General features: G+C 64.9%; 53 protein-coding genes and 1 tRNA gene (1 of these 54 only partly in view). 30 read left to right on the top strand and 24 right to left on the bottom strand.

What is annotated here, in order from left to right:
- Window positions 1-141: 141 nt before the first annotated feature.
- Entirely contained in the window at window positions 142-774 is a 633-nt protein-coding gene (locus ABIB66_RS25105) for a hypothetical protein (RefSeq protein WP_354207506.1), read from the bottom strand.
- Window positions 775-982: 208 nt separating this feature from the next.
- On the opposite strand from ABIB66_RS25105, the gene ABIB66_RS25100 reads away from it, so the two are divergent.
- The 7 genes from ABIB66_RS25100 to ABIB66_RS25070 all read left to right on the top strand — a co-directional run bounded on the left by ABIB66_RS25100 (window position 983) and on the right by ABIB66_RS25070 (window position 7,078).
- Window positions 983-2,500, top strand: a complete 1,518-nt coding sequence (locus ABIB66_RS25100) for an AMP-binding protein (RefSeq protein ID WP_354207508.1) — start codon at window positions 983-985, stop codon at window positions 2,498-2,500.
- A 44-nt stretch (window positions 2,501-2,544) separates the two neighbouring features.
- Window positions 2,545-3,183 (top strand): RraA family protein, encoded by a 639-nt coding sequence (locus tag ABIB66_RS25095; RefSeq protein WP_354207510.1) that lies wholly within the window; start codon window positions 2,545-2,547, stop codon window positions 3,181-3,183.
- A 136-nt stretch (window positions 3,184-3,319) separates the two neighbouring features.
- Entirely contained in the window at window positions 3,320-4,243 is a 924-nt protein-coding gene (locus ABIB66_RS25090; protein ID WP_354207512.1) for a hypothetical protein, read from the top strand.
- A 20-nt stretch (window positions 4,244-4,263) separates the two neighbouring features.
- Complete coding sequence (locus ABIB66_RS25085; protein WP_354207514.1) at window positions 4,264-4,635, top strand: cupin domain-containing protein; 372 nt, start codon at window positions 4,264-4,266, stop codon at window positions 4,633-4,635.
- 47 nt (window positions 4,636-4,682) lie between these two features.
- A complete protein-coding gene (locus tag ABIB66_RS25080; RefSeq protein WP_354207516.1) occupies window positions 4,683-5,639 on the top strand; it encodes a tripartite tricarboxylate transporter substrate-binding protein in 957 nt (318 codons plus the stop codon).
- A 97-nt stretch (window positions 5,640-5,736) separates the two neighbouring features.
- Window positions 5,737-5,813: transfer RNA gene (locus ABIB66_RS25075), tRNA-Arg, on the top strand.
- A 125-nt stretch (window positions 5,814-5,938) separates the two neighbouring features.
- Window positions 5,939-7,078, top strand: a complete 1,140-nt coding sequence (locus ABIB66_RS25070; protein WP_354256001.1) for an amidohydrolase/deacetylase family metallohydrolase — start codon at window positions 5,939-5,941, stop codon at window positions 7,076-7,078.
- A gap of 40 nt (window positions 7,079-7,118) precedes the next feature.
- Here the strand turns inward: ABIB66_RS25070 and ABIB66_RS25065 are convergent, their stop codons facing one another.
- Entirely contained in the window at window positions 7,119-8,264 is a 1,146-nt protein-coding gene (locus ABIB66_RS25065) for an acyl-CoA dehydrogenase family protein (protein ID WP_354207520.1), read from the bottom strand.
- A gap of 126 nt (window positions 8,265-8,390) precedes the next feature.
- Between ABIB66_RS25065 and ABIB66_RS25060 the strand changes: the two genes are divergently transcribed.
- Complete coding sequence (locus tag ABIB66_RS25060; protein ID WP_275172781.1) at window positions 8,391-9,068, top strand: alpha/beta hydrolase family protein; 678 nt, start codon at window positions 8,391-8,393, stop codon at window positions 9,066-9,068.
- 4 nt (window positions 9,069-9,072) lie between these two features.
- Here ABIB66_RS25060 and ABIB66_RS25055 read toward each other — a convergent pair whose 3' ends face one another.
- Entirely contained in the window at window positions 9,073-10,047 is a 975-nt protein-coding gene (locus ABIB66_RS25055; RefSeq protein ID WP_354207523.1) for a ketopantoate reductase family protein, read from the bottom strand.
- Between the two features lie 154 nt (window positions 10,048-10,201).
- Between ABIB66_RS25055 and ABIB66_RS25050 the strand changes: the two genes are divergently transcribed.
- Window positions 10,202-11,005: an enoyl-CoA hydratase-related protein gene (locus ABIB66_RS25050; RefSeq protein ID WP_354255998.1), complete on the top strand. Its 804-nt coding sequence runs from the start codon at window positions 10,202-10,204 to the stop codon at window positions 11,003-11,005.
- A 117-nt stretch (window positions 11,006-11,122) separates the two neighbouring features.
- Here ABIB66_RS25050 and ABIB66_RS25045 read toward each other — a convergent pair whose 3' ends face one another.
- Complete coding sequence (locus ABIB66_RS25045; RefSeq protein ID WP_354207527.1) at window positions 11,123-12,007, bottom strand: LysR family transcriptional regulator; 885 nt, start codon at window positions 12,005-12,007, stop codon at window positions 11,123-11,125.
- A gap of 112 nt (window positions 12,008-12,119) precedes the next feature.
- Here ABIB66_RS25045 and ABIB66_RS25040 point away from each other — a divergent pair, with 112 nt between their 5' ends.
- The 4 genes from ABIB66_RS25040 to ABIB66_RS25025 all read left to right on the top strand — a co-directional run bounded on the left by ABIB66_RS25040 (window position 12,120) and on the right by ABIB66_RS25025 (window position 16,383).
- Complete coding sequence (locus tag ABIB66_RS25040; RefSeq protein ID WP_354207529.1) at window positions 12,120-13,484, top strand: FAD-dependent oxidoreductase; 1,365 nt, start codon at window positions 12,120-12,122, stop codon at window positions 13,482-13,484.
- A 33-nt stretch (window positions 13,485-13,517) separates the two neighbouring features.
- Window positions 13,518-14,522: an ABC transporter substrate-binding protein gene (locus ABIB66_RS25035; protein ID WP_354207531.1), complete on the top strand. Its 1,005-nt coding sequence runs from the start codon at window positions 13,518-13,520 to the stop codon at window positions 14,520-14,522.
- Window positions 14,523-14,792: 270 nt separating this feature from the next.
- Window positions 14,793-15,566: an ABC transporter ATP-binding protein gene (locus ABIB66_RS25030; protein ID WP_354255994.1), complete on the top strand. Its 774-nt coding sequence runs from the start codon at window positions 14,793-14,795 to the stop codon at window positions 15,564-15,566.
- The gene (locus ABIB66_RS25025; RefSeq protein ID WP_354207534.1) at window positions 15,559-16,383 is read left to right on the top strand and encodes an ABC transporter permease; all 825 of its coding nucleotides are present in this window, start codon (window positions 15,559-15,561) and stop codon (window positions 16,381-16,383) included. Before ABIB66_RS25030 ends, ABIB66_RS25025 begins: the two co-directional genes overlap by 8 nt.
- Before the next feature lie 174 nt (window positions 16,384-16,557).
- On the opposite strand, the gene gtdA is transcribed toward ABIB66_RS25025, so the two are convergent.
- On the bottom strand, window positions 16,558-17,598 hold the full coding sequence (gene gtdA / locus ABIB66_RS25020; protein WP_275172789.1) for a gentisate 1,2-dioxygenase: 1,041 nt from the start codon (window positions 17,596-17,598) through the stop codon (window positions 16,558-16,560).
- 180 nt (window positions 17,599-17,778) lie between these two features.
- On the opposite strand from gtdA, the gene maiA reads away from it, so the two are divergent.
- A complete protein-coding gene (maiA, locus tag ABIB66_RS25015; protein WP_354207536.1) occupies window positions 17,779-18,411 on the top strand; it encodes a maleylacetoacetate isomerase in 633 nt (210 codons plus the stop codon).
- Window positions 18,401-18,910 (top strand): MarR family winged helix-turn-helix transcriptional regulator, encoded by a 510-nt coding sequence (locus tag ABIB66_RS25010; protein WP_275172791.1) that lies wholly within the window; start codon window positions 18,401-18,403, stop codon window positions 18,908-18,910. Before maiA ends, ABIB66_RS25010 begins: the two co-directional genes overlap by 11 nt.
- 186 nt (window positions 18,911-19,096) lie before the next feature.
- Here ABIB66_RS25010 and ABIB66_RS25005 read toward each other — a convergent pair whose 3' ends face one another.
- The 4 genes from ABIB66_RS25005 to ABIB66_RS24990 all read right to left on the bottom strand — a co-directional run bounded on the left by ABIB66_RS25005 (window position 19,097) and on the right by ABIB66_RS24990 (window position 24,102).
- Window positions 19,097-20,710, bottom strand: a complete 1,614-nt coding sequence (locus ABIB66_RS25005; RefSeq protein WP_354207539.1) for a benzoate-CoA ligase family protein — start codon at window positions 20,708-20,710, stop codon at window positions 19,097-19,099.
- Window positions 20,707-21,846, bottom strand: coding sequence for an FAD-dependent monooxygenase (locus ABIB66_RS25000; protein WP_219684556.1), 1,140 nt, complete (start codon window positions 21,844-21,846; stop codon window positions 20,707-20,709). The genes ABIB66_RS25005 and ABIB66_RS25000 overlap by 4 nt, the downstream gene beginning before the upstream one ends.
- A gap of 263 nt (window positions 21,847-22,109) precedes the next feature.
- Window positions 22,110-22,946, bottom strand: a complete 837-nt coding sequence (locus ABIB66_RS24995; RefSeq protein WP_354207541.1) for a cysteine rich repeat-containing protein — start codon at window positions 22,944-22,946, stop codon at window positions 22,110-22,112.
- Window positions 22,947-23,100: 154 nt separating this feature from the next.
- Window positions 23,101-24,102 (bottom strand): NADP-dependent oxidoreductase, encoded by a 1,002-nt coding sequence (locus tag ABIB66_RS24990; protein WP_354063527.1) that lies wholly within the window; start codon window positions 24,100-24,102, stop codon window positions 23,101-23,103.
- Between the two features lie 207 nt (window positions 24,103-24,309).
- On the opposite strand from ABIB66_RS24990, the gene ABIB66_RS24985 reads away from it, so the two are divergent.
- Both ABIB66_RS24985 and ABIB66_RS24980 read left to right on the top strand, forming a co-directional pair.
- On the top strand, window positions 24,310-25,605 hold the full coding sequence (locus ABIB66_RS24985) for a dicarboxylate/amino acid:cation symporter (RefSeq protein WP_354255990.1): 1,296 nt from the start codon (window positions 24,310-24,312) through the stop codon (window positions 25,603-25,605).
- A gap of 12 nt (window positions 25,606-25,617) precedes the next feature.
- The gene (locus tag ABIB66_RS24980; RefSeq protein WP_354207544.1) at window positions 25,618-26,538 is read left to right on the top strand and encodes an amino acid ABC transporter substrate-binding protein; all 921 of its coding nucleotides are present in this window, start codon (window positions 25,618-25,620) and stop codon (window positions 26,536-26,538) included.
- A 71-nt stretch (window positions 26,539-26,609) separates the two neighbouring features.
- Here ABIB66_RS24980 and ABIB66_RS24975 read toward each other — a convergent pair whose 3' ends face one another.
- From ABIB66_RS24975 to ABIB66_RS24960, 4 genes are all read right to left on the bottom strand, one after another.
- Complete coding sequence (locus ABIB66_RS24975) at window positions 26,610-26,975, bottom strand: nuclear transport factor 2 family protein (RefSeq protein ID WP_027569996.1); 366 nt, start codon at window positions 26,973-26,975, stop codon at window positions 26,610-26,612.
- Between the two features lie 109 nt (window positions 26,976-27,084).
- Complete coding sequence (locus ABIB66_RS24970; RefSeq protein WP_354207548.1) at window positions 27,085-27,435, bottom strand: RidA family protein; 351 nt, start codon at window positions 27,433-27,435, stop codon at window positions 27,085-27,087.
- 115 nt (window positions 27,436-27,550) lie between these two features.
- Window positions 27,551-28,468: an extracellular catalytic domain type 1 short-chain-length polyhydroxyalkanoate depolymerase gene (locus ABIB66_RS24965; RefSeq protein ID WP_354207550.1), complete on the bottom strand. Its 918-nt coding sequence runs from the start codon at window positions 28,466-28,468 to the stop codon at window positions 27,551-27,553.
- 3 nt (window positions 28,469-28,471) lie between these two features.
- A complete protein-coding gene (locus tag ABIB66_RS24960; RefSeq protein WP_354207928.1) occupies window positions 28,472-30,130 on the bottom strand; it encodes an FAD-binding dehydrogenase in 1,659 nt (552 codons plus the stop codon).
- A gap of 293 nt (window positions 30,131-30,423) precedes the next feature.
- On the opposite strand from ABIB66_RS24960, the gene ABIB66_RS24955 reads away from it, so the two are divergent.
- The 5 genes from ABIB66_RS24955 (at window position 30,424) to ABIB66_RS24935 (ending at window position 34,780) form a co-directional block, all read left to right on the top strand.
- Window positions 30,424-30,894 (top strand): Clp protease/crotonase-like domain-containing protein, encoded by a 471-nt coding sequence (locus tag ABIB66_RS24955; RefSeq protein ID WP_027515230.1) that lies wholly within the window; start codon window positions 30,424-30,426, stop codon window positions 30,892-30,894.
- A gap of 224 nt (window positions 30,895-31,118) precedes the next feature.
- The gene (locus ABIB66_RS24950; RefSeq protein WP_354207552.1) at window positions 31,119-31,313 is read left to right on the top strand and encodes a hypothetical protein; all 195 of its coding nucleotides are present in this window, start codon (window positions 31,119-31,121) and stop codon (window positions 31,311-31,313) included.
- Between the two features lie 24 nt (window positions 31,314-31,337).
- The gene (locus tag ABIB66_RS24945; RefSeq protein WP_354207554.1) at window positions 31,338-31,928 is read left to right on the top strand and encodes an SCO family protein; all 591 of its coding nucleotides are present in this window, start codon (window positions 31,338-31,340) and stop codon (window positions 31,926-31,928) included.
- A gap of 92 nt (window positions 31,929-32,020) precedes the next feature.
- Window positions 32,021-32,956 (top strand): transporter substrate-binding domain-containing protein, encoded by a 936-nt coding sequence (locus ABIB66_RS24940; protein WP_354207556.1) that lies wholly within the window; start codon window positions 32,021-32,023, stop codon window positions 32,954-32,956.
- 180 nt (window positions 32,957-33,136) lie between these two features.
- On the top strand, window positions 33,137-34,780 hold the full coding sequence (locus ABIB66_RS24935) for a lysine--tRNA ligase (RefSeq protein WP_354255986.1): 1,644 nt from the start codon (window positions 33,137-33,139) through the stop codon (window positions 34,778-34,780).
- A gap of 196 nt (window positions 34,781-34,976) precedes the next feature.
- On the opposite strand, the gene ABIB66_RS24930 is transcribed toward ABIB66_RS24935, so the two are convergent.
- Both ABIB66_RS24930 and ABIB66_RS24925 read right to left on the bottom strand, forming a co-directional pair.
- Window positions 34,977-35,723, bottom strand: a complete 747-nt coding sequence (locus tag ABIB66_RS24930; protein ID WP_275174606.1) for a carbonic anhydrase — start codon at window positions 35,721-35,723, stop codon at window positions 34,977-34,979.
- A 93-nt stretch (window positions 35,724-35,816) separates the two neighbouring features.
- The gene (locus ABIB66_RS24925) at window positions 35,817-36,470 is read right to left on the bottom strand and encodes a S24 family peptidase (protein WP_354255983.1); all 654 of its coding nucleotides are present in this window, start codon (window positions 36,468-36,470) and stop codon (window positions 35,817-35,819) included.
- Between the two features lie 204 nt (window positions 36,471-36,674).
- Between ABIB66_RS24925 and ABIB66_RS24920 the strand changes: the two genes are divergently transcribed.
- Together ABIB66_RS24920 and ABIB66_RS24915 are read left to right on the top strand one after the other, a co-directional pair.
- A complete protein-coding gene (locus tag ABIB66_RS24920) occupies window positions 36,675-37,019 on the top strand; it encodes a DUF952 domain-containing protein (protein ID WP_275174600.1) in 345 nt (114 codons plus the stop codon).
- Window positions 37,016-38,113, top strand: a complete 1,098-nt coding sequence (locus ABIB66_RS24915) for a quinone-dependent dihydroorotate dehydrogenase (RefSeq protein WP_354255980.1) — start codon at window positions 37,016-37,018, stop codon at window positions 38,111-38,113. Before ABIB66_RS24920 ends, ABIB66_RS24915 begins: the two co-directional genes overlap by 4 nt.
- 100 nt (window positions 38,114-38,213) lie before the next feature.
- Here the strand turns inward: ABIB66_RS24915 and ABIB66_RS24910 are convergent, their stop codons facing one another.
- From ABIB66_RS24910 to ABIB66_RS24890, 5 genes are all read right to left on the bottom strand, one after another.
- On the bottom strand, window positions 38,214-39,545 hold the full coding sequence (locus ABIB66_RS24910) for an MATE family efflux transporter (RefSeq protein WP_354207563.1): 1,332 nt from the start codon (window positions 39,543-39,545) through the stop codon (window positions 38,214-38,216).
- 1 nt (window position 39,546) lies between these two features.
- Window positions 39,547-40,281 carry an MBL fold metallo-hydrolase gene (locus ABIB66_RS24905; RefSeq protein ID WP_354207565.1) on the bottom strand — a complete coding sequence of 245 codons (735 nt, stop codon included), beginning with the start codon at window positions 40,279-40,281 and terminating at the stop codon, window positions 39,547-39,549.
- 78 nt (window positions 40,282-40,359) lie between these two features.
- Entirely contained in the window at window positions 40,360-40,662 is a 303-nt protein-coding gene (locus ABIB66_RS24900) for a DUF6460 domain-containing protein (RefSeq protein WP_354207567.1), read from the bottom strand.
- A gap of 121 nt (window positions 40,663-40,783) precedes the next feature.
- The gene (locus tag ABIB66_RS24895) at window positions 40,784-42,661 is read right to left on the bottom strand and encodes a cisplatin damage response ATP-dependent DNA ligase (protein ID WP_354207569.1); all 1,878 of its coding nucleotides are present in this window, start codon (window positions 42,659-42,661) and stop codon (window positions 40,784-40,786) included.
- Window positions 42,658-43,695 carry a ligase-associated DNA damage response exonuclease gene (locus tag ABIB66_RS24890; RefSeq protein WP_354207571.1) on the bottom strand — a complete coding sequence of 346 codons (1,038 nt, stop codon included), beginning with the start codon at window positions 43,693-43,695 and terminating at the stop codon, window positions 42,658-42,660. The genes ABIB66_RS24895 and ABIB66_RS24890 overlap by 4 nt, the downstream gene beginning before the upstream one ends.
- Window positions 43,696-43,759: 64 nt before the next feature.
- On the opposite strand from ABIB66_RS24890, the gene ABIB66_RS24885 reads away from it, so the two are divergent.
- The 4 genes from ABIB66_RS24885 (at window position 43,760) to pdeM (ending at window position 49,557) form a co-directional block, all read left to right on the top strand.
- A complete protein-coding gene (locus tag ABIB66_RS24885; RefSeq protein ID WP_354255977.1) occupies window positions 43,760-44,692 on the top strand; it encodes a methyltransferase domain-containing protein in 933 nt (310 codons plus the stop codon).
- A gap of 114 nt (window positions 44,693-44,806) precedes the next feature.
- A complete protein-coding gene (locus ABIB66_RS24880) occupies window positions 44,807-46,036 on the top strand; it encodes an ABC transporter substrate-binding protein (RefSeq protein WP_275174593.1) in 1,230 nt (409 codons plus the stop codon).
- Window positions 46,037-46,267: 231 nt separating this feature from the next.
- Window positions 46,268-48,832: a ligase-associated DNA damage response DEXH box helicase gene (locus ABIB66_RS24875; protein WP_354207575.1), complete on the top strand. Its 2,565-nt coding sequence runs from the start codon at window positions 46,268-46,270 to the stop codon at window positions 48,830-48,832.
- Between the two features lie 53 nt (window positions 48,833-48,885).
- Window positions 48,886-49,557 carry a ligase-associated DNA damage response endonuclease PdeM gene (pdeM, locus tag ABIB66_RS24870; RefSeq protein ID WP_354207577.1) on the top strand — a complete coding sequence of 224 codons (672 nt, stop codon included), beginning with the start codon at window positions 48,886-48,888 and terminating at the stop codon, window positions 49,555-49,557.
- A 113-nt stretch (window positions 49,558-49,670) separates the two neighbouring features.
- On the opposite strand, the gene ABIB66_RS24865 is transcribed toward pdeM, so the two are convergent.
- On the bottom strand, window positions 49,671-50,534 hold the full coding sequence (locus tag ABIB66_RS24865) for a LysR substrate-binding domain-containing protein (protein ID WP_275174604.1): 864 nt from the start codon (window positions 50,532-50,534) through the stop codon (window positions 49,671-49,673).
- A 98-nt stretch (window positions 50,535-50,632) separates the two neighbouring features.
- Here ABIB66_RS24865 and ABIB66_RS24860 point away from each other — a divergent pair, with 98 nt between their 5' ends.
- Window positions 50,633-51,544 carry a DMT family transporter gene (locus ABIB66_RS24860; protein ID WP_354063560.1) on the top strand — a complete coding sequence of 304 codons (912 nt, stop codon included), beginning with the start codon at window positions 50,633-50,635 and terminating at the stop codon, window positions 51,542-51,544.
- Between the two features lie 12 nt (window positions 51,545-51,556).
- Window positions 51,557-52,330, top strand: coding sequence for an MBL fold metallo-hydrolase (locus ABIB66_RS24855; RefSeq protein ID WP_354207580.1), 774 nt, complete (start codon window positions 51,557-51,559; stop codon window positions 52,328-52,330).
- 143 nt (window positions 52,331-52,473) lie between these two features.
- On the opposite strand, the gene ABIB66_RS24850 is transcribed toward ABIB66_RS24855, so the two are convergent.
- The 3 genes from ABIB66_RS24850 to ABIB66_RS24840 form a co-directional block, all read right to left on the bottom strand.
- Complete coding sequence (locus ABIB66_RS24850; protein WP_354207582.1) at window positions 52,474-53,244, bottom strand: TIGR02186 family protein; 771 nt, start codon at window positions 53,242-53,244, stop codon at window positions 52,474-52,476.
- Complete coding sequence (locus tag ABIB66_RS24845; protein ID WP_275174587.1) at window positions 53,241-54,158, bottom strand: sulfite exporter TauE/SafE family protein; 918 nt, start codon at window positions 54,156-54,158, stop codon at window positions 53,241-53,243. Before ABIB66_RS24845 ends, ABIB66_RS24850 begins: the two co-directional genes overlap by 4 nt.
- 316 nt (window positions 54,159-54,474) lie before the next feature.
- Window positions 54,475-54,545, bottom strand: partial view of a hypothetical protein gene (locus ABIB66_RS24840; RefSeq protein WP_354255974.1) — the end only. Its footprint extends 3,385 nt past the window's final position; the window shows 71 of its 3,456 coding nt (coding positions 3,386-3,456); the start codon falls outside the window, past its right edge; its stop codon occupies window positions 54,475-54,477.

The following is a 54,545-nucleotide window of genomic DNA, read 5'->3' as shown; positions in this document are numbered from 1 at the left end:
CCCCCCCCCCCCCCCCCCCCCCCCCCCCCCCCCCCCCCCCCCCCCCCCCCCCCCGGCCCCCCCCCCCCCCCCCCCCCCCCCCCCCCCCCCCCCCCCCCCCCGGCGGAGGGTGTAGCTCTGCCGGAATGACACCAAAGAAGCTCAGCCCTTCTTCGCCGGCTTGCTTGGCGTCGGGCTGAACAGCTTCTTGATGTCGTTCAAACCATCCGACAGCCGCGGCCATTCGCAGGAGAACGAGCCCTTGGTGCAGGGCGCGCCCTTCGGCCGCGGCCGCGCGTCGCCGATGGCGGCCTGTTGGACCTTGGGCCGCTCGACCGGCACCGGCACGCGCTCGACCTCGGTTCGCAACGCGACCCGCTGAAGCTGCTGCACCTGTTGTTCCTGCTGCTCGCGCTGCTGGCGCGCGGTGGCCTGCGCGGCTTCATTGCTGCGGCGCTGATTGGCGAGATAGGCGGTGTAGGCTTCGTCGATCTTCTTCTGCTCCTCCGGCGTCGGATTGGGGCCGGCGATGTCGAAGGTGCGGTCCTGGAGGAAGTCGTAATAGGAATAGCCGCCGCCTGCCTTGCGCCGGCCGGCGAATTTGGCGTTGCAGTCCGCAAGCGCAGCCGTCTTCTCGGACTTGGTCGTGGCTTTCTCGGCGGCATCGGCGCAAGCCTCGAAGTCAACAGGCGCGCGCTTCCACCATTGTGCCTGGGCATGCGACGGCGCCAGCAGGAAAAATCCTGCTGCGGCAACGACAAGCGCCGCACGACGCCATGCAACTAAGTTCGACATTCTACGAGAGCATTCCTTGCAAAACTCAACCCGAACTGAGTCGGGCTGATTTTTGCCCCTTTATGGCCGGCTTGTCACCCATGGAACTCGGGAATTTCATGGCTGGGATGCTGACATTTTTTGCTTGACGTGGCGCGGGAGTCACAGCGTCACTTCATCCTGCGCTCGCCTCACCGGCGACGCCAAGAAAACGAAGTGGAAACGCCTGATGCTGCTGCCCCTGTCCGACGTGCCGCGCTGGTACGCCGAGCGCAAACCGCAAGGCACGATCGCCGTCCGTCACGGGCAGGATACGCTGACATGGGACGCGCTCGAACGCGGCGCCAACCGGCGCGCGCGGGCGTTCATGGCCAAGGGCGTCAAGCCTGGTGATTTCGTTGCGATCGGATTGCCCAACGGCAATGCGTTCTTTGAGACTTCCTTTGCGGTGTGGAAATGCGGGGCGACGCCGACCTCGCTGTCATGGCGGCTGCCGCGCGGCGAAGCCGCCGCGGTGCTCGACATCCTAAAGCCGGCGCTGGTGGTCGGCGGCGAAGCCGATTGGAACGCGCCGAACCGTCTGCCCGCGGATTTCGTGCCGGAAGGGTTTTCGGACGAGCCGCTCACCGCACCGGTGGCGCGCTATTGGAAAGCCATGACCAGCGGTGGATCGACCGGGCGGCCGAAGGTGATCCTCGATCACCAGCCGGCGGTGATCGACACCGTCGCCACGCCGCCGCTCAATATTCCCTTCGGGGTCTCGCTGCTCAATCCCGGTCCGCTCTATCACAACGCGCCGTTCATCGTGTCGCACTACGCGCTGTTCACCGGCGGCCAGCTCACGGGCCTCGTCAAGTTCGACGCCGAGGAGGCGCTGCGGCAAATCGCGCGCGAGCGCGTGCAATGGGTCAATTTCGTGCCGACCATGATGCACCGGATCTGGGCCCTGCCGGAGCACGTGCGCAACGCCTATGACGTGTCGAGCCTGCAGACCGTCTTCCACATGGCCGCTCCGATGCCGCCTTGGCTGAAGGAGAACTGGATCGCCTGGCTCGGGCCCGAGCGGATCTGGGAGCTCTACGGCGGCACCGAGCGGCAAGGCTCCTGCATCATCTCCGGCACGGAATGGCTGACGCACAAGGGTTCGGTCGGCAAGATCGGCGAGATGGCGCGCTTGCGCATCATCGGCGAGGACGGCAACGACGTTGCGCCGGGCGAGACCGGCGAGATTTATTTCCTCAACAATGACGGCAAGGATGCCACCTATCACTATCTCGGCGCCGAGCCGAAGCGCCGCGCCGACGGCTGGGAATCGCTCGGCGATATCGGCAGGCTGGATGCGGACGGCTACCTCTATCTCGGTGACCGCCTCGCCGACATGGTGCTGCGCGGCGGCGCCAACATCTATCCGGCCGAGGTCGAAGCCGCCGTCTCCGCCTGTCCGGGCGTGCGCTCCTGCGTGGTGGTGGGATTACCCGATCCGGAATTGGGCCAGCGCGTCCACGCCATCATCGAGCCGGAGGGCGATGCGGACGGTCAGGCCATCGCCGACGGGATGGCGGATTTCCTGAAAGAGAGGCTCAGCCGCTACAAGCACCCCGAGAGCTTCGAGATCGTCGCCGCTCCGCCACGCGACGATTCCGGAAAAGTTCGTCGCACGCTGTTGCGCGATGAGCGCGCAACATGGATGAAGGAGGGGCGCGCCTTCCGGATTTGGCCGGCGAAGGCAAGGGCGGACGCAGAGTAAAGGGCGCACGCCGATCAAGAGAATTCACGGGAAGGAACGAGATTATGACCATCACCATCGCCGCGAACGCTGTGCCGAAGCCACCGGCCGAGATCATCGACGGTTTTCGCGGTGCGCCGACCTCGGTCATTTCGGACAATCTCGGCCGGCTGCCGGGCGCCGTCGGGCTCAAGCCCTATCATCGCGGCGCCAAGCTGGTGGGCACGGCCTTCACGGTCCGCACCCGTCCCGGCGACAATCTCGCCATCCACCGCGCGCTCGAGCTGGTGGGCCCCGGCGACGTCATCGTGGTCGATGGCGGCGGCGATGAGACCCGCGCGCTCGTCGGCGAGATCATGAAGAACATCGCGCAGTGGCGCAAAGCCGAAGGCTACGTCATCGACGGCGCGATCCGCGACGTCGCGGCGTTCGCGGCCGATGATTTTCCATGTTATGCCCGCGCAGTGATCCACCGCGGCCCCTACAAGAACGGCCCCGGCGAGATCAACGTGCCTGTGACCATCGGCGGCAGCGTGATCTCGCCCGGCGACATCGTCGTCGGCGACGAGGACGGCGTGGTGTCGTTTGCCGCCGCCGGTGCCGCGGCGCTGCTGGACGCCGTGCGCGCCCAGGTCGCGCGCGAGGAGGACACACTGAAGGCGATCCGCGAGGGCCGTTATCAGGGCTCGTATGGCAAATCCTGAACAGCGCGAGGCTTGGTCAAAGCAATGGTCGAATCGATCGCACGTCGACGTTGGCCATTGCCTCTTTCGAAAGTGATTTCACAACTTTGTTTCGGTCAGACTTGCTTCGTGCTTTTTGCTGCTGGGGATACTTCAAGTGACGAGGAATTACGCGATCGTCCTGCCTAGCTTCTTCGTTCTGTTGGTCTCTGGAAGCAACGAGGTTGGTTCGTGGAAGATGCCGCCTTTTGGCTCCGGCCGCGGGGCAGCGCCCATTTTCAATCGCGATCGCGTCACTGATAGTCATCTGGCAGTCGAGGCCGCTTCGACCGAGACAGAGCGACGACTAACTGAAGGGGTTTACGCAAAAGCCAACGGTCTGCCCCCAGGTGAGGTGGAAAAGCGCTTTGCGGCAAGTGGAGTCCTGCGATGTCCTGGTGGAGATAGCAGCGCTCAAGTGACAGGAGCGCGCGACGTGATTACCACGGCGGCTCACGCGTTTCGGGACCTTTGCAAACCCCATACGTCACCTGACAAGTGCATATTCGAGTACTATCTCGGAGCCGAGAGGCGTGCCATTCCTTTGTCAGCGACCCTATGGATGGGCACATGCGTTGAGAGTGCGCCCAAGGCGATTGTCAGCGACTGGGCAGTCGCAAAGCTCGAGTCTGCCGCGGAAGTGACGCCTTACGAGATCAATGAACGAACTGAAAGTGTGGTCGAGCTGGAGCGTGTCCTGGCGGTTGTCGGTTACGACATCGAAGCCACGGGAAGAAGGGACAGGTACGGCCCCTTCAACAAGACGATTCAGGAGTGCCAGATACGCGACGTAAGGGACTGGTCGATATTCGAAACGAGCTGCGAGTTCACAGTAGGGGCATCAGGTAGCGCTTTGTTTCGTCTGTTGGACGGTCGAATGACTCTGTTCGGCGTCCTTAATGGGGACTATCACGACAAAGAATATTGCCCACGAGGGAGCTGCGAGTTCAAGAGCCGGCATTGGTCGAGCGTGTATGTTACCGTGAAGGGTGAGTTCAAAGATCGCCTTCTGGCCGCCGTGAGCCAGTCTGCTGCAAAATAAAGCGCAAAAGGGAGGATGACGTGAGCCAGAAGGACGAATTCCACAATCTCGACGATACCGCCGACGGGCTGTTTCGCGAGCTCGCGGCAGGAGTGACCACGCGCATCTTCTCCGGCGAGCAGGCGATGCTGTCGGTGGTGACGCTGGCGCCGCATGCGCAGGGCACGCTGCACCATCATCCCGAGGAGCAATGGGGCGTGCTGCTCGACGGCTCCGCCATCCGCGTCCAGGGCAATGAGGAGGTTGCCGTGAAGAAGGGCGACTTCTGGCGCACGCCGGGCAATGTGCCGCACACCATGCGCGCCGGCCCCGACGGCGCCCGCGTGCTGGACATTTTCAGTCCGCCGCGGCCAGAATACAGAAAAGCGGGATCCGGTTTCGGAACGACTTAAAGCGCCAAGAGCAAAAGCCGGGCGCGAGAAAACAGGGGAGGGATACCATGACGATCACACGACGGACGCTGCTCGCAGCGCCGGCTATTCTCGCGATGACGCCGGCGTTGGCGCAGGCTTCAAAAATCACGCTGGTGGTGCCGTTTCCGCCGGGCGGATCGACCGATGCGATGGCGCGGCTGCTCCAGAGCCACCTGCAAACCAAGCTCAACCGCATCGTCATCGTCGAGAACAAGTCGGGCGCCGCCGGTGCGCTCGGCGCGGCGCAGGTCGCCAAGAGTCCGCCTGATGGCTCGACCTTCCTGGTTACCTTCGATTCCCACGCGGTGATCCCCTCCATCCTCGACAAGCCGCCCGTCGATGTCGAGCGCGAGCTGATGCCGGTGTTGCTGGTCGGCACCGCGCCTTACGTGATCGCCGCCGGTGCCGGACGTCCCTACAAGAGCTTTGCCGACGTGGTGGCGGCCTGCAAGGCGACGCCCGGCGCGGTGAAGTATGCCTCCGTCGGCATCGGCACGCTCGGCCATCTCGCCATGACCGTGCTCGGCAACAAGGCCGGCGTCGAGATCATGCACGTGCCCTATCGCGGCGGCGGTCCCGCGATGAACGACGTGCTCGGCGGCCATGTCGATCTGATCGCGGGATCTGCGGCGCTGGTCGCGGCCCAGCTCGGCACCAACATGCTGCGTCCGATCCTGCAGCTCGGCCGCGAGCGGCTGCCCGGCCTGCCGGATACGCCGACCGCAATCGAGGCAGGCTTTCCGGATTTCGAGACGCTGGCCTGGTGGGGCATCTTCGCGCCCACGGGCACGCCGCCGGACATCGTCGCAGCCCTCGCGACGGCCTCCAAGGAGATCCTGAGCGAGCCCGCCACCGCCGCCCAGCTCAAGGAGACGCAGCAGATGACGTTGCTGCTTGAGGACGCTCCCGCCTTCAAGACCTTCTTCGACAAGCAGGTCGCCACTTGGGGCAAGGTGGTCAAGGACAACAATATCCGGGCGTGAGGCGACCGGCAGCCCTCCGCATTGAGCAATGCGAAGGGCTTCCGATCCCGCCTCCGCTTTGATATGAAGCCCCGGTAACCCGCTCTGCGGGTTCCGCGGTCCCGTAGCTCAGCCGGATAGAGCGACGGTTTCCTAAACCGTAGGTCGGAAGTTCGAGTCTTCCCGGGATCGCCAGTTTTTCAGTGAGCAATCGTCGGGTTTGCCACGCTCGTCGGCGCAAAAATTGCTAGAAGCGCGAAGCTTCCTTCCTGGCCCGGGCTGACTGTCGCCCCGCCTCGCTGCCATATCCGGAGACGATGATGCCCTTCGACTTGATCCTGCGCGGCGGCCGTGTGGTCGACCCGTCCCAGAAGCTCGATGCCGTGGCCGATGTCGCCTTTGCCGGCGGCAAGGTCGCTGCGATCGGCAGTGGGCTCAAGGCCGATCCAGGCACTGACGTGCGCGAGGTCTCGCATTTCATCGTGACGCCGGGACTGATCGATCTCCACACCCATGTCTATTGGGGCGGCACTTCGCTTGGCATCGACGCCGAGGAATTTTGCCGCCTCTCCGGCGTCACCACTGCGGTCGACACCGGCAGCGCGGGGCCCGGCAATTTCGCGGGCTTCCGCAAGCACGTGATTGAGCCGAGCCAGGTCCGCATTCTCGCTTATCTGCACGTCTCGCACGCCGGCATCTTCGGCTTCTCGCACCGGATCATGGTCGGCGAGAGCGAGGAGCTGCGGCTGATGAATCCGATCGAGGCGGCCAAGGTGGCCGACGCCAACCGCGACCTCATCGTCGGCATCAAGGTGCGCGTGGGGCTGCACTCCTCGGGCACGTCAGGCGTCGTGCCGCTCGACATCGCGCTTGAGGTCGCGAACGAAGTCGGCATGCCCCTGATGGCGCATATCGATCATCCGCCGCCGAGTTACGAGGAGGTGCTGGCGCGCCTGCGCCCCGGCGACGTGCTCACCCATGCGTTCCGGCCTTTCCCCAACACGCCCGCAACCGCGCAGGGCACGGTGAAACGGGCGGTGCTCGACGCTCGCGAGCGCGGCGTGTTGTTCGACATCGGTCACGGCAAGGGCTCGTTCGCGTTCAAGACCGCACGCGCCATGCTCGCAAACGGCTTCTATCCGGACACCATCTCGTCCGACATTCATCAGCTCTGCATCGACGGCCCGGCCTTCGATCAGGTGACGACCCTGTCGAAATTCCTGTGCATGGGCATGCCGCTGTCCGACGTCATCGCAACCTCGACCGTCAACGCCGCGATGGCGCTGCGGCGGCCCGAGCTCGGCAGCCTCAAGCCGGGCAGCGTCGGCGACGCCACGCTGATCTCGGTCAAGCAAGGCCAGTTCGACTATGAGGACGTCGTCGGCGAGCACCTGATCGGCGATCGCAAGATCGTCTCCGAGGGCGTCGTCATCGGCGGCCGCTGGTGGCATCCGAATTGAGCGGCAGGCCGCTCACGCCGACCTGATTACAGCGACTTGATTACAGCGATCTGGCGATCAACAGCTTCATGATCTCGTTGGTCCCGCCATAGATCTTCTGGATGCGGGAATCGATGAAGATGCGCGAGATCGGATATTCCTGCATGTAGCCGTAGCCGCCGAACAGCTGGAGGCATTCGTCGGCGGTCTCGACCTGCTTCTCTGAGCACCAGTATTTCGCCATCGACGCCGTGACGGTGTCGAGGTCCTTTGCGACCAGCCGCTCGATGCACCAGTCGACGAACACGCGCGCGATCATCGCTTCGGTTTTGCGCTCGGCGAGCTTGAAGGCGGTGTTCTGAAAATCCATCAGCGGCTTGCCGAACGCTTTCCGCTCCTTGGTGTAGTCGGTGGTGAGCTTTATCGCGCGCTCCATCGCGGCGACCGCGCCGACCGCGAGCGCGAGGCGCTCCTGCGGCAGTTGCTGCATCAGCTGCACGAAGCCCTGGCCTTCCTCGCCGCCGAGCAAATTGTCCGGCGGAACCGTGACGTTGTCGAAGAACAGCTCGGACGTGTCGGAGGCATGCAGGCCGATCTTGTCGAGGTTGCGCCCGCGCTTGTATCCATCCGCGCCTGCGGTTTCGACCACGATCAGCGAAATGCCCTTGGCGCCGACATCTCCGGTGCGCGCGACCACGATGACGAGATCGGCGGCCTGGCCGTTGGTGATGAAGGTCTTCTGTCCGTTGATGACGTAGGAATTACCCTGCTTCCTGGCGGTGGTCTTGACGGCCTGCAAATCCGAGCCGGTGCCGGGCTCGGTCATGGCGATGGCGCCGACCATCTCGCCCGAGGCCATCTTCGGCAGCCAGCGCTTCTTCTGCTCCTCCGAGCCGTAATTGAGGATGTAGTGCGCGACGATGGCGCTGTGCACGGAGACGCCGGTCGTCAGCTCCGGCACCGTGCTTTCGAGGTCGTCGAGCACGGCGGCATCATAGGCGAAGGTCGCGCCCAGCCCGCCATATTCCTCCGGCACGCTTGCCAGCAGCGCGCCCATCTCGCCGAGCCCGCGCCAGGCAAAGCGGTCGACCATCTTCTGCTCGCGCCATTTTTCGGCATGCGGGGCCAGATCCTTGGCAAGATACTTCCGGAACTGGTCGCGGAAGATTTCGAGCTCTTCGGTCATCCAGGAGGAACGGTAGGACATGGTCACCTCGGTCAATGCGGCGTTCCGGCTTGGTAGGCCAGGGTTTGGCGGCAATTATTGTGTTTTCAGGCTGCGCCGGTGACGCTACCAAGGCGGCCGGAGCAGCGTCTATCGGGATCGTTGATTGTGGCTGTCAAAACTCAAGAGCTCAAGCTCGACATCGCGCGCATCGGCACGGTCTCGGCGATCCTGACGCAGCCGGGCAATGCGCGCGCCTGCTACGTTCTGGCCCATGGTGCCGGTGCAGGGATGCGGCACGCATCGATGGACAAGATTGCGGAGGGGCTCGCTGCTCGCGGCATCGCCACCTTCCGCTTCAATTTTCCCTACATGGAAAACAAGCAGGGCCGTCCCGACCCGCCGGCGGTCGCCCACGCCACGATCCGCGCGGCAGTCGAGGAAGCCGCGCGGCTCTGCCCCGGTGTGATGCTCGTTGCGGGCGGAAAATCCTTCGGCGGGCGCATGACGTCGCAGGCGCAGTCGAAGACTCCGCTGCCTGATGTCAAAGGGCTCGCGTTCCTCGGTTTTCCCCTGCACGCCGACAAGAAGCCGTCGACGGAGCGCGCCGAGCACCTGGCCCATGTCGAGATCCCGATGCTGTTCCTGCAAGGTACCCGCGACGGGCTCGCCGATCTCGGCCTCCTCAAGCCGGTCATCGCCGCTCTTGGCCCGAAGGCGACGCTGCACGAGGTCGAAGGCGGCGATCACTCCTTCGCGGTGCTGAAGAAGTCCGGTCGCAGCAATGAAGAGGCGCTTGCGGAGGTACTTGATGTGCTCGCGGCCTGGATCGACAAACTCGCCTGAAATCTCACGCCGAATATAGCCCTTTGTCGCGCGCCTTCTGGATCGCGAGGGCGGCAATGAGATCGAGGGTCGGCGTCGACAGGCCGGCGGTGCGCGCGAAGGCTTGGGGCGCCTTCACCAGGACGTCGATCTCCATGGCGCGGCCGAGCTCGTAATCCTGCAGCAGCGACGGCTTGTGATTGGGGGCGGGACCACTGCGGCTCACGCGTTTGACCTCGGGGATGAAATGCTGGGCGATCTCGTTGGCCTCGTTCAGCATCCGCGGAATGACGTCCGCAAAGGCGGGGTCATCGCGCACGCCGCGCGCGGTCTGGCCGGTGAGCAGGCACAGCACCGACAATGACATGTTGGTCAGCAGCTTTGACCAGATCGCCTCGCGGATCTCGGCGACCGGCGGCGATTCCAGCCGCGCGTCGGTGAAAACACCGCGCAGCGTCGTGATGCGCTCGCAATTGCGATCGTCGCATTCGCCGATCAGCAGGCGGTTGCGGTCGGGCGTCAGGTTCTGCACCACGCCGGGCGCGATCACCTCGTTGGAGGAGAAGACCACGCCGCCGACGATCCGCTCCTTCGGGATGCAGGCGCGCAAGCGGCCACCCGGGTCGAGGAAGGAGATGTCGGGCGGGGTCGGGTGTCGCGGCGGCAGGCCGATCCCGTACCACCAGGGAATGCCGTTCTGCGCAAAGACGATCGCGGTGCCATCTTGCAGTAGCGGCTTGATGCTGGAGACCAGCCCCTGGAGCGCGGTGGCCTTGAGCGTGGAGATCACGACGTCCTGGGGGCCGAGCTGGGCCGGATCGCCGGAGGCGTTCACCTTGGCGGAGACCTCGGAATCGCCGACGCGCAGCTTGAGGCCGTTGGCGCGGACCGCCTCCAGATGCGCGCCGCGCATCACGCACGAGACCTCATGGCCGGCGCGCGCCAGCCGAACCGCAAGATGGCTGCCGACGGCGCCCGCGCCGAAAATGCAGATGCGCATGTGATGTCCGTCCCTGATCCCTTGATGCCGCCCCGCGACAGCATGACACAAGCCGCCATGCGATGGACGCGGCCGCCCTACGCTCGAAAGATATGGATCAAGGCGCGGAGCCTCGGTCATAGTGCGCGCCAAACAAGCGAGCGGAGGAACACCGATGACCGACAGCCCCATCCTGTGGACCCTGGATGCGCGTGGGGTTGCGACCGTCACGTTGAACCGGCCGGAGGTCAACAACGCCTATGACGGCGCATTGATCGCGGGCGTGCTCGCGGCCATGGACGATCTCGGCAGCAAGCCCAACCTTCGCGTCGTCGTGCTCAAGGGCAACGGCAAGCATTTCCAGGCCGGCGCCGATCTCAAATGGATTAATGGCGTGCGGCCGCAATCGACCGAGGCGAACGAGGCGGCGTCGCGTGCGACGTTCGAGGCCGTGCAGCGGCTCAACACGCTGCCGATCCCGACGGTCGCGCTGGTGCAGGGCGGCTGCTTTGGCGGCGGCACCGGCGTGATCGCGGCCTGCGACGTCGTGATCGCGGCTGACAATGCCCTGTTCTCGATTACCGAAGTGCGCTGGGGCCTGACGGCGGCGATCATCATCCCGCAGCTCTGCGATGCCATCGGTGTACGGCAAGTCCGCCGCTACGCGCTGACAGGTGAACGTTTCGGCGCCGAGGACGCCCGTCGCATCGGCCTCGTCCACGAGGTGGTGCCGTTCGCCGATCTCGACGTCGCAGGCAGCAGGGTGGTCGAGCAGTTGCTTGCCAACGGACCGGAGGCGATGGCCGAGACCAAGCGACTGGCGCTGGAGAGCTCGTTCGGCGGAATGGCGGTGGACGATGCGGCTTATGACCGCCTCGTGCAGCTGCATTCGCTGAAGCGACAGAGCGCGGAAGCCGCGGAGGGTCTGGCGTCGTTCGCGGAGAAGCGTGCGGCGAATTGGGGAGGTGCTAAAAGCTGAACGCGAGTAGCCCGGATGGAGCGAAGCGCAATCCGGGAACGGACCAACCGAACCTCCCGATTGCGCCGCGTGGCACGAACCCGGATGACGCTTGCGCTCCGTCCGGGCTACGGGCCTTTACAGCGACGCCGCGAGTGATCTTTTCAGCAGTGTGAGCAGCGCCTGCACCGCGGCCGCATTGCGTCGCCGCTCGGGGATCGCGGCCTTCACCCACAATTCCGGAATCGGAAAGTCGCGCAGCACCGGCTTGAGCGAGCCGTCGCGCAACGCGTCGGCGACGAGATAATGCGAGATCAGCGCAATGCCGTTGCCCGCGATGGCGCTGCGCGCCAGCACATGTCCCTCGTTGGACGAGAGCAGCGGGCTGACCTGGATGCTGATGCGGCCGCGCGGGCCGTCAAAGATCCATTCCGGTCCCGTCGGCAGGAAGCTGAGGCAGCGATGCTCGACGAGGTCGCGCGGATGTTTTGGCGTGCCGTGCTTCCTCAGATAAGCGGGTGAAGCGCAGAGCAATCGCTTCAACGCGCAGAGCGGCTCGTCGACCACGCCGCCGAAGGAATGCGGGAAGGCGCCGATGGCGATGTCAAAGCCTTCGGTCACCGGATCGACGGGGCGGTCGATCAGCACGATCTCGAGCTTGAGCCGCGGGTTCTGGGTCTGGAATGCGCTGAACGCGTCGGCCAGCCGCGCCACCGTCAGCGAGGTCGGTGCCTTGATGCGCAGGTGATCGACGAGATCATGGCCTTTCTCGCCCATGCGCGAGAGCAGGTCGGTGGCATCGGTGACGACGCCGCGGGCGCGATGCACGTAGCGCTGGCCGGCTTCCGTCAGCCGCAATTGCCGCGTCGAGCGGTGAAACAGCGGCGTGCCGATGCGTGCCTCCAATTGCGTCACGCGCTTGGCCACGACCGAGGTCGAGACATTGAGTTTTCGCGCAGCGGCGGAGAAGCCCGCCGCATCCGCGGTGGCGAGGAAGGCCTGGAGGTTCACGAGGACGTCCATGTCGACCTTTCTCGATTCGTGAAAGCTGATCGCATATTTTGGTGGATTGTCGCTCGGCACGCGTTAATTCATAGTCCGGTCCAAGCAAGAGATTTTGGGAGCAGGACGCGCCATGCAGGCCACCACGATCGAAGAACCGGCGCGCCAGGTGCCGCTCTACGGCGAATATGAAGTCGTCGTGCTCGGCGGCGGTCCGGCCGGCATCGTGGCGGCGGCCTCAAGCGCTCGCGCTGGGCGGAAGACGCTGCTGATCGAGCGCTACGGTTTCCTTGGCGGCATGGGGACCGCTGCCGGCGTCACCAATTTCTGCGGCCTGCACGGGAATGTCTACGGCGAGGCCCACCGGCTGGTGCAGGGCATGGCGTCCGAGCTGCTGGCGCGGATTGACCATTTGAACGGCCTCAACGCGCCGCATCTGATTCTCGGCAAGGTCTTTGCCCAGGCCTACGACACCGCCGCCTACAAGATCGCGGCCGACCAACTGCTCGCCAGTCACAAGGTGCACGTGCTTTTCCATGCGCTCGGTGCCGGCGTCGTGATGGGCGATAACAGCCGCATCGATGCGCTGATGGTCGAGACCAAGGCCGGCCGGCAGGCGGTGCGATCGGAGATTTTCATCGATTGCTCCGGCGACGGCGATCTCGCGGTCTGGGCCGGCGCGCCGTTCGAATTCGGCGACGAGCACGGCCATCCGATGTACCCCTCGATGATGCTCCGTCTCAACGGCATCGATCCCGCGAAGGCGGGCGAGGCCTGGCGCACCATCCCGCAATTGATGGAGAAGGCCATTGCCGCCGGCACCCACACATTCCCACGCAAGAGCGCGATCGTGCGGCCGCAGAAATCCGGCATCGAATGGCGCGTGAACTTCACGCAAGTGGCGCGCGAGGACGGCCATGCCATCAACGGCATCGAGCCTGATGATCTCACCCGGGGCGAGATCGAGGGCCGCAAGCAGGCGCTCGCGGCGTTCGAATTCCTGCGCACCGTGCCGGGCTTTGAAAGATCCTACATCGTCGACCTGCCGCCGCAGCTCGGCATCCGCGAGACCCGCCGCATCACGGGCGGCTACCAGCTCAGCGGTCAGGACGTGCTCGGCTGCGCCTCGTTCGAGGATTCCATCGGGGTCAACGGCTGGCCGATCGAGGCCCATGTCCCCGGCGACGTCGTCTTCACCTTCCCGCCGATCCCGGAATCGCGCGGCTATAACGAGCTGCCTTACCGCATGCTGGTGCCCGAAGGTGTCGACAATCTGCTGGTCGCGGGCCGCTGCGCCTCGATGACCCATGAGGGCCAGTCGGCGGCCCGGGTCTCCGGTGCCTGTTTCGTGATGGGGGAGGCGGCAGGTTCCGCCGCCGCGCTGGCGCTCTCCGGAAACCGCATTCCACGCGATATCCCCATTGAAAAATTGCAGGAAACGTTGAAACAACAGGGCGCCTTCATCGGACGGGACCAGCCCGTGCCCGAGGGCCTGTAACGACTGCATGATAACGACGCCGGAGGAAACGAAATGATCGGGATTGTGCGGCTCGCGCTAGCTGGCCTGATGGCGATCACGGCGATGGGCACGGCCCGAGCCGAGGACGCGCCGAAGGCCAGGATCGGCGTGCTCAGGCTATCCTCCTCCGCGCCGGTCTTCATCGCACAGGACAAGGGCTATTTCCGCGAGGCCGGCCTCGACGTCGAGCTGAAATTCTTCGATGCGGCGCAGCCGATCGCGGTGGCGACGACTTCGGGCGATGTCGATTTCGGCGTCACCGCCTTTACTGCCGGTCTTTACAATCTCGCCGGCAAGGGCGTGCTCAAGGTGATCGGTGGCATGAGCCGCGAGAAGGCCGGCTATCCCCTGATCGGCTATTTCGCCAGCAATAGCGCTTATGCCGCCGGGTTGAAGACGCCGAAGGACCTCGCGGGCAAGCGCGTGGCGATGACGCAGGTCGGCTCCTCCTTTCACTATTCGCTCGGCCTGCTTGCCGACAAATACGGCTTCAAGCTCGCCGACGTGAAGATCGTGCCGCTGCAATCGCTGTCGAATGCGGCGGCCGCGCTGAAGGGCGAAACCGTGGATGCGGCGCTGCTGCCGATCTCCACCGCGCGAAAGCTGATGGACGACGGCGGTGCGAAGTTCCTCGGCTGGGTCGGCGACGAGACACCCTGGCAATTGGGCGCGGTGTTCGCCTCGCCGAAGACGCTGACCAACAAGGTGCTGGTGACGAAGCTGCTCGGCGCTTTGGCAAAGGCCGACCGCGAATATCACGACGTCATCCTTGCCGCGATGAAGGACGGCGTCGCGCCGATCAATGACAAGACAAAGCCGCTGCTGGAGATCATCGCAAAATATACCAACCTCCCGGTCGAGCAGGTGGTGGGCAATTGCGCCTACATCGATCCCGACGGCAAGCTGGATGTGAAGAACGTCGACAACCAGATCAAATGGCTCCAGGAGCAGGGTTTTGCCGACAAGGGCTTTGACGCGAACGCGATCATCGCAAAGGAATTTGTGAAGGCGGATTGATGCTGCGCGCTCCTCTCCATCTCCGTCATCCCCGCGCAACGGCAAAGCCGTTGTCGCTGGAGGTGCTCGCGAAGCGAGCCTCGAAGGATGCACGGCCCGGATGCAGCAGGGCCGTTACTGTTGCCAAGCCCTCAGTGTCGTCCCGGCGAAGGCCGGGACCCATACGCCGAGTGGAAGTTGTGGCGCAGAGTAGTCATTGCCTGTCTTCGCCAAATTCAATTCGGTGGTTATGGGTCCCGGCGTTCGCCGGGACGACACTGGGGCCATGACATGGACCTGATCGCCAACCACATCACCCATCGCTTCGGCGAACTCGCCGTGCTCGACGACGTCTCGTTCACCGTCGGCGCGGGCGAGGTGGTGGCGATCGTGGGCCCCTCGGGATGCGGCAAGAGCACGTTGCTGTCGATCCTCGGTGGCCTATTGCTGCCGACCTCGGGCGCGCCCGAGCTGCGTGGATCGCCGCCGGCGGACAGTCTCAATCCGCTCACCTTCGTGTTCCAGGATTTCGCGCTGCTGCCCTGGGCCAATGTCGAGGAGAACGTCGAATTCCCGCTGCTGCACACCCAGCTCTCGGCCGTGCAGCGCCGCGCGCTGGTCGACGATGCCTTGCGCCGCACCGGCCTGACCGATTTTCGCAAGACCTATCCAAAGCAGCTTTCCGGCGGCATGCGCCAGCGCGTCGGCATTTCGCGCGCGCTCGCGGTCAGGCCGGCCATTCTCCTGATCGACGAGCCGCTGTCGGCGCTGGATTCGCAGACCCGCGAACTGCTGATGGAGGATTTCGTCCGGCTGCTCGCCGATGGCGGCATGGGCGCGGTCTATGTCACGCATAATCTCGAAGAGGCGGCGCGGCTTGCCGATCGCATTGTGGTGTTGTCGCGGCGTCCGGGCCGCATTCGGGAGGTCGTGAGCGTGCCGATGACGCGCACTGAGCGCGGTGACATTGCAGCCCGTGAAAAGCTGCTCGCGCTGCAGAACCAGATCTGGTCGCTGATCCGCAACGAGGCGATCGATGCCGAGCGCGAGGTTCAGCATGCTTGATCGCGCTCCGGCGGGAACATCTGCGAAGGATGAAGCGGTCCGGCGCGTCCGCTTTCGCGGCGCCGGCTTCGTGCCGGCGAGCAGCCGTTTCGGCGGCTGGATCGCACTCGCGCTGGTCATTGCGATCTGGCAGGCGGCCGGCAGCACCGGCCTCGTCAATCCGCTGTTCCTGCCGCCGCCATCGGCGATCGCACGGGCGATCTACCAGCTCGCGATCTCGGGCGCGCTGTGGCAGCACCTTTCCGCGTCGCTCCTGCGGATCGGTGTCGGGTGGCTGCTCGGCACGGCGGCCGGTGTCGCGGTTGGCTTTGGCATCGGCCTGTCGCGGCTGGCGCGCAGCGTCGGCATCACTTTCATCTCGGCGCTGTTCCCGATCCCGAAGATCGCGCTGCTGCCGCTGTTGATCCTCTGGCTTGGCATCGGCGAAGAGCCGAAGATCGCAACCATTGCGCTCGGCGTGTTCTTCTCGACCGCGATCTCGGTCTATAGCGGCGTCGACGCGGTGCCGCGCAATCTCATCCGCATGGCGCAGAGCTTCAATGTGCCGTTCGCCACCATCGTCCGCAAGGTGGTGTGGCCGGGCGCGCTGCCCGCGATCCTCGCCGGCTTCCGCATCACGTCGTCGGTGGCGCTTCTGCTCGTCGTCAGCGCCGAGATGATCGGCGCGCAGTACGGTATCGGCGCGTTCGTGTTGCAGGCCGGCAATTTGATGCAGACGGATCAGCTGCTCGCGGGCGTGGTGATTTTATCGGTGTTCGGGTTGATCGTGGGGCGGGTGATCAACTGGCTGGAGATACGGCTGTTGCACTGGCGGTGAGGCTTACCCCGCCGTCGTCCCGGCGAAGGCCGGGACCCATACCGCGTGATCTATCGAGGGAGCGCGGTGTTCGTACCGAAGAACAACTAAGAGTCTTCGCCAAACATCTCCCTGTGGTTATGGGTCCCGGCCTTCGCCGGGACGACGGCGGAGAGTGCGGCTAACATTCGCACCTCACGCATTCCCGCGATCCTCCCGGAACAAATCCAGCTTCTGCTGCACGGGGCGATCCGAGAAGCTGAACAGCACCGCATCCATGTCCGCCTCGTGCGTGACCCATTGCCAGCTCGGCACCACGAACAAATCGCGCGGGCCCCATTCGAAGGTCGATTCCCCGATGCGGGTACGGCCGTGGCCTTCGATCGGACAGAACACCGTCGCGTCCGTCGCGCGATAGCGTGCGGTCTTGAAGCCCTTCGGCAGCAACTGGATGAACGTGCCGATGGTCGGCATCGCAAAGTCGCCGGTCTCGGGGTTGCTGAATTTCAGCTTCAGCCCGTGACATGCGTCCCACTCCTGGCTCGCGCGGGCTTTCTCCAGTGCCTCGCGCGTGTAGGCATAGGGGTAGCTGAAGATCGGCGACGTCTTCGAGCTCCGCTTCACGTCGACCGGTAGCAGATTGTGGCCGTAGCGCGCGAAGCTGTCGCCGGCCGGCCTTGTAATCTTCTGCTGGTCCTCGTTGGAGCCTTCCGCGAAGGAGCAGTCGAAGAACTGCACCAGCGGAATGTCGAGACCGTCGAGCCAGAACATCGGCTGGTCGGTCTCGTTCGAATGATCGTGCCAGGTCATCGACGGCGTGATGATGAAGTCGCCGGGCTCCATCGCGGTGCGCTCGCCGTCGACCGCGGTGTGGGCGCCCTTGCCTTCGAGCACGAAGCGCAGCGCCGATTGGCTGTGCCGGTGGGCGGGCGCGACGTCGCCGGGCACCACCATCTGCACGCCGGCATAGAGCGACGTGGTGATTTTCGACTGCCCGCGCAGGCCTGGATTTTCCAGCACCAGCACGCGCCGCTCGGCTTCTTTCGCCGTGATCAGCTTGCCGGCTTCGGTCATGTAGTCGCGGATGATGTCGAACTTCCACAGATGCGGCCGGCAGGCGCTCTTCGGCTCCGGCGTGATCAAATCGCTCATGACCGTCCACAGCGCGGTGAGATTCTCGCCGTCGATCTTCTTGTAGAACGCCTCGCGTTCCGGCGTCTTGGTCACGGCTTCCATGGTGCGGCTCCCATCGTTTTGTTAATTGACAGTATACTTACGATCTAGGTAGCGTCAACGTGTCGAATGACAGTCCAGGTCGTCTTTCCGGGGCGATGCGTTAGCATCGAACCCGGAATCTCGAGATTCCGGGTTCGCCCTTCGCGCGCCCCGGAATGACAGACAAAAGGGAGGGTTCCGATGAAGCTGCACGGTTATTTCCGCTCCAGCGCCGCCTACCGGGTACGGATCGCGCTGAACCTCAAGGGCCTCGGTGCCGAGCACCTGCCGCATCACCTTCGCAAAGGCGAGCAATGCGCGCCCGCCTATCTCGCCATCAATCCGCAGGGCCTGGTGCCCGCGCTGGAGGACGATGCGGGCGCAGTGCTGACCCAGTCGGTCGCCATCATCGAATGGCTCGACGAAACCCATCCCAACCCGCCGCTGCTGCCGAAGGATAGTTTGCAGCGCGCCAAGGTGAGGGCGTTCGCGCTGGCGATCGCCTGCGACACTCACCCCGTGCAGAATCTGAAGGTGCTGGCGCGGCTGCGCGAGCTTGGCCTTGCCGAGGACAAGGTTCAGGACTGGGCGGCCTGGGTCAACCGCGAGGGGCTCGCGGCCTGCGAGACGCTGATCAGGGACGAGCCGGGCCCGTTCTGCTTCGGTGAAGCACCGACGCTTGCCGATCTCTGCCTGGTGCCGCAACTCGCCAATGCCCGCCGCTTCGGCGTCGATGTCTCCGCCTATCCGCGTCTGCTCGGGGCGGAAGCTGCGGCCAAGGCGTTGCCGGGGTTCGTCGACGCCGCGCCGGAGAAGCAGCCCGATGCCGAGTAAGCCGCCTCCGATCACGATCAACGCGGTCTATGCCGCGCCGGGCTATCTGTTCCGGCGCATGCAGCAGATCGCGGTCTCGATCTTCATGGAGGAATGCAAGGCGTTCGACCTCACGCCGGTGCAATACGCGGCTCTGATCGCGATCCACACCCATCCCGGCATCGACGCGACGCGGCTGTCCGCGGTGATCGCCTTCGACCGCTCCACGCTCGGCAGCGTAATCGAGCGGCTTCAGGCCAAGGATTTCGTCGAGCGCAGGCCGGCGCCGGAAGACAAGCGGATCAAGCTGCTCTATTTGACAAAATCAGGCGCGGCGATCCTGCGTGACATCATTCCCGCCGTCGAACGCGCCCAGGCGCGGATGCTGGAGCCGCTCAAGCCGGCGGATCGCAAGGCGCTGATGGGGCTCCTGGTGCAGCTCGTCGATCTCAACAACGAGGCGTCGCGGGTGCCGCTCCGGGCGGAGGACGCGCTGGAGCATATGGGGAAGGCGGGGTGAGCGCGAGTTTGTGACGATAGCGGCGCCTCATCCTCGGTGTCGTCCCGGCGAAGGCCGGGACCCATACGCCGAGGCACCTGTGATAGCGCGAGAAGGTCATTGCCTATCTTCGCCAAACCAAACTCGGTGGTTATGGGTCCCGGCCTTCGCCGGGACGACAGCGAATATGAAGCTGCGCTGTTGCCCTCACATCCGCAGCAGCGCCTGCCGGTCGATCTTCCCCGTGCCCGTCTTCGGCAGTTCGTCGATGAAGATCACCTCACGCGGATATTTGTAAGGTAGCAGCTTGCCCTTCACGTAATCCTGCAGCCTGCGGGTCGCTTCGCTTTGATCGGCGGCGCGGCTGTTCATCACCACGACCGCCTTCAGGGTCATGCGCCGGTCCGGCAGCTCGGCGGCGAACACCGCGCACTCGCGGATGTCCGGGTGGTCGGCGAGGCACAGCTCGACCTCGAGCGGGTAGACCCACTGGCCGGAGATCTTGATGAGATCATCGGCGCGGCCTCGGAAGAAGTGAAAGCCGTCGGCATCGCGGACGAAGCGGTCGCCGGTGTAGATCCAGCCGCCCTCGCGAATGGTTTCGGCGGATTTGTCCGGCCGGTTCCAGTACAGCGGCGTGTTGGAATCACCGCGTACCCACAAGATGCCTTCCTCGTCGTCGGCGACATCGCGACCGTCCTTGTCGCGCAGCGCGACCTCGTAGCCGGGCACGCGCAGGCCGGCGGCGCCGAGCTTCTTCCGCTCGGGGTGGTTGGAGAGATAGATGTGCAGCGCCTCGGTCGAGCCGAGGCCTTCGACGATCTCGAGACCGGTGAGCGTCTTCCAGGCGTTGAAGACGTCGGCCGAGAGCACCTCTGCGGCCGAGAGCGCCATCCGCAGTGACGAGAAGTCGGTCCTGTCGGCACCCTCGGCCTTGGTCAGCGATGTATAGAGCGTCGGCAGGCCGAAGAAGACCGTCGGCTTATACTGCTCGATCGCCGAAAAGATCGCCGCGGGCTTCGGCTGCCCCGGCAGCAGCAGCGTCGTCGCGCCCGCCGAGAACGGGAAGGTGATCGCGTTGCCAAAGCCATAGGCGAAGAAAATCTTCGGCACCGAGAAGCAGATATCGTCCGGCGTCAGCTTCAAGATGTTCTGCGCAAAGGCCACTTCGCTATAGGCCATGTCGTGCTGGAGATGCACGATGCCCTTGGGCCGGCCGGTCGATCCGGACGAGTACATCCAGAACGCCATCTCGTTGCGATGCGTACCGGCTTCCGCGAGTTCGACCGGAAACTGCGGGAGCCAGCCGGCGGCAGAAACGGCGTTCGGCGAGGCGTGATCGCCCGCAGCGCCGTTGACGACGACCAGCGTATGCAGGGCCGTGTCCTTGCAGGCCTCGGCGTTGAAACGTGCACAGAACTCGGCATCCGCCACCGCAACAGAGGCGCCGGAATCCGCGAGATAGAATTGCAGCAGATCAGGCGGTGTCAGCGTGTTGATCAGCAACGGCACGAAGCCGGCGCGCACCGCGCCGAAGAACGCGGCGGGATAGGCCGGGGTATCGTCGAGGAACAGCAGCACCCGATCGCCGCGCTTGAGGCCTAGTGACGCAAAGCCGTTGCCCCAGCGGCAGGCGTCCGCGCAGAGCTCGGCATAGGTGCGCGTGCCCGCGGGGCCAATGAGCGCGAGCTTGTCGCCGCATCCTCTCGCGAGATTGTCGAACAGCACGCGGCTGGCATTGTAGACCTGCGGAACGGAAAAGCCGATCTCGCGCGCGCCCGCGCAGTCGGCGGGCACCTGGTCGTTGATCTGCCCGCTCATGCCTCGTCCCCACCGTTTTTGGCGGCTTCGTAGCGCGCCATGAACGCCGGCGACATCGCGCGCAGGCGGGAGTCGTCGATGCGGCCGGAGCGGGTGATGTAGCTATAGGCAAAGTCCATCAGGCCTTGCTGCATGTGCTGGGCAAAGTGCTCGTACCAGAAAGCGCTGGTCCGCGCGGCGTTGACGAGCTTCTGCACCACCGGTTTTCGTGCGGCCTGGTAGCGATGCAGCGCGGTCGAGAGATGTGCATCCGATTCCAGCGCCTTGACCAGCGCAATGGCGTCCTCGATCGCGAGCCGCGTGCCAGAGCCGATCGAGAAATGCGCCGAGTGCAGGGCGTCGCCGAGCAGCACCATGTTCTTGAACGACCAGTGCTCGTTCCAGACCCAGGGGAAGTTGCGCCAGACTGATTTGTTGGAGACCAGCGAGCGGCCGCCGAGCGTGTCGGCGAACACCTCCTCGCAGACACCCTTGGACTGCTCCACGTCCTTGTAGGCGAAACCGTAAGCCTGCCACGTCGCATGATCGCATTCGACCAGGAACGTGCTCATGGTCGGCGAATAGCGGTAGTGATGGGCGTTGAAGGCGCCGCGGTCCGTCTTCACGAAGGTCTGCGACAGCGTGTCGAAACGCTTCGAGGTGCCGTACCAGACGAACTTGTTGGAGGAGTAGGACAGCGAGGTGCCGAAATCGCCCTCGAAGGCGCGGCGCACCAGCGAGTTCAGCCCGTCGGCGGCGACGATCAGATCGTGGCCGTTGAGCTGGTCGATCGCATGAATTGGCGTGTCGAAGCGCGGGGTGACGCCGGCATCGAGCGCGCGCTGCTGTAGGAATCGCAGCAGTTCGAGCCGACCGATCGAGGAGAAGCCGACACCGTCGATGGCGACGCTGTCGCCGCTCAGGTTCAGCGTGATGTTCTCCCAGCTCTCCATGTGCGGCGCAATCGCGTCGACCGTCTCGGGGTCGTCAGCACGCAGGAATTCGAGCGCCTGGTCAGAAAACACCACGCCAAAGCCCCAGGTCGCGTCGGCCGGGTTCTGTTCGAACAGGTCGACTTGATCCTCGGGGTGACGCTTCTTCCAGAGATAGGCGAAGTAGAGTCCACCGGGCCCCCCGCCAATCACGGCGATCCGCAACGTCTGTCCTCCCTGATTGACAGTATACTTACTATCTAGGGGTAGACTAATGTGCTCCGGCTTCCCGCGCCAGCGGAATTTATTGGCAAAGCGCGCGGCACGCCGAAGCTCGTGCCCGGACGCGCGTTTGGCGCGTGTCCGAAGCAGTGGCGTGCGAAGCATAGCCAAACCGCGCCGGCTTGGCCATCCGCACGTCAGACGCAGCGCTTCACCCAGACACCATTTACGAGCACGGTGCAGCAGACGGCAGGGTGGCTCGCTTCTTAGCGTGCGGCAAACGGTGCCAGCACGTCCTTGCAGGCGGGCGACAACGAAGCGGCATTGTTGGCAACGCATTGGATGATCCGACCGCCACCTGGCGCCACGCTGCCGCACAGCGTGCGGACATCCTCGCGACATGCGGACTGGACGATGAACAGCTCTTCGCGCGGCCGCAGCGGGCGCAGCACGATCACGGCAGGCGCGGCTGCCGGTGCAGCTGCCGCCGCAGGGGTTGCGCCCGCAGGTGCCGTCGTTGCTGCCGCGCCACCGCCGGCCGCAGCGGACACGGCCTTCTCGCAGGTCGGCGAAACCTTCGCCTTGTTCTTCTCCAGGCATTCGAGCGCAGGCGCGCCGCCCGGCGGCACGCTGGCGCACACCTTGGGATAATCGGCACGGCACGCGCTCTTGACGGCAGCGATCTGCGCGCTGCTCGGCTGTTTGGCGGCAGCGGGCTTTGCGGCGGGAGCGGTTTCAGCCTTCGGCGCGGCAGGCGCGGACTCCGCCTTGGGTGCAGCCTGCTTGGGTGCAGCCTCTTTGGGTGTAGCCTCGATCTTCGGCGCGGCTTCGGTCTTTGGCGCGGCAGCAGGCTCGACGGCGCGAACCGCGGTTTGGCATCCCGAGGACAGGCCGGACATATTCTTCTGCAGGCATTGATAGGCTTCCACGCCGCCGGGCTTGACGCTCGCGCAGTGCGCCATGAAGTCCGAGCGGCATGCGGAGCGGATCGCGCTCTTCTGCGCCTCGGTCGGTGCTTGCGCGAATGCGCCTGCTGCAGTTGCGAAGAGAGCCGCCGCCAGCAACGCCCCGCGTGCCGACGCATGTTTCAACGTGTTGAACATCTGAGTGAATTCCTGCCCTGTCGGTAACGCCGAAGTTTTACAAATCTGATGCAAACGCAATCATCGCGAGTGATGCCTCGCGAGCGATATCTTTGGCCGCTTTGGCTGCCACCGCAAGTAGATATGCCCGCGAAATTGCGACGTAACTACGTCGTCAGAGCTTGACCATGCGCTTGCCGCGGTTCTCGCCCGCGAGCAATCCGATCAGCGCCTTCGGCGTGTTCTCGAGGCCGTCGATGATGTCCTCCTGCACCTTCAGCTTGCCGGATGTGACCCAGGCCTGGAGGTCGGCGAGCGCACGCTGGCTTTCCTTCATGTAGTCCATCACGATGAAGCCCTGCATGACGAGCCGCTTCACCACGATCAGGCCGGGCACGCCGCGCGGGCCGTGTGCCGACGGCGCGCCGTCATATTGCGAGATCGCGCCGCAGCAGGCGATGCGGCCGTAATTGTTCATCTGCGGCAGGCAGGCTTCGAGAATGTCGCCGCCGACATTGTCGAAATAGACGTCGATGCCCTTCGGCGCCGCCGCGCGCAACGCCTTGAACACCGCGCCGTCCTTGTAGTCGACGGCGGCATCGAAGCCGAGCTCGGAGGTCAGCCAGCTGCACTTGTCGGCGCCGCCGGCGATGCCGATGACGCGGCATCCTTTGATCTTTGCGATCTGCCCGACGATCGAGCCGACCGAGCCCGCGGCCGCGGAGACCACGACCGTCTCGCCCCCCTTGGGCTTGCCGATCTCCAGCAGGCCGAAATAGGCGGTGAGGCCGGCGATGCCGAAAACGCTGAGCAGATGCGTCATCGGCTCGAGCTTCGGCATCTTGGTGAGATGCTTGGCGGGCACTGCCGCCAACTCCTGCCAGCCAGTGTCGCCGAACACGATGTCGCCCGGCGCAAGCCCCGGCGCCTTTGAGCTGATGACCTCGGCGATGGCGCCGCCGGCCATCACGCTGTTGGCTTCGACTGCTGAACGATAGGTCGCGCCGTGCATCCAGGCGCGGTTGGCGGCGTCGAGCGAGATGTATCGTACGCGCAGCAAGGCCTCGCCGTCCTTCGGCTCAGGCATCGCACCTTCGACCATCTTGAAGTGCTCAGGGCCGAGCTTGCCGCTGGGCTTTTCCACCAGAAGAATCTGACGATTGACGCTGCCGCTCATGATGTTTCCCCTAGGTCGTTTGACGATTATTGATGCAGCTGCCGCAAGAAAAACGTGCAAGCCGCATTCGTTGTGCGCTGCATGAAGCTAGATCGCGGGCGCCAGCTTCGCAACGGGAACATCCGCCCCGGCGATCGCACGCCAAGCGTGTTGCGCAGTCGTCATATCTGCGACATCATGAAGCGGTCGGTGTAGCGGGGGTGTTCAATGTCGAACAGGTTTACGCAATTCATTCTGGTGGCGATGGTGCTCGGCATCATCATGGGCGCGGCGATCTACAATTTCCTGCCCGACACGCGGGGCGACTGGGCCTCGTCCATCAACCTGATCGCCGTGATTTTCCTGCGCCTGATCAAGATGATCATCGCGCCGCTGGTGTTTGCGACCCTGGTCGGCGGCATTGCTCATATGGGCTCGGGTTCCAAGCTCGGCCGCATCTTCGCCAAGACCATGGGCTGGTTCGTCAGCGCCTCTTTCGTCTCGCTGATGCTCGGCCTCGTGATGGTCAATCTGCTCCAGCCCGGCGCGAATTTCCCCGGTACGCTGCCTGACAAGGCGCAGTCGACCGGCCTGCCGGTTTCCGCCTTCTCGATCGAAAAATTCCTGACCCATCTGATCCCGACCTCGATCGCGGATGCGATGGCGCAGAACGAGATCCTGCAGATCGTGATCTTCGCCGTGTTCTTCTCGGTGGCGATGGGCTCGATGCCCGAGCGCTCCAAGCCGATCCTGGCGCTGATCGACGACATCGGCCACATCATGCTCAAGGTCACCGGCTATGTGATGCTGTTCGCGCCCTTCGCTGTCTGGGCCGCCATCACCGCGACGGTTGCCAAGAACGGTTTGCTGGTGCTCTGGAAGCTCATCGTCTTCATGGGCGGCTTCTATCTCTCGCTCGCGATCCTGTGGGGCATCCTGGTGGTCGTGGGCTTCATCGTGATCGGGCCGCGCTACGCCCATCTGCTGAAGCTCATCCGCGAGCCGCTGATGATCGCGTTCTCCACCGCGAGCTCCGAACCGGCCTATCCGAAGACGCTGGAGGGGCTGAACAAGTTCGGCGCCTCGTCGCGGATATCGAGCTTCGTGCTGCCGCTCGGCTATTCCTTCAATCTCGACGGCACGATGATGTACTGCACCTTCGCGAGCGTCTTCATCGCGCAGAGCTATCACATCGACATGCCGCTCGGCACCCAGCTCGCGATGCTGGCGACCCTGATGATCACCTCGAAGGGCGTCGCCGGCGTGCCGCGCGCCTCCCTCGTGGTGATCGCCTCGACGCTGTCGCAGTTCGGCATCCCCGAGGCGGGGCTATTGATGATCATGGGCATCGACACCTTCCTCGACATGGGCCGCAGCGCTACCAACGTGATCGGCAACACGCTCGCGACCTCGGTCGTGGCCAAGTGGGAAGGCGAGCTCGGGCCCGAGCACGAGCTTGGACCGGGCGATGCCGTGCCGGGGGACATGATCCCCGGCGAAGTGCCCGCGATGGCCGGCCATTGATCGGAGTGCATCATGCGCCTTTCAATGGCGATACCGGGCGGCCTGCTGCTGGCAGCGTGCCAGCTGGCAACGGGTGCCTCCGCCCAGACCGGTGGCAGCGAAGGGCTTAGCCCGACGCTGTCAGCCATCAAGACCGCGCACACCGTGCGGCTCGGCTATCGCGAGAGCTCGCCGCCGTTCTCTTTCCTCGACCAGGCCAACCGGCCGATCGGCTACAGCCTCGAACTCTGCGAGGCTATCGTCGAGGAGATCGGCGTCGAGGTCGACGATCCCAATCTCAAGATCGCCTACGTCAAGGTCACCTCGGATGACCGCATCGACGCCGTGCTCCAGAACAAGATCGACCTGGAATGCGGCTCGACCACGGCCAATGCCGAGCGCGGCAAGCGCGTTGCCTTCTCGCCGCTGATGTTCGTCGCCGGCACCAAGCTGATGGTGCCGAAGGCGTCCAGCGTCCAGTCACTGACTGATCTGAAGGGTAAGACTATCGTGGTGACGAAGGGCACCACCAACGAGCAGGCGATCCAGGCGGCCGACAAGAAGTCCTCGCTGGGACTGACCATCGTTGTCGGTGCAGATCACGAGCAGTCGTACCAGATGCTCGTCGACGGCAAGGCCGACGCGTTCGCGACCGACGATATCCTGCTGTCCAGCCTGATCGTGCGCCACAAGGCACAGGACAAATTCCGCGTCACCGGCGATTACCTGTCCTACGACCCCTACGGCATCATGTTCCGCAAGGGAGAACCGCAACTGGCGGCGGTGGTCGATCGCACCTTCCGCAAGCTCGGCTCCAACCACGACCTCGTTCCGCTCTACAACAAATGGTTCACCGCACGGCTTCCGACCGGCGAACGGCTGAACGTGCCGATCTCGCTGCAACTGGAGGAAGCCTTCAAGGCGATGGACGATTCCGCGAGCGCGAATAATTAACTTGTGCGACGAGCGAAAGCTCGCCCTCTCCCCTTACAAGGGGAGAGGGCGCAGCAACGATCAGCGCGCGCTCACGCACCCGCAGGCACCTGGTCCAGAAATCCCGTGATACTCCTGATGCGGCCGTCCTTCAGCACGGCGAAATCCGTCCCCTTGATCGGGCTGTCGATGCCATCAGGACCAAGACCCCAACTGAAGCGGACATGGTCGCCGTAGCCGTTGGGCTCGCCGATCAGCTTGAACTTGAAGTCGGGGAAGCGTTGCTGCACGCCTGCGATCAGCGCGTCGACGCCGTCATGGCCGTCACCCTTCATCAGGGGATCGACATAGCTCGCATCCGCTGTCCAGTTCTGGCTCAGCAGTTCGCGCCGGCGGCCGGCTGCACGTTCGTTCCAGAGATCGATGTAGCGGCGGGCGATGGTGATGGGGTCGGTCATTGTCGTCTCCTTCGATGGCGCCGTATCGTTCGGCTGACCTGACTATCGAAGGTTCACGCGCGCTGATCGATTACCTCTGAGGTCATCAGCGCGCGTGAATTTTCCGCGGTTACTTCGCCGCCGTGACCATGATCTCGACGGTGTATTGTGCTGCCGCGAGCTTGGCTTCGACGGTGGCGCGTGCCGGCGTGTTGCCGGGCGAGACCCAGGCGTCCCACACCGCGTTCATCTCGCCAAACGTCTTCATGTCGGTGATGTAGATCGTGGCCGAGAGCAGTTTCGACTTGTCGGTGCCGGCCTTGGCCAGATGGCTGTCGATGGTCGCCAGGATGTCCTGGGTCTGCTTCGTCACGCTTTCGCCGGCGGCGTTGTTGGCGACGACACCGGCGAGATAGACGGTGTTGCCGTGCACGACGACCTGGCTCATGCGCGGGCCGGATTCAAGACGCTGAATGCTCATTGGGGGTCTCCTTTGAATGGCGGCCCTGTCTAGCGCAGCGGCTTGCCCCGTGCCACCCCAGGCACGCATGCGTTGCCAGGCACGCATGCGTCGCTGGCCATGCATGTGTTGCGCTTCAAGGAAACTGGCCGAAGAACGTCCAGATCGTCTCGGCGGCGTCGATGTCGCCGTTCTGCGATCCGAGCAAGCTGGCGGCGACCTTCGGGAAGCGGGCATCCGGAGAAAATCCGGGCATGCGGTGACCGCCTTGATTGATGCGATAAAGCACGACGTCGTGCCCCTCAGGGCAGCGCGAGGAGATCCGTGTCACCGTGGACTGGTCTGTGGGCGCCCTGTCGGGCAGATCGGTCACGTCGGAATTGTCGGTCTCGCAGCCGTTGAGCTTGCGCCAGAACGCAAGCGTCTCGTCGGTGGACCAGAAACCGTCTGCGGCATAATAGCTCGATCCGCGGCCGCCCTCGTAGGGGACCAGCGGATCGGCCGTGCCGTTCATCAGCAGCATCGGCAGCGGCCGCGACGGATGGCACGTGACCGCGGCCTCATCGGTGAGGTTCATGCTCACGCTCGCGCCGGCAGCAAACAGATCGGCGCGGGCGCAGACCAGCGTCATGGCCATGGCGCCGCCATTGGAGATGCCGGCGACATAGACGCGGCGAGGGTCGGCGGTGCCGTTCGCCACCAGCTTCTCGACGAGTTTGGCGATGAAGGCGACGTCGTCGGTGCCTGCGGGCGGGCCACGGAGCGCCGGTCCGGCCTTGGTCCTCGCATCGGCCCATGCGTGGTTGAGGCCATCAGGAAAGACCACGGCGAACCCTTCGCGCTTTGCGACCTGCGGCCACGCCGTCCGCGTCATCATGTCGGCGCCGCGCTGGGTCTTGCCATGCAGCACGACCACGAGCGGCACGAGCCGCTTTGCCGGCAATTGCACAGCGTAGGACCGCTTCACGCCGTCGATGTCGATCGTATCGGCGGACGCAGCCGGGGCGGCGGCCAATGCCGCAACAAACGCCGCGATGCGCATCCCCCCCCGCATGGTCTAGCCCACGGCCTGCGCCGCGGCGCGGCCCGCATTGCGGCCCGAGAACAGGCAGCCGCCGAGGAACGTGCCTTCCAGCGAGCGATAGCCGTGCACGCCACCGCCGCCGAAGCCGGCGGCTTCGCCCACTGCATAGAGGCCGGGGATGACGCTGCCCTCATCGCCGAACACACGCGAAGAGAGGTCTGTCTCGAAACCGCCCAGCGTCTTGCGGGTGAGAATGTTGAGCTTGACCGCGATCAGCGGCCCTTGCGCGGGATCGAGGATGCGGTGAGGGGAGGCGGTGCGGATCAGCCTGTCGCCGATATAGCGCCGCGCATTGTGGATGTTCATCACCTGCGCATCCTTGACGTAAGGGTTCGTGATTTCACGGTCGCGCGCCTCGATCTGCATCTTAATGTGCTCGAGCTTGAGGAGGTCGCTGCCGACCAGCTTGTTCATGGCCGCAACGAGATACTCGATCTTGTCGCGCACGATGAAGTCGACACCATGGCTTTTGAACGCTTCCACCGGCGCCGGCGCGCCCTTGTTGGTGGCGCGCTTGATCGTCATGCGCCAGCTTTTGCCGGTGAGGTCGGGGTTCTGCTCCGAGCCCGACAGCGCAAACTCCTTCTTGATGATGCTCTGGGTCAGGATGAACCAGGAATATTCGTAGCCGGTGGACATGATGTATTGGAGCTGGCCGAGGGTGTCGGAGCCGGGGAAGAGCGGCGCCGGCAAGCGCGTGCCGGTGGCGTCGAACCACATCGAGGAGGGGCCGGGCAGGATGCGGATGCCGTGGCGCGGCCAGATCGGTGACCAGTTCTGGATGCCTTCGACATAATGCCACATGCGGTCGCGGTTGATCAGCCGCGCGCCTGATGTCTCGGTGATGCCGATCATGCGGCCGTCGACATGCTCGGGCACGCCGGAGATCATGAATTTCGGCGGCTCGCCGAGCCGCTTCGGCCAGTTCTGCCGGACCAGTTCGTGATTGCCGCCGATGCCGCCGGACGCCACGATCACGGCTTGCGCCTTCAACGCAAACTCGCCGACGACGTTGCGCGATGAGCTCTTGCCGCGCTCGACATTGTCGGGGGCGAGAATGGCGCCGCGGACGCCATCCACCGTGCCGTTGGTGATCGAGAGCGCATCGACGCGATGGCGGAACCGAAAGGTCAGCCGACCGCTTTTGACGGCCTCGCGCGCGCGGCGCTCGAACGGCTCGACGATGCCGGGCCCGGTGCCCCAGGTGACATGAAAGCGCGGCACTGAATTGCCGTGGCCCATGGCGTCATAGCCGCCGCGCTCGGCCCATCCGACCACGGGAAAGATGCGATGGCCCATCGCGCGCAGCCAAGCGCGCTTCTCGCCGGCCGCGAACGCCACATAGGCCTCGGCCCATTGGCGCGGCCAGAAATCCTCGTCACGGTCGAAGCCGGCGGTGCCGAGCCAGTCCTGCATCGCAAGGTCGAAGGAGTCCTTGATGCCGAGTCGGCGCTGCTCCGGCGAATCGACCAGGAACAAACCGCCGAACGACCAGAACGCCTGGCCGCCGACCGACTGCTCGCCCTCCTGGTCGACCACGATCACGCGCTTGCCGGCATCCGCAATCTCGGTTGCGGCCACGAGGCCCGACAGTCCTGCGCCGACAACGATGACGTCAGTCTCTTCAGTCATCCGTTCGGCCATGTGTTTTCCCCTGCATGTGTTTCCCCCTCCACAGGTTCCCCCCTGTAGTTGCCCGGATTGAAGCCGGCGGTTGCAACTGAGATCAAGAGTGTGGCGCGTAAGACATCGTTAACTTGTTCCACTTCGGGAAAAAGAGCGCCCGAGTGCAGCGCCGGCGCAACACTGGATTTGAATTTGTTTTGAACGAGCCGGCATGCCTAGACAAAACCGCGGTTACGACAGACCCTAGCAGGGCATCACCACCTGACACACAGATTCGAATTCGACTGGGGCGGGGGCCAATGAAGTTTCTGACGGGGTTGCTTGCGGCGGTTCTCCTGATCGCGAGCATGGGCGCTTCTCAGGCAGTGGTTCGGATCGCGGATGACCGCGGCGGCCGAATCGGAACCTACGTCGACAAATACCAGGACCTGCGACAGTCAGGCGATACCGTCATCATCGACGGTCTCTGCGCCTCTGCCTGCACCATCGTCCTCGGCGCCATCCCGCCTGACCGCATTTGCGTGACCTCGCACGCGACACTGGGTTTCCACGCAGCGTGGGATTTCGGCAGCAACGGCCGCGCCGTCACCAATACCGAAGCGACCCAGATGCTCTATGCGATGTATCCCTCGCAGGTGAAGCGCTGGATCAATCAGCGCGGCGGCCTCACCCCGCATATGCTCTTTCTGAAGGGCAGGCAGCTCCAGGCCATGTACAAGCCCTGCTACCTCGACGCGCAGGCCTCGGCCAACAAGCCGTCGCCAAGATAGACCGCGGCAGGCGCTCGCTTCGTCTAACCTGAATTTTCGTCATGGCCGGGCCTGTCCCGGCCATCCACGTTTTTGGGCCGGCGAGAAGTGCGTGGATGCCCGGGACAAGGCCGGGCATGACGGAGATCCTCCCCACCATACGACCCCCCGCCCGCCCACCGCGCTTGCCCGGCCCAGTCCCAGCGCCTATTTGAACGGCAGGGAACCCTTCACCGATCGTTGTCATGGCTCAACCACTGCACCCCGCCCATCCCGTATCGGACAATTCGCCCACTGCCGGCCGGATGCCGGTCGTGCTGCTGTTGGCGGGTGCTGGCGTCAGCGGCCTGGTCGTGCTCGGGGCGCTCGCGCTCTGGTTCCACTACGGCAGCCAGGTGTTCTTCGAAATGATCAGGACCGGTTTCGCCGCCTGCTTCTGACCCGCGACAGGAAGTTTTTCGCCCATGAGCTCCGCCGCCCGTCCGCTGGTGATCGCGACCGCCTTCGCCGCAAGCCTCGTCCTTGGGCTCCTGATCGTATTCTGGGCCATGGGCGGGGTCGGCAAGGTGGTGCAGCCGGCCGCGATCGGCGGCCCGTTCCAGCTCACCGACCAGAACGGCAAGGCCGTCACTGACAAGAACCTGAAGGGCAAGCCGACCCTGATCTTCTTCGGCTACACCCATTGCCCCGACGTCTGCCCGACCTCGCTGTTCGAGATCTCGGAAGTGCTGCGCGCGATGGGCAAGGACGCCGACAAGGTCAATGCCGTCTTCATCTCGGTCGATCCCGAGCGCGATACGCCGGCGGCGATGAAGGATTATCTGTCGAGCTTCGACCCGCACCTCGAAGGCCTCAGCGGCGATCCTGCCGAGACCGCCAAGGTGATCACCTCCTACCGGGTCTATGCCAAGAAGGTCCCGACCAAGGACGGCGACTACACCATGGACCACACCGCGCTGATCTATCTGATGGACCGCGACGGCCGCTTCGTCTCGCCGTTCAACCTGAAGCGCACGCCGGAAGAGGCCGCGGTGGAGTTGAAGCGGTATCTGTAGGCTCCCCTATTAGCTGCAATCCGCGCTCGCGTTCCCGGCCGGATGGGCTATAAGGCCCTCCGATCCCAACGAAATTCGTTCATTTTCAGCCGATGGCTCCATCGCAACAGGCGAAATCGTCCAAATCCGCCCGTGGCTTGCTGACCGGGCTGGTCGCCGGCGTCTGCCTGCTCGTTGCTGCGCCATGCGCGCAGGCGCAGGCCCCGGCCAAGCAGCCCCCAGCGGCGCCGCAAGCCTCACCTCAGGTCGCGCCCCAGGCGGCGCCGCAGGCCGTGCCGGGCTTCTGGGACCCGCGGCGGCGGCCGGAGCGGCCGGATTTGTCGCGCCTGACCGTGATCCGTTTCCTGACCGAGACCGACTATCCGCCGTTCAACTATACCGGCGCCGACGGCAATCCCGCCGGCTTCAACGTCGACTTCGCCCGCGCTCTCTGCGAGGAGATCAAGGTCACCTGCACGGTGCAAATGCGCCGCTTCGAGACGCTGGTGGATGCACTCGCCTCCAACCGCGGCGACGCCATCATCGCCTCGATGGCGGTGAGCCCGCAGCTCCGCGCCCGGGTCGACTTCACCGATCCCTATTATCGCGTGCCGGCGCGCTTCGCTTCGCGCAAGGACGCAGTGATGCCGGAGATCAGGCCCGAATATCTCGAAGGCAAGAAGGTCGGCGTCATCGCCGGCTCCGCGCATGAAGCCTATCTCAAGGCGATGTTCACGGACGCCGAACTGCACTCCTATCCCAACGACGATGCCGTGCGCGCCGCCTTGCGCAAGGGCGAGGTCGATTTCATCTTCGGCGATGCCATCGCGCTCGCGTTCTGGATCAACGGCACCGATTCCGGCGATTGCTGCGCCTTCTCCGGCGGTCCCTTCGTCGAGAGCCGTTTCTTCGGCGAAGGCATCGGCATCGCCGTGCGCAAGGGCAACGACGTGCTGCGTCAGGCCCTGAACTGGGCGATGTTTCGCGTCTGGGAAAAGGGCCGCTACACGGATTTGTGGCTGCGGTATTTCTCGGTGAGCCCGTTTTAGCTTCGCTGGCTCCTCGTCGTCATTGCGAGGAGCGCAGCGACGAAGCAATCCAGGCTGTTTCTGCGGAAAGATTCTGGATTGCTTCGCTTCGCTCGCAATGACGGTGGGTGCGGTTGCCCGCCCCGCAAAATTGCATTCTGCCCGGAAATCGCTATTTTCCGCGGCCCGGAGGCCCCTTAGATGTCCGTTATCGATCTTGCCGCGAACCCGAGCGATCTGCGTGCGCTCGCCGAACAATCCAACGCCTGGCCGTTCGAGCAGGCGAAGGCCATTGTCGCGCGGCTGAAGAAAAGCCCGAAGGACGAGGTGCTGTTCGAGACCGGCTACGGGCCATCAGGCCTGCCGCATATCGGCACCTTCGGCGAGGTGGCGCGCACCTCGATGGTGCGGCACGCTTTTCATGTGCTGACCGAGAACAAGATCAAGACGCGCCTGCTCGCGTTCTCCGACGACATGGACGGGTTTCGGAAAGTGCCCGACAACGTGCCGAACAAGGAGATGCTGGCCGCGCATCTCGGCAAGCCGCTGACGCGCGTGCCGGATCCGTTCTCCAACGAGTACCCGTCGTTCGGGCACCACAACAATGCGCGGCTGCGCGCCTTCCTCGATCATTTCGGCTTCGACTACGAATTCGCGAGCTCGACCGACTATTATACGTCCGGCCGTTTCGACGCGACGCTGCTCAAGATGTTAGCTGCCTACGACAAGGTGATGGCGATCATCCTGCCCACGCTCGGACCCGACCGCCGCGCGACCTATTCGCCGTTTCTGCCGATCAGCAAGACCACGGGTGTCGTGCTCCAGGTGCCGATGATCCGCCGCGAAGTTGCAGCCGGCACGGTGACCTATCTCGATCCCGATACCAACCAGGAAGTCGAGACGCCCGTCACCGGCGGCAACGTCAAGTGCCAATGGAAGGCCGACTGGGCGATGCGCTGGGTCGCGCTCGGCGTCGATTACGAGATGGCCGGCAAGGATCTGATCGACTCGGTCAAACTCTCCGGCGCGATCGCGAGGGCGCTCGGCGCCACGCCGCCGGAAGGTTTCAACTACGAGCTCTTCCTCGACGACAAGGGCCAGAAGATCTCGAAGTCGAAGGGCAACGGCCTCACCATCGACGAATGGCTGCGTTACGCCTCGCCGGAATCGCTGTCGCTGTTCATGTATCGCGAGCCGAAGGCGGCCAAGCGGCTGTATTTCGACGTCATCCCGCGCAACGTCGACGACTACCAGCAGTTCATCGACGGTTTTGCCAAGCAGGACGCCAAGCAGCAGCTCGGCAATCCGGTCTGGCACGTCCATAGCGGCCATCCGCCGAAGTTCGACATGCCCGTCACGTTCCAGCTCTTGCTGACGCTGGTGTCGTCGTCGAATGCGGAGAATGCCGAGACGCTGTGGGGTTTCATTGGCCGCTATCGGCCCGGCGTGAGCCCGCAGACGCATCCCAAGCTCGACGCAATGGTCGGCTATGCCATCAATTATTATCGCGACTTCGTCGCGCCGACGAAGACCTTCCGCGAACCGACCGAGACCGAGCGCGCGGCGCTGCAGGATTTGCGGGATGCATTATCGCAGCTTCCGCAGGACGCTTCGGCCGAGGACATCCAGAACGTCGTCTACGAGATCGGCCGCCGCGAGCCGTTCCTCGATCAGGTCAAGAAGGGCAAGGACGGCCGTCCCGGCGTGACACTCGACTGGTTCAACATGCTCTACCAGGTGCTGCTCGGCCAGGAAAAGGGCCCGCGCTTCGGCTCCTTCGTCGCGGTGTATGGCGTGCAGAATGCGGTGAACATGATCGACGGCGCGCTGGCCCGGAGTGCGTAGCGGTGTTGTAGGAACGGGATGTTTCTACCACGTCGTCCCGGCGAAGGCCGGGACCCATACCGCGTGATCTGTCGGGTAGCGACGGTCGTCGTACCGAAGCGCAACTTCGATCCTCCGCCCAACTTCTCCCTGTGGTTATGGGTCCCGGCCTTCGCCGGGACGACAATTTGGTTGGGTTCGGACCTTCAGCCCCCGCTCAGATCGAGCGCAGCACGTAGCGGCGGTTGTCCTTCTGCACCGGGCGCGCGTTCATCGGATAGAGCTTTGCGAACGCGGCGACGTCGGTGGCCGACACCTGGATCGGGTTGGTCAGCAGCAGCCATTCGACCACTTCCGAACAGGGCGGCGTCGTCAGCGAGCCGGGATAGCGGAAGTAGCTGAGCCTCGTGGGCAGCATGGCGTGGGGATCGATGGTCGTATCCGCCTTCACGGCGGGGCCTTCCGCGGCCGGCATGGTCTTGACGATCTTGCCGAAGGCCGGGTTCGGCTTGCCCTCGGCCATCAGCACGCCGACCACGGCGAGCCCGCCGGCCTCGTTGCGATGGACGAAATGCGCCTCCATCGGAAAATTCTTGCCGCCGATCATGTGCTCGCTCGGGCGGTGGAAATGCACCTGGAGCAACTTGTATTTGACGTCGCCGAGCGTGAGCGTGCTGCCCTCGCTGAAGTTGAGCTGGATCGTGTGCCCGTTGTTGACGATGGTGTCGGCGCTCTTGCCCCAGTTCAGCTTCAGCGCGGGCAATTGCGATTTGACCGTCGCCTCGATGTCGATCGGCGATTGTTGCAGGCCGACCGCGCAGGCCTTGTTGGCCGCGTCGAGCTCGCCCCATTTGGCGCCGGCGCCTTCATAGCTCCAATGCGCACCTTCGGCGGCGAAGGCCGGCTTGCAGAGCGGACAAAGCGCAAGACCCGCGAGGGCCTTCAATGCGTGACGGCGATTCATCATATTCCCCCTAACATGAATTTGCTCGGCAATGAGTGGCGGCAACCTATGCGAGAGAGATGCTGAGTCGCAAGGCTGCCAGGCGAGACGCGATCACTGGCTTGCCCACGCGATCCGCGCGATCCAGCCGACCTCGCTCGCTGCCATCGTCCGCTCGGCCTGGGAGGGATCGAGCGGCTGCAAATCCAGAGCCTTTGCCGTGCGGCGCTTCAGCGTCGCCACCGTCACCTCGCCCGCCTTAGTCTTCACCACCACGCGATCCCCTTTGCGGATCGGCGCGCCGGGCGCGACCAGGATGATGTCGCCGTCGCGATAGGCGGGTGCAAGCGCTTCGCCGGTAATCTGCAGCGCGAAGCTGTGGTTGCCCTCGGCGGCGGGAAGGGCAAATTCGGTCCAGCCCTTGCCGACGGGAAAGCCGGACTCGTCGAAGGCGCCGCTCGCGCCTGCCAGCGCGAAGCCGAGCAGCGGCACCGAGCGGCCGCCGCCCGCGTCGTCGCCGACCAGCCTGGCAAAGGTGTCGATCGAGGAATCTGCCGCCGCCAGCGCTTTCGCGATCGATTCTGTCGACGGCCAGCGCTCGCGGCCGTCGGAGGTGACGCGCTTGGACTTGTTGAAGGTGGTGGGATCGAGCCCGGCGCGCTTGGCGAGGCCGGACGGCGACAGCCCGGCACGCTCCGCCAGCCGATCCAGTGCACCCCAGATCTGGTCGTGGGTGAGCATCCTCTGCGCTTTGGCCTGCTTGACCATGGAAGGTCCAGCCCGTCGCAACTCAGGAAAACTATCCTCAAATCAACCGGTTTTCCGCTTTTCGTGCAAGAGGCGGCGTCTAAGTCTTGAGTTCGGCAGGGGTGGCCTTTACGGTCCCGCCCGGGATTTAAAGACCCACGAGAGACGAAAATCCCCAAGAGACTCAAAGAGCTGTCTCCACGGGCAAACAGGGCTGCGTAAGCGGTGGTCAAGATCTACAAAATCTGTCCGGCCTCGGCCTGGCGCGAGGCGGAACGGCAGGGTGTCTACCGCGGCAGCGCGGACGATTCGCGCGACGGATTCATCCATTTCTCCACCGCTGCCCAGGTTCCCGAGACCCTGCAGAAGCATTATGTCGGGCAGCGCGCGCTGTTCCTGGTCGAGGTCGACGGCGATGCGCTCGGCAGCGCATTGCGCTGGGAGCGTTCGCGCAATGAGGAGCTGTTTCCGCATCTCTATGGCGAGCTCGATCTCGGCGCGGTGATTGCCGTGATGAACCTCAACACGCGCTCCGACGGCGGCCACGACGTTCCGGAGCTTGCCCCGTGATCCGCGCCTTCGACGCTCTCTCACTGCCGGTGTTGCGCTGGCTCGATCCCGAGGATGCGCATCGCCTCGCGATCCAGGGCCTGCGCTTCCTGCCGCCGGGCAAGCCGCACGCTGATGATCCCAAGCTTGCGGTGCGTGCGTTCGGGCTCAACTTCCCCAATCCGATCGGCATGGCCGCGGGTTTCGACAAGAGTGCCGAAGTGCCGGATGCGCTGCTGCGGCTCGGCTTCGGCTTCGTCGAGATCGGCTCGGTGACGCCGAAGCCGCAAAGCGGCAATCCGCGACCGCGGCTGTTTCGCCTCGAGCGCGACGAGGCCGTGATCAACCGCATGGGCTTCAACAATGACGGCGCGGAGACAGCCCTGCGCCGGCTCGCGGCGCGCGCGCAGCACGGCGGCATCGTCGGCGTCAATGTCGGCGCCAACAAGGATTCGCCCGATCGGGTCAATGATTACGTTAAGCTGATCGAGACCTTTGCGCCGGTCGCGAGCTATTTCACCGTCAACGTGTCCTCGCCGAACACGCCGGGCCTGCGCAATCTGCAGGAAGGCGCGCTGCTCGACGATCTCCTCGCCAGGGTGATCGACGCGCGCGAGCGGGTGCGCGAGAGCGCCGGCGACACGCCGGTGCTGCTCAAGATCGCGCCGGATTTGAGCCTCGCCCAGCTCGATGACGTCGTGCAGGTCGCGCGCTCGCGCCGGGTCGACGGCATGATCGTGTCGAACACCACGATCGCGCGGCCGAGCACGCTGCGCGAGGAGATGCGCGCCAAGGAACAGGGCGGCCTGTCCGGCCGGCCGCTGTTCCGGCTGTCGACACGGATGGTCGCGGAGACCTATGTGCGCGTCGAGGGCGCATTCCCCCTGATCGGCGTCGGCGGCGTGGATTCGGGCGGCGCCGCGCTGACGAAGATCCGCGCCGGCGCGAGCCTGATCCAGCTCTATTCGTCGCTGGTCTACAAGGGCCTCGGCCTCGTCGACGAGATCAAGCGCGACCTCACCTCGACCCTATTGCGCACGGGGCGGGATTCTCTCTCCGAGATCGTCGGCTCCGACGCAGCTACGCTGACGGCGGAAGACTGGCCGGGGATGTAGCTCTTCGCCGCGTAGCCCGGATGGAGCGAAGCGCAATCCGGGATTCTATCCGCGGACGCGAAGGCCCCGGATTACGCTTTCGCTCCATTCGGGCTACGAGTTACAGCGACTGCTTCGAAAACGTCTTCCTGTACAGCGCCGGATAGCGCGCGGCCTGCAAGCCGCCGCGCGAGACATAGGAGGCGATCAGCGCGCTCCACAGCCCGGCATTGCCGAACGATTGCAGCGCCCACCATGTGGCGAGGAAGATCGCGAGCGAGGCCAGCATCAGATTGCGCATCTCGCGCGCCCAGGTCGCGCCGATATAGATGCCGTCGAAGCCGAAGGCGAACACGCCGGGGATGGGCGCAAGCACGACGAACGGCAGGAATTCCCGCGCGCCGCGACGGACGCTTTCGCTCGCCGTCATGAAATCGATCAAGTTCGGCCCAAACAGAGCGAACAGCGCGGACACGACCAGCGCGAAGCCGAGCCCCCATAGCAGCACCAGCCGGGTCGAATCCGCAAATCCCCTGGCGTCGCGTGCGCCGAGCGTACGGCCGCAAAGCTGCTGGGCTGCGTTGGCAAGACCATCGAGGAAGAAGGCGCTGACCAGCAGAAAATTGTTGAGCACGGAATTGGCGGCCAGCGTGACGTCGCCGGCCCGCGCGCCCTTGGCGGTGAAAAACAGAAACACGGCGATCAGCGCCGCGGTGCGGATCAGGATGTCGGAATTCACCGCCAGCAGCCGCATCAGCTTGGCCCGGTCGAACAGCTCTGCGTATGGCACCGCGAACCCGCCGTCCGCATAACGGCGGCAGACCATCACGCCGAGCCCGAATCCGGCCGCTTCGGACAGCAGCGCCGCGATCGCAGCACCCGCGATGCCGGTGTCGTAGACCAGCACCAGCAGGATCGTCGCCGCCGCGTTGACGAGATTGATGACGACCTGGAGCGCGAGCGCCGGATTGGCGCGGGCTTGGCCGACCAGCCAGCCGAGGATGACGTAGTTGGCGAGCGCCAGCGGCGCCGACCAGATCCGGATCACGAAGTAGGTTTTTGCCGCGCGCGTGACGCCCTCGCTGCCGCCCATCAGGTCGAACAGCACGGCGGCCAGCGGCAGTTGGAGCGCGATCAGGGCTATCCCGACCAACCCGGCGACGATCAGGCCGCGCACCAGGATCGCGGTCAGCTCGCGCGTCTCGCCGGCACCGAGCGCCTGCGCCGTGAAAGCGAGCGTGCTCATGCGCAGGAATCCGAACAGCCAGAACAGGCAATCGAAGATGACGGACGCGATGGCGACGCCGCCGAGCAGCGCGGCATCGTCCAGCCGTCCGATCGCGGTGGTCGAGACCACGCCGATCAGCGGCGTGGTGAGGTTCGCGACCATCGCGGGACCTGCGATGGCGAAGACCTGACGGGAACCGATCTTCAAGTGAACGGGTGCGTGCATCTCAGAACACGAGCACCATGCCGTCTTCGGCGGTGAGATGGGCGATGTCGTCAAGGCGCGACAGCACGTCTTCGCTCATATGGGTGAGGACGAGGCGTTTTGCGCCGATTTCGGGAAGATGCTGTTCCAAGGTCTTCAGGCTGAGGTGATTCTTGACCACCTTCTCGTACATATAGGCTTCGGCGATGAAAAGGTCCGCGCCATGCGCCAGCGGAATGAGCGTCTCCGTCCATTCGGTATCGGCGCTGTAGGCCAGCGTGCGGCCCTCGGCTTCGACGCGATAGGCGAGGAACGGCCCGCCCGATTCGCCGTGCACGACGGGATAGGGCGTCACCGCCACCGCGCCGAAGCTTTGGCTCTGCTCCGGCGCGAGCTCGACGACCGACAGCTCGAAACGCTTTTTCGTCGTCGAGGAATGCTCGAACAGAGCCTCCATCACCGCACGCAGCCGCGTCTCGATGCCTTTGGGACCGGCGATCGTGAGGGGCCGCGTTCGCCGCGAGAATTGCGCGTCGAGCAGGACAAACGGCAGCCCGGCAAAATGGTCGCCGTGGAAATGCGTGATCAGGATGAGGTCGATCTCGTTGCAGTCGATCTCGAGCCGCTTCAGCGCCGGCAGAGCCGACGCGCCGCAATCGATCAGGAAGTTGGCCTCGCGCCCCGAGACGTGGAAGCAGGTGTTGAGCCTGCCGCCGGATCCGAAGGCGTCGCCGCAGCCGACAAAGCGCAATTGCATCCGCCGCTGGCTCCCTAGAGCATGATCCGGAACAGTGTGAAGCGGTTTTCCGACAAGATCATGCTCAAAAGTAACGACTTACCTGCGAGGCGCGCCGAAAACGCGCATCAGCAGCCAGATCGGAATCACGATCACAGCGCCGAGCAGGAAGTAGCGCCACAGCCAGTTCACGGTATCGAAGCCGAGATCCCACAGCCGCTGAAACAAGAGACGAATGCTGTAGATGATATTCCAGGGATCGAAGCCGATCGCTGCCAGCACGACGCCGACCAGGATCGAGAGCAGCACCAGGCGAAACGCGACCGCCAGCGGCGAGCCGCCGAGAAAGCGGTTCAGGCCGTCAGCGCGGCCGGCCGGCAAATCTCTGACGTCGTGGGCCATCTCAAACTCCTCAGGGGATTCGACCCTACCATAGGGCACGGCGGGGGACATGGGGAACCCGTGAGGGGGCGTCAATCGGGTTACGGGATTTTAATTCGGGCAAGCGCATGCCCAGGGCTTCTTAAGCATCAATCTCCGCCGCTTCCGCTTTCAGCATCTTTTCCAGCGTTTCCAGCCGGTCGGCTTCCCGCGGCGGCTTGTCCCAGCGCAAGCGGCTGATGCGGGGAAAGCGCATGGCGACGCCGGATTTGTGCCGCGGCGAGCGCTGCAGCCCCTCGAAGGCGACCTCCAGCACCAGCCCCTTGTCGCCCTCGTGCACGACGTGGCGGACGGGGCCGAATTTTTCGGTGGTATTGCGACGCACGAAGCGGTCGATCTGGAGCAACTCCTCGTCGGTGAAGCCGAAATAGGCTTTTCCGACCGGCACCAGCTCGTCGCCGTTGTCGCCTTCAGTCCAGACGCCAAAGGTGTAGTCGGAATAGAAGGACGAGCGCTTGCCGTGGCCGCGCTGCGCATACATCAGCACGGCGTCGATGATGTGCGGATCGCGCTTCCACTTCCACCACTGTCCCTTCGGCCGGCCCGGCAGATAGGGCGCATCGCGCCGCTTCAGCATCACGCCCTCGACGGCGTCCGCATCTTCGCCCGCACCGGCGCTCGCGGGATCGGCCCGTGCGGCTGTCAGCGCCTCCCAACTTGCGAACGGCACGGTGGGCGAGAGATCGATGCGGGGATCATCAAGCTTGCCGATGAAGGTCTCAAGCCGCTCGCGACGCTCCGCGAACGGCAATTCGCGCAGATCATTCTCATCGTCGCCGAGCAGATCGTAGGCGCGCAGGTGAATCGGAAACTCCTTGATCAGCTTCGGAGACACAACCTTGCGGTTGAGTCGCTGTTGCAGAACGTTGAAACTCTGCACACGCCCTTCGCGCAGGATCAGAAGCTCGCCGTCGATGGCGCCGGGTAGCCGCAGCGACGGCACGAAGTCCGGGAAGCTGCCGGTGATGTCCTCGCCGGTGCGCGAATAGAGCCGCGCGGTGATGTGGCCGTGCTCGTCGCGGCCGGCGACCGCCTGCACGCGGATGCCGTCCCATTTCCATTCGGCGATGTAGTCGGCGGGATCGAGCGCCGCGAAATCGGTGTCTTCGATCGCGTGCGCCAGCATGACGGGACGGAACGGGGCGGGATCGCGATTGACCGGCTTGTCGCCGCGGCCTTCCAGCCAGGCGAAGAGGTCGAGATAGGGTGGCGCGAGACCGGGCCAGATCAGCTCCACCTCATGCGGATCTTTGTCGCCGAGTGCCGCGGCGGCGGTCTTGGCCAGGCGCGCGGAGATGCCGATGCGCAACGCGCCGGTGACGAGCTTCAACAGCGCCCAGCGGCCGGTCTCGTCCAACTCGTCGAGCCAGCGCTCGAGCTGTTTTGGTAGCTCGGTCTTGCCAAGCGTGCGTAGCGTGGTGACGACCTCGGTGAGTATCGGGGGCGGTGGGTTGTTGTGGTTGCTCGGATGGAGAGCATCGCTGGCATCTCGCCCGCGGTACCCCCCTCCCTGACCCTCCCCCACAAGGGGGGAGGGAACGGAGAGAGCCGTGCGTCCATCACTTTGGAAATGGCTGTCAGTTGTCGCGCTCACTGACAGCGGCGCGCGCAACTGGGCTCCCTCCCCCCTTGTGGGGGAGGGCGGGGGAGAGGGGTGGCTCGGAAAAGACTCGTCGTTGCTTGCGCTCCGCTTCGGCCACATCAGCGCCACCGTCTCCGAGAGATCGCCAACATAGTCGTACGACAGCCCGAACAGCACCGGATCGGTGCGCGAGGCGATGAGGTCGCGGATCAGCGCGGGCTTGGCGTGCTTGAAGCTGAGCGCGCCGGTAAGCGCGGCCAGCGCGTAGCCGCGGTCGGGATCGGCGACCTCGCGAAAATAGCTGGTGATCAGCCGCAGCTTGTTGTTGCGGCCGGGCTCGTAGGCGAGGCGGTCGAGAAGTTCGGCGAAGCGGTTCATGCCTCGGCCTCATCAGCGAGCGGCGTCTCGGTCTCCTCCTCGTCGCCATAGCCGACCAGATCGAGCGGCCGGGCCCGCAAACCCTTGCTTTGGCACCAGTGCACCAGCGCGTCTTCCTGGCCGTGGGTGACCCAAATCTCGCCGGCGCCGGTCGCTGCGATCGTGGCGGTGAGGCCGTCCCAATCGGCGTGATCCGAGATCACCAGCGGCAGCTCGATGCCGCGTTGGCGCGCGCGGGCGCGCACCCGCATCCAGCCGGAGGCGAAGGCCGTGACGGGATCGGGAAACCGCCGGGTCCAGAGATCGGACGTCGCAGAGGGCGGCGCCAGCGTGATGGTGCCGGCAAGTGCCGCCTTCTTGACGCCCTTCACCGGCCTGAGTTCGCCGAGCTCGATTCCGCGGCTCTGATAGTAATGCGTGATCTTCTCCATCGCGCCATGCAGATAGATCGGCGCGTCGTAACCGGCTTGGCGCAGCAGCGCGATCACGCGCTGCGCCTTGCCGAGCGAATAGGCCCCGACGAGATGCGCGCGCTCCGGAAACAGCGCCACCGACGCCAGCAGCTTCTTGACCTCGTCGGCCGCATCGCCATGGCGAAACACCGGCAGGCCGAACGTCGCCTCGGTGATGAAGACGTCGCAGGGCACGAGCTCGAACGGCGTGCAGGTCGGGTCGGGCGCGTCCTTGTAGTCGCCGGAGGCGACGATGCAGGTGTCCTTGCAGCTCACCGCGACCTGCGCCGAACCGAGCACATGACCGGCCGGATGAAACTTCACGCTGACGTCGCCGAGCCGGATCTCCTCGCCATAGCGGATCGCCTGCGTCGAGCCGGCAAAATTCTCGCCATAGCGCAGCCGCATCATGTCCAGCGTTTCCTGCGTCGCCAGCACCGTGCCGTGGCCGGCGCGGGCATGGTCGGAATGGCCGTGGGTGATCACGGCCCGCTCGACCGGGCGGACAGGGTCGATATGGAAGCCGCCCGGCTTGCAGCATAGGCCGGCGGCAACTGGCAGCAGGATGTCTTGCGGACGCATGCCTGTTATATAGGTTGCGACCCCGCATCTTCGAGTCATCACCGCTTCGTTCCCTGGTTCCCCAATGCCCCTGCGCCTGTTCCTGACCTCCGGCGATCTCATGGCCGACCGCCGCTTCGAGTTCGCGCGCGACCTCCAGCTCAAGGGCGATCTCGCGGCCGCCGCCGACCTGCTGGAGCAGACGATCGAGCTTGCGCCGAATTTCACCTCGGCCTGGTTCACGCTCGGCGAAATCCGCGCGCAACTCGGCGAGCGCGACAAGGCCATTGCGGCCTTTCGCAAATCGCGCGAGGCCGACCCGAGCGATCAGCATGGCGCCCATTTGCATCTGATACGCCTCGGCGACGCGCAATTGTCCGAGATGCCGAAGGCCTATGTGCAGGCCTTGTTCGATCAATACGCGCCGCGCTTCGAGCACGTGCTGATCAACGATCTCGGCTATCGCGCGCCGTCGCTGATCTTCAAGGCGGTCGTGGCTGCCCGCGTCGCCGCGAAGAAGCCCGCCCTGTTTAAGCGCGCCATCGATCTCGGCTGCGGTACGGGGCTGGCGGCGGCCGCCTTCGCAAAACAGGTCGACCAGTTCATCGGCATCGATCTGTCGCCCGGCATGGTCAAGGAGGCGCGCGCAACCGGCCTCTATGCCGAGCTCGAAGTCGCCGACATGATCGAAGGCCTGCGCAGCAGGAGCGAGGCGAGCGCGAACCTCGTCGTCGCTGCCGATGCGTTCGTCTATCTCCCCGATCTCGCCCCGGTGCTCGGCGAAGCCGCGCGCGTGCTCGCGCCCGGTGGCGTGCTTGCGTTCACGCTGGAGACCCATGACGGCAGCGGCAGCGGCATCGTTCTCGGCGAAGGCCTGCGCTATGCCCATTCGGCGGAATATGTGCGCGATGCGATGGCACAGGCCGGCCTCAAGCTCCTCACGTTGGAGCAGGCCTCGCCACGCATCGAGAACAACGAGCCGGTGCGCGGCCTCGTCGTTGTCGCCGAGAAAACTTGAGTTTAGGCGCTATACGCGGCGCATTAAGCGTCATTGCGTCGCAAAGCGGCGACTTCCCACTTGCGACACGTGCCGCGATGCCAGCACAATGTCCTGGCTAGGGAGAAACAAACAATGACCAGGAATCCATCGCGGCGCGATTTCAGCGCCGCCGCGCTCGCGACCATCGCGGCATCCACCTTGCCCGCGCCCTCCGTCTGGGCCGCGGAGAAGAAATACGATGCCGGCGCCAGCGACACCGAGATCAAGATCGGGCAGACCGTGCCGCATTCCGGCCCCGGCTCGCTCTACGGCGTGCTCGGGCGCGTCGGCGAAGCCTATTTCCAGATGCTGAACGAAAAGGGCGGCATCAACGGACGCAAGGTCAAATTCCTCACCATGGACGATGCCTACAGCGCGCCGAAATGCGTCGAGGCGACGCGGCGCCTGGTCGAGCAGGAGGAAGTGCTCGCGCTCTATGGCTCGCTCGGCACCGCGCCGCAGACCGCCGTGCACAAATACCTGAACTCCAAGGGCGTGCCGCAGCTGCTGCTCAACACCGGCGCGTCGAAGTGGAATAACCCGAAAGAGTTCAAATGGACGATGGCGGGCCTGCCGCTCTATCCGACCGAGGCGCGCATCCTGGCGCGGCACGTCGTCAGCGTGAAGCCGAACGCGAAGGTCGGCATCCTCTACCAGAACGACGATTTCGGCCGCGACTTCCTCGGCCCCTTCAAGAAGGTTCTGGAAGACGCCGGCGGCACCGCAAAGGTGATCATGGAGCAGACCTACGATCTGACCGATCCGACGGTCGATTCCCAGCTCATCAACCTCTCGAAGTCGGGTGCGGACGTCTTCTACAACATCTCCACCGGCAAGGCGTCGTCGCAGTCGATCCGGAAAGTGGCCGAGCTCGGCTGGAAGCCGCTGCAGCTGTTGTCGGCCGGCTCGACCGGCCGCTCTATCCTCAATGCCGCGGGCCTCGAGAACGCCGCCGGCATCGTCGCCATCCGTTACAACAAGGAGGTCGGCCTGCCCAAATGGGAGAAGGACCCCGACGTGATGGCGTTCGAGGAGCTGCGCAAGAAGTACACGCCGGCGATCGATCAGGACAACACCATCGCCTTCGCCGGCTACGGCCAGGCCGTCACCATGGGCGAGATCCTGCGCCGCTGCGGCGACGAGCTCACCCGCGCCAACGTGCTGAAGCAGGCCTCCAACCTCAAAGGCTTCCACTCGCCCTATTTCCTGGACGGCGTCACATACGACTACACGCCGGACGACTACACGCCGATGAAGACGCTCTTCATCTCCACCTTCACCGGCAAGGACTGGGACATCTCCGACAAGCCGATGTCGGAGTAGGCGCGCTTTCGTCCTTCTCCCCTTGTGGGAGAAGGTGGCGCGAAGCGCCGGATGAGGGGTCCTTCTCCGCGTACTCGAACGATGCTCTTTCGCGGAGAGATACCCCTCACCCGTCTCGCCGCTTCGCGGCGATCCACCCTCTCCCACAAGGGGAGAGGGAACGGCGGTATCTCGCTCATCGTTCGCGTAACCCCCTCGACGAACCCACCCCCACGGCTTACCTGTGATGCCGTGCCGCCCCGCATCCGCAAAATCCCGGCCGAGCCTGCCGCGCTGCTGCCCGACCACTTCCAGGCGTGGTTCGCGGCCCGCGGCTGGTCGCCGCGCGCGCATCAATTGGCGCTGCTGGAGAAAGCGCGCGAGGACCGTTCCGCATTGCTGATCGCGCCCACCGGCGCCGGCAAGACGCTGGCGGGATTTCTGCCGACGCTGGTGGAGCTGAGTTCTGCGCCCAAAGCTTCGGCGAAATCCGTGATCTCCACCGGCCGCAGCCTGCAACGCACCGGTGGCCTGCACACCCTCTACATCTCGCCGCTCAAGGCGCTCGCGGTCGATATCGCGCGCAACCTCGAGCGTCCCGTCGTCGAGATGGCGCTGCCGATCAAGATCGAGACCCGCACCGGCGATACACCAACATCGCGGCGGCAGCGGCAGCGGCGTTATCCGCCGGACATTTTGCTGACGACGCCCGAACAACTCGCGCTGCTGCTGTCCTCCGACGACGCGCCGTTCCTGTTCTCGTCGCTGAAGCGCATCGTGCTCGACGAGCTGCATGCGCTGGTGACGTCCAAGCGCGGCGATCTTCTCTCCCTTGGGCTCGCGCGGCTGTGGCGATTGGCGCCGCAGCTGCGCGCCATCGGCCTGTCGGCGACCGTGGCCGAGCCTGAATCGCTGGCGCGCTTCCTGGTGCCGCAGCCCGGCGGCAAGGAAGCGGCGGCCGACATCGTCATTGCCGGCGGTGCCGCGCCGCCGCTGGTCGAGATGATGGACACGCGCGAGCGCCTGCCCTGGGCCGGCCACAGTGCGCGCCATGCGCTTCCCGAGATCTACGAGCTGATCAAGGCGAACAAGACCACGCTGGTGTTCGTCAACACCCGCAGCCAGGCCGAGATGCTGTTCCAGAATCTCTGGAGCATGAACGACGACAACCTTGCCATCGCGCTGCATCACGGTTCGCTCGACGTCGCCCAGCGCCGCAAGGTCGAGGACGCGATGTCGGCGGGCAAACTGCGCGGCGTGGTCTGCACCTCCTCGCTCGATCTCGGCGTCGACTGGGGCGATGTCGATCTCGTCGTCAATATCGGCGCGCCCAAGGGTTCCTCGCGCCTGATGCAGCGCATCGGCCGCGCCAATCACCGGCTCGACGAAGCCTCGCGCGCGGTGCTGGTGCCGGCGAACCGCTTCGAGGTGCTGGAGTGCCGCGTCGCGATCGACGCCATCGCGGAGAATGCGCAGGACACGCCGCCGCTGCGGATCGGTGCACTCGACGTGCTGGCCCAGCACGTGCTCGGCTGTGCCTGCGGCGAGCCGTTTTTCTCCGACGAACTCTACGACGAGGTGCGCACCGCCGCACCCTACGCCGATCTCACGCGGCAGGATTTCGACGACGTGGTCGATTTCGTCGCCTCCGGCGGTTACGCGCTGAAGACCTACGAGCGCTTCGCGCGCATCAAGCAGGACAAGGAGGGGCGTTGGCGCGTCGCCAATCCCAAGGTGCGGCAGAGCTACCGGATGAATGTCGGCACCATCGTCGAGGACGACATGCTGAAGGTGCGGCTGGTGCGATCGCGCGGCGGAGGTGCGGGGTCGACAGGCGTGATCGCGCGCGGTGGCCGGCTGCTCGGCGAGATCGAGGAAGCCTTCATCGAGGGCCTCTCGCCCGGCGACACCTTCGTGTTCTCAGGCGAGGTGGTGCGCTACGAGACCCTGGTCGAGGACCAGGTCTACGTCTCGCGCGCCAACGACAAGGACCCGAAAGTGCCGTCCTATATGGGCGGCAAGTTTCCGCTCTCGACCTATCTTGCCGAACGGGTCCGCCGCCTGCTCGATGACGGGCGCGCGTGGGTCGCCCTCCCGGAGCAGGTGCGCGACTGGCTGTCGCTGCAAAAGGACGTCTCGCGCGTGCCGGCCGTGCGCGAGCTGCTGGTCGAGAGTTTTCCGCGGGCCAACAAGCATTACATCGTCTGCTATCCCTTCGAAGGTCGCCTCGCGCATCAGACGCTCGGCATGCTGTTGACGCGCCGGCTGGAGCGTGCCCGCGCCCGGCCGCTCGGCTTCGTCGCCAACGAATATGCGATCGCGGTCTGGGCGCTCGGCGACCTGTCCTTCATGATCCGGGATGGCAGGATCGACCTCGACACGCTGTTCGATCCCGACATGCTCGGCGACGATCTCGAGGCCTGGCTTGCCGAATCCGCTCTGATGAAGCGCACGTTCCGCAATTGCGCGATCATCTCCGGCCTGATCGCGCGCCGGCACACCGGCGAGGAGAAGAGCCGCCGCCAGGTGCTGTTCTCGACCGATCTGGTCTACGACGTCCTGCGAAAACACCAGGCCGATCACGTGCTGTTGCGTGCAGCGCGGGCCGATGCCGCCACCGGCCTGCTCGATCTGCGCCGTCTCAGCGACATGCTCACCCGCATCCAAGGCCGCATCACGCATCGGGAACTCGACCGCGTCTCGCCGCTCGCGGTCCCCGTGATGCTGGAAATCGGCCGCGAGTCAGTCTATGGCGAAGCGGGAGACGAGCTGTTGGCGGAGGCCGCCGACGAGCTCGTCAAAGAGGCGATGGGATAACAGCAGGTTTTGACGTGACGGCAGGCGCGCTGGTTTCAGAGGATATCGAGGACATGCGCGTTTCGAATGTCAGCATCAGCAGCGTGACGTTCGCGGCCGATCTTTCCGGCGCGCTGTTCTGGGAAGAGCAGCGCCTGCTCGTCGTCTCCGATCTGCATCTGGAAAAAGGTTCCAGCTTCGCCATGCGCGGTGTGCTGCTGCCGCCTTACGACACCATCGCGACGCTCGGTCGTCTCGCTGCTGTCATCTCCCGCCATAATCCCCGGATTGTCATCGCGCTCGGCGACAGTTTTCACGATCGCACCGCGCATGGACGTTTGTCGGCGGAGGATCGCGACGCGGTCGCCGCCTTGCAGGCCGGCCGCGACTGGATCTGGATCTCAGGCAATCACGATCCGGCGCTGCCGCGTGATCTCGGCGGCACCGTCGCCGACGAAGTCGCGATCGGCCCGATCACCTTCCGCCATGAGCCGACCGGCGCGAGCGGCGAGATCGCTGGCCATCTCCATCCCAAGGCCCGCGTCTCCGCGCGCGGCCGTTCGATGGAGCGCCGCTGTTTCGCCTGTGACGGCGATCGCGCCGTGATGCCCGCCTTCGGCGCCTACGCCGGCGGCCTCAGCATCCGCGACGCGGCGTTTGCGAAAATATTTCCAAAGAACGGTTTTGTAGCGCACCTGCTCGGCGACCGCCGCGTCCATGCAATTGCCGCGTCGCGGTGTTATTAGGGCTCACGCTTCGTAGGGTGGGTTAGCGAAGCGTAACCCACCTCTTTAATTTCCGCTAAGGCAGAAGCGGTGGATTACGCCTTCGGCTAATCCACCCTACGCATCCGGCAAGATCATGCCGCCTTCGCCTGCACGTCGTCGCAGAACTCTGCCAGCCGATCGGCGAGCCGCAGCGTCGCGGGACTTGCGCCCGGCGCGGCCATCAATGCCACCTCGGTCCGGTTGATCGGCGCAAAGCCGTCCTTCGCGGTCAGCACGCGGTGATCGGCCTGGATCGCCATCTCCGACAGGATGCTCAAGCCCATGCCGGCGGCGACCGCGGCCTGGATGCCGGCCAGGCTCGATGAGGTATAGGACATGTGCCAAGGCCGGCCCGCACTTTCCAGCGCGTGGATGGCGCCGGCGCGGTATAGGCAACCGAGCGGAAAGCCGATCAACGGCACGGAAGCGACATCGGCTTGGATCGGGTGGCTCTTGCTGGTGACCCAGTGCACCTGCTCCGGCCACACCGCAATCGCGCCCTTCTCACCGGCCGCGCGCTTGAACAATGCGAGGTCGAGCTCGCCGCGATCGAGGTCGCGGGCGAGATGCTTGCTCTGGTCGGCGCGCACATCGAGCCGCAGGGCCGGATGCGAGCGCGAGAACGCGCCGAGCAGTTTCGCCAGCCGATAGGCCGCAAAGTCCTCGGGGATGCCGAGCCGGATCGCGCCTTCGCCGTCGGGCTGGCGCAGCACGTCGCGCGCCTCCTCCGCGAGCGACAACAGCCGCCGCGCATAGGACAGCAGCCGCTCGCCGGCTTCGGTCGGGCGAACATCCTTGCCGTCGCGATGCAGCAGCACCTGGCCGACATCCTCCTCCAGCCGCTTGATCTGCTGGCTGACGGTCGATTGGGTGCGATGGACGCGCTCGCCCGCGCGGGTGAAGCCGCCGGCATCGACCACCGAGACGAAGCTGCGCAGGAGCTCCAGATCGAGCATGGGCTTCTCCATTCGAAAATCCACTGATTAGAAGTTAATCATTTAATTTCCAAATGACAAGCCGGCTCCCTAGATCGAGGGCTCAGGAGAATGCCCTCATGTCGCTCGCCCCCTCGCTTGCCGTTCCGCGCAGCCGCTTCAACACGCTTCCGCTTGCGATCGGCCTGTTCTGCCTGCTCTGGAGCTACGCCTTCGTCGCCGGCAAGATCGGCGTGACCCATTGCCCGCCGCTGATCCTGCTCGCCGCGCGCTTCTCGCTCGCCGGCATCTTGATCCTCGGTGCCACGCTGGTCCGCGGTGACGACTGGTCGCTGTCGTGGCGCGATGCCGCGATCTTCGCCATGCTCGGCGTCGCCAACAACGCGCTCTATCTCGGGCTTGGCTACACCGGTCTGCAATCGGTCTCCGCCGGCCTCGGCGGCCTGATCGTATCGGCCAATCCGGTGTTCACGGCGGGCCTCGCCGCGCTGCTGCTCGGCGAAGGCATGACGTGGCGCAAGGCGAGCGGCCTCCTGCTCGGCATCATCGGCGTGACCTTGATCGTCTGGCACCGGCTGTCGGTCGGCACCGACTCGCTGCACGGTATCGTGTTCACGCTGGTCTCGCTCGCCTCCCTCGTCGCCGGCACCATTTTGTTCAAGTTGCTCGCCCCGAAAGGCTCGCTGTGGATCGGCAATGGCGTGCAGAATCTCGCCGCCGGCATCGTGCTGACGCCTGTGGCGCTGACCTTCGCCGATTTTCATGCCATCGACTTCACGCCGGGCCTGGTCGGCGCCTTCGCCTTCCTCGTGCTCGGCGGCTCGATCATGGCGTACTGGCTCTGGTTTCATCTCCTGAAAGTGTGTGGCGCGACGGCTGCCAGTGCCTATCATTTTCTGATGCCGCCGCTCGGCATGCTGTTCGCGTACCTCGTGCTCGGCGAGCATGTCGAGGCGCGCGATCTACTCGGCATCATCCCGGTCGCACTCGGCATCTATCTGGTGACGCGGCCCGCCAAATCCGTCTCGTAACAGGAGTCCATCATGCCCATTTCCATCACCCTGATCGGCGGTCCCACTGCGCTGATCGAGATCGATGGCTTTCGCCTGCTCACCGACCCGACCTTCGATGCGCCGGGCGCCTATCAACTGCCGCACGTAAAGCTGGAGAAGACGATTGGACCCGCGCTGAAGGCCGATGCGATCGGCCCGATCGATGCGGTCCTGCTCAGCCATGACCAGCATTCGGACAATCTCGACAATTCCGGCCGCGACTATCTGCTCAAAGCGAAGCGCGCGCTGACGACTGAGGCCGGCGCCAAGCGCCTGGGCGGCCACGTCGAGGGCCTTGCACCCTGGGGCACGGCGCATCTGAAAGATCGTGACGGCAACTCGCTGACGATCACCGCCACGCCCGCGCGTCACGGCCCGGCCGGCATCGAGCCGCTGTCAGGCGACGTCATCGGCTTCGTGGTGTCGTCGAGCCGTAAGGATACAACCTCGGTCTATATCAGCGGCGACACCACCTGGTTCGACGGCGTCGCCGAGGTCGCGCGCCGCTTCAAATGCGGCGTGGTGATGCCGTTCGCCGGCGCCGCGCAAACGCGCGGGCCGTTCCATCTCACCATGGACACCAACGACACCATCGAGACCGCACGCGCCTTCCCCGATGCGATGATCGTGCCGGTGCATACGGAAGGTTGGGCACATTTCCGCCAGAACAGCGAGGACCTGCGCAAGACATTTGATGTGCTCGGCTTCGGGACCCGGTTGCGATTGCTGGAGCCCGGCGTGCCGACGGTGGTGCAGGCGCCGTAGCCTCAACTGTCATGCCCCGGCTTGACCGGGGCATCCAGTACGCCGCGGCGTTAATTGTGAGAGCGAGTCGCTAATGCAGGCCTCTGGAATACTGGGTCGCCCGGTCAAGCCGGGCGACGACGAGAGGAGAGAGCGTTGCCCCCTCAATCCTTCCGAAACACGATCGAGGCCATCCAGCCCGTCATCAGCGCCATCGCGGCGGTGACGAGGCCGTAGATCAGCCCGTTCTGCCGCGCCGTCGTCGCGACGAACTGCTCGAAGCCGACCTTGACGATCTCGAACGCGGTCTCGGTCTTGCCGATGAACGCGCCGTCGGCAAACAGCTTGATCTCCACCTCATAGGTGCCGATCGGCACCTCCGCCGGCAGTGGAATGCCGGTGCGGAACAATGTCGGTGTCAGGAACGTCACCGCGCTCGGATCCTCGCGGTAGAGACCGCGCTGGGTGCGCAGGCGGATGAAGGCGGAGCGGAACGCGTCGTTCGGGACCACGTCGGCATAGTCGCCGCTGACGCGTTGGGTCAGCAGCACGTTGTTGAGCCCGATCTGCTGGCGCCGCGCGATCTCGGGCGAGGTGATCGCCGCGAAGGAGCGATTGGCGAACAGCGCGAGATAGCTCGGCACCTCCAGGAACTGGCGGTAGTCGGTGTTGATCCAGATCCCGAAAGTGCGCTCCTTGCGCCGCGTCACCATGTCGGCGCGCGGGCCCATCACGGTGACGACGAGATCGTAGCTCTTGCGGTCGACGGGCGTGGAGGCGTCCTTCTCGACCGAGCCGAACAGCACCAGCTCCTCGCCGGAATAGTTCGGCGTCACCGTGACGCGATGATTGGAGACCGACACGATCAGCCGCTCGGCGCGTGCGACGGAGCCGAGCAGCACAACGATCAGGACCGCGAGAGCTGTGCGCATCATCCGTTCACCCCCAGCTCGCGGATGGTGAAGAGGTCTTCGGGCCTGATCACCAGCTCGATCGCGAAGCGAACACCGACCGAGAGGATCAAGAGGCCGAGCAGCAGTCGCAACTGTTCGCCGCGGATCTTCTGGCCGGCGCGTGCGCCGAATTGGGCGCCGGTGACGCCGCCGACCATCAGGATCAGCGCCAGCACGGCGTCGACCAAATGATTGGTCACCGCATGCAGCAGGGTCGCAAACAGCATCGTGACCAGCGTCAGGACCATCGAGGTGCCGATCACCGTCGAGGTCGGCACCCGCAGCAGATAGATCATGATCGGCACCAGGATGAAGCCGCCGCCGATGCCCATGATGGCGCCGATGAAGCCGATCAGGATGCCGACGATCACGACCGGAATCACCGAGAGATAGATCTTCGAACGCTTGAACCGCATCTTCAGCGGCAGGCCATGGATCCAGTTATGGGTACGTCGTGGCGGCACCGCGCCGCGCCGGGTTCGCATCAGGGCGCGCAGGCCTTCGGAGAACATCAGGCTGCCGACGGTGGTGAGCAGCACGACGTAGGACAGTGCGATCATCAGATCGAGCTGACCGAGCGCGCGTAGCTGCGTGAAGGTCCACACGCCCAGCGCCGTCCCGGTCACGCCGCCGCACAATAGCACGCTCGCCAGCGCCGGGTCGATCGCGCGTCGCCGCCAATAGGCGAGCGCGCCGGAAAAGGACGAGGCGGCGATGTGGCTCGCGACCGAGGCGACCGCGACCGCCGGCGTGATGCCGATGAAGATCAACAGCGGCGTCATCAGGAAGCCGCCGCCGATCCCGAACATGCCTGAGACGAAGCCGACCGCCGCGCCCATCGCCAGCACGAGGAAGACGTTGACCGGAAGGTCGGCGATCGGGAGATAGAGCTGCATCGAGGGACCACGATTCCGGCGAGACGGATCGATTGCGCGGAATGCTCGCAGGAGGGCAGAACGATTCCCGCGTCCCTCAATAGCGGAATTCGGTGGCGGGAGGGATCAGGAATTTCGGGTGTGGTGAATGGGCAAGAGAGATCAGATCACGGCTTCGCTGCGAGCCGAGCATTCCGCCACCTTCTCCGCCGTCATGCCCCGGCTTGACCGGGGCATCCAGTACGCCGCAGCTTCTCCGTATCCAACCGGCGTCTCTGGAATACTGGGTCGCCCGGTCAAGCCGGCGACGACAAGAGGAGAAAGCGTACTAAACCGCTCAGCGCACCGCCGACGCCGCGCGCTTGGCGGCAACCGGCTTCGGCGCAGGCTTCGCGTTGGCCTGCGGCG

The organism is Bradyrhizobium sp. F1.13.3 (assembly GCF_040548265.1).
Lineage (GTDB): Bacteria > Pseudomonadota > Alphaproteobacteria > Rhizobiales > Xanthobacteraceae > Bradyrhizobium.
Note: the sequence above shows the minus strand (reverse complement) of the source record. Positions and strands in the feature narration are given on the sequence as shown.

Excerpts from the sequence above, each read along its gene's own strand:
- ABIB66_RS25105 (WP_354207506.1), bottom strand. The coding sequence starts at position 774 with ATGTCGAACTTAGTTGCATGGCGTCGTGCGGCGCTTGTCGTTGCCGCA.
- ABIB66_RS25100 (WP_354207508.1), top strand. The coding sequence starts at position 983 with ATGCTGCTGCCCCTGTCCGACGTGCCGCGCTGGTACGCCGAGCGCAAA.
- ABIB66_RS25095 (WP_354207510.1), top strand. The coding sequence starts at position 2,545 with ATGACCATCACCATCGCCGCGAACGCTGTGCCGAAGCCACCGGCCGAG.
- ABIB66_RS25080 (WP_354207516.1), top strand. The coding sequence starts at position 4,683 with ATGACGATCACACGACGGACGCTGCTCGCAGCGCCGGCTATTCTCGCG.
- ABIB66_RS25070 (WP_354256001.1), top strand. The coding sequence starts at position 5,939 with ATGCCCTTCGACTTGATCCTGCGCGGCGGCCGTGTGGTCGACCCGTCC.
- ABIB66_RS25065 (WP_354207520.1), bottom strand. The coding sequence starts at position 8,264 with ATGTCCTACCGTTCCTCCTGGATGACCGAAGAGCTCGAAATCTTCCGC.
- ABIB66_RS25055 (WP_354207523.1), bottom strand. The coding sequence starts at position 10,047 with ATGCGCATCTGCATTTTCGGCGCGGGCGCCGTCGGCAGCCATCTTGCG.
- ABIB66_RS25050 (WP_354255998.1), top strand. The coding sequence starts at position 10,202 with ATGACCGACAGCCCCATCCTGTGGACCCTGGATGCGCGTGGGGTTGCG.
- ABIB66_RS25045 (WP_354207527.1), bottom strand. The coding sequence starts at position 12,007 with ATGGACGTCCTCGTGAACCTCCAGGCCTTCCTCGCCACCGCGGATGCG.
- ABIB66_RS25040 (WP_354207529.1), top strand. The coding sequence starts at position 12,120 with ATGCAGGCCACCACGATCGAAGAACCGGCGCGCCAGGTGCCGCTCTAC.
- ABIB66_RS25035 (WP_354207531.1), top strand. The coding sequence starts at position 13,518 with ATGATCGGGATTGTGCGGCTCGCGCTAGCTGGCCTGATGGCGATCACG.
- ABIB66_RS25030 (WP_354255994.1), top strand. The coding sequence starts at position 14,793 with ATGGACCTGATCGCCAACCACATCACCCATCGCTTCGGCGAACTCGCC.
- ABIB66_RS25025 (WP_354207534.1), top strand. The coding sequence starts at position 15,559 with ATGCTTGATCGCGCTCCGGCGGGAACATCTGCGAAGGATGAAGCGGTC.
- gtdA (WP_275172789.1), bottom strand. The coding sequence starts at position 17,598 with ATGGAAGCCGTGACCAAGACGCCGGAACGCGAGGCGTTCTACAAGAAG.
- maiA (WP_354207536.1), top strand. The coding sequence starts at position 17,779 with ATGAAGCTGCACGGTTATTTCCGCTCCAGCGCCGCCTACCGGGTACGG.
- ABIB66_RS25010 (WP_275172791.1), top strand. The coding sequence starts at position 18,401 with ATGCCGAGTAAGCCGCCTCCGATCACGATCAACGCGGTCTATGCCGCG.
- ABIB66_RS25005 (WP_354207539.1), bottom strand. The coding sequence starts at position 20,710 with ATGAGCGGGCAGATCAACGACCAGGTGCCCGCCGACTGCGCGGGCGCG.
- ABIB66_RS24995 (WP_354207541.1), bottom strand. The coding sequence starts at position 22,946 with ATGTTCAACACGTTGAAACATGCGTCGGCACGCGGGGCGTTGCTGGCG.
- ABIB66_RS24990 (WP_354063527.1), bottom strand. The coding sequence starts at position 24,102 with ATGAGCGGCAGCGTCAATCGTCAGATTCTTCTGGTGGAAAAGCCCAGC.
- ABIB66_RS24985 (WP_354255990.1), top strand. The coding sequence starts at position 24,310 with ATGTCGAACAGGTTTACGCAATTCATTCTGGTGGCGATGGTGCTCGGC.
- ABIB66_RS24980 (WP_354207544.1), top strand. The coding sequence starts at position 25,618 with ATGCGCCTTTCAATGGCGATACCGGGCGGCCTGCTGCTGGCAGCGTGC.
- ABIB66_RS24975 (WP_027569996.1), bottom strand. The coding sequence starts at position 26,975 with ATGACCGACCCCATCACCATCGCCCGCCGCTACATCGATCTCTGGAAC.
- ABIB66_RS24970 (WP_354207548.1), bottom strand. The coding sequence starts at position 27,435 with ATGAGCATTCAGCGTCTTGAATCCGGCCCGCGCATGAGCCAGGTCGTC.
- ABIB66_RS24965 (WP_354207550.1), bottom strand. The coding sequence starts at position 28,468 with ATGCGGGGGGGGATGCGCATCGCGGCGTTTGTTGCGGCATTGGCCGCC.
- ABIB66_RS24960 (WP_354207928.1), bottom strand. The coding sequence starts at position 30,130 with ATGACTGAAGAGACTGACGTCATCGTTGTCGGCGCAGGACTGTCGGGC.
- ABIB66_RS24955 (WP_027515230.1), top strand. The coding sequence starts at position 30,424 with ATGAAGTTTCTGACGGGGTTGCTTGCGGCGGTTCTCCTGATCGCGAGC.
- ABIB66_RS24950 (WP_354207552.1), top strand. The coding sequence starts at position 31,119 with ATGGCTCAACCACTGCACCCCGCCCATCCCGTATCGGACAATTCGCCC.
- ABIB66_RS24945 (WP_354207554.1), top strand. The coding sequence starts at position 31,338 with ATGAGCTCCGCCGCCCGTCCGCTGGTGATCGCGACCGCCTTCGCCGCA.
- ABIB66_RS24940 (WP_354207556.1), top strand. The coding sequence starts at position 32,021 with ATGGCTCCATCGCAACAGGCGAAATCGTCCAAATCCGCCCGTGGCTTG.
- ABIB66_RS24935 (WP_354255986.1), top strand. The coding sequence starts at position 33,137 with ATGTCCGTTATCGATCTTGCCGCGAACCCGAGCGATCTGCGTGCGCTC.
- ABIB66_RS24930 (WP_275174606.1), bottom strand. The coding sequence starts at position 35,723 with ATGAATCGCCGTCACGCATTGAAGGCCCTCGCGGGTCTTGCGCTTTGT.
- ABIB66_RS24925 (WP_354255983.1), bottom strand. The coding sequence starts at position 36,470 with ATGGTCAAGCAGGCCAAAGCGCAGAGGATGCTCACCCACGACCAGATC.
- ABIB66_RS24910 (WP_354207563.1), bottom strand. The coding sequence starts at position 39,545 with ATGCACGCACCCGTTCACTTGAAGATCGGTTCCCGTCAGGTCTTCGCC.
- ABIB66_RS24905 (WP_354207565.1), bottom strand. The coding sequence starts at position 40,281 with ATGCAATTGCGCTTTGTCGGCTGCGGCGACGCCTTCGGATCCGGCGGC.
- ABIB66_RS24900 (WP_354207567.1), bottom strand. The coding sequence starts at position 40,662 with ATGGCCCACGACGTCAGAGATTTGCCGGCCGGCCGCGCTGACGGCCTG.
- ABIB66_RS24895 (WP_354207569.1), bottom strand. The coding sequence starts at position 42,661 with ATGAACCGCTTCGCCGAACTTCTCGACCGCCTCGCCTACGAGCCCGGC.
- ABIB66_RS24890 (WP_354207571.1), bottom strand. The coding sequence starts at position 43,695 with ATGCGTCCGCAAGACATCCTGCTGCCAGTTGCCGCCGGCCTATGCTGC.
- ABIB66_RS24885 (WP_354255977.1), top strand. The coding sequence starts at position 43,760 with ATGCCCCTGCGCCTGTTCCTGACCTCCGGCGATCTCATGGCCGACCGC.
- ABIB66_RS24880 (WP_275174593.1), top strand. The coding sequence starts at position 44,807 with ATGACCAGGAATCCATCGCGGCGCGATTTCAGCGCCGCCGCGCTCGCG.
- pdeM (WP_354207577.1), top strand. The coding sequence starts at position 48,886 with ATGCGCGTTTCGAATGTCAGCATCAGCAGCGTGACGTTCGCGGCCGAT.
- ABIB66_RS24865 (WP_275174604.1), bottom strand. The coding sequence starts at position 50,534 with ATGCTCGATCTGGAGCTCCTGCGCAGCTTCGTCTCGGTGGTCGATGCC.
- ABIB66_RS24860 (WP_354063560.1), top strand. The coding sequence starts at position 50,633 with ATGTCGCTCGCCCCCTCGCTTGCCGTTCCGCGCAGCCGCTTCAACACG.
- ABIB66_RS24855 (WP_354207580.1), top strand. The coding sequence starts at position 51,557 with ATGCCCATTTCCATCACCCTGATCGGCGGTCCCACTGCGCTGATCGAG.
- ABIB66_RS24850 (WP_354207582.1), bottom strand. The coding sequence starts at position 53,244 with ATGATGCGCACAGCTCTCGCGGTCCTGATCGTTGTGCTGCTCGGCTCC.
- ABIB66_RS24845 (WP_275174587.1), bottom strand. The coding sequence starts at position 54,158 with ATGCAGCTCTATCTCCCGATCGCCGACCTTCCGGTCAACGTCTTCCTC.